This window comes from Pseudomonas sp. CP-1 (assembly GCF_021213715.1).
GTDB lineage: Bacteria > Pseudomonadota > Gammaproteobacteria > Pseudomonadales > Pseudomonadaceae > Pseudomonas > Pseudomonas aeruginosa.
This window is the reverse complement of sequence record NZ_JAJQKY010000002.1, coordinates 113,255-168,961: the sequence shown is the minus strand read 5'-3', so window position 1 is coordinate 168,961 and position 55,707 is coordinate 113,255. Positions and strand designations below refer to the sequence as shown.

General features: G+C 65.2%; 53 protein-coding genes and 4 pseudogenes (2 of these 57 only partly in view). 25 read left to right on the top strand and 32 right to left on the bottom strand.

What is annotated here, in order from left to right; all coding sequences use genetic code 11:
- Positions 1-442: the 3' portion of an RDD family protein gene (locus LT948_RS04640; protein ID WP_003092862.1), read on the top strand. It extends 56 nt beyond the left edge of the window; only the last 442 of its 498 coding nucleotides appear in the window; its start codon lies off the left edge, out of view; it ends in the stop codon at positions 440-442.
- A gap of 131 nt (positions 443-573) precedes the next feature.
- Here LT948_RS04640 and lptG read toward each other — a convergent pair whose 3' ends face one another.
- The 4 genes from lptG to LT948_RS04620 all read right to left on the bottom strand — a co-directional run bounded on the left by lptG (position 574) and on the right by LT948_RS04620 (position 4,763).
- Positions 574-1,641: an LPS export ABC transporter permease LptG gene (gene lptG, locus LT948_RS04635; protein WP_003092863.1), complete on the bottom strand. Its 1,068-nt coding sequence runs from the start codon at positions 1,639-1,641 to the stop codon at positions 574-576.
- A complete protein-coding gene (gene lptF, locus LT948_RS04630) occupies positions 1,634-2,752 on the bottom strand; it encodes an LPS export ABC transporter permease LptF (protein WP_033995010.1) in 1,119 nt (372 codons plus the stop codon). Before lptF ends, lptG begins: the two co-directional genes overlap by 8 nt.
- A gap of 191 nt (positions 2,753-2,943) precedes the next feature.
- Positions 2,944-3,867, bottom strand: a complete 924-nt coding sequence (locus LT948_RS04625; RefSeq protein WP_033995011.1) for an alpha/beta hydrolase — start codon at positions 3,865-3,867, stop codon at positions 2,944-2,946.
- A gap of 83 nt (positions 3,868-3,950) precedes the next feature.
- Complete coding sequence (locus LT948_RS04620; protein ID WP_016253042.1) at positions 3,951-4,763, bottom strand: AraC family transcriptional regulator; 813 nt, start codon at positions 4,761-4,763, stop codon at positions 3,951-3,953.
- A 336-nt stretch (positions 4,764-5,099) separates the two neighbouring features.
- Between LT948_RS04620 and LT948_RS04615 the strand changes: the two genes are divergently transcribed.
- The 4 genes from LT948_RS04615 (at position 5,100) to LT948_RS04600 (ending at position 10,365) form a co-directional block, all read left to right on the top strand.
- Positions 5,100-6,587: a leucyl aminopeptidase gene (locus LT948_RS04615; protein ID WP_009313447.1), complete on the top strand. Its 1,488-nt coding sequence runs from the start codon at positions 5,100-5,102 to the stop codon at positions 6,585-6,587.
- Complete coding sequence (gene holC / locus LT948_RS04610; protein ID WP_009313446.1) at positions 6,584-7,012, top strand: DNA polymerase III subunit chi; 429 nt, start codon at positions 6,584-6,586, stop codon at positions 7,010-7,012. Before LT948_RS04615 ends, holC begins: the two co-directional genes overlap by 4 nt.
- An 11-nt stretch (positions 7,013-7,023) precedes the next feature.
- The gene (locus tag LT948_RS04605; protein WP_009313445.1) at positions 7,024-7,392 is read left to right on the top strand and encodes a hypothetical protein; all 369 of its coding nucleotides are present in this window, start codon (positions 7,024-7,026) and stop codon (positions 7,390-7,392) included.
- Between the two features lie 120 nt (positions 7,393-7,512).
- On the top strand, positions 7,513-10,365 hold the full coding sequence (locus tag LT948_RS04600) for a valine--tRNA ligase (RefSeq protein WP_023092485.1): 2,853 nt from the start codon (positions 7,513-7,515) through the stop codon (positions 10,363-10,365).
- Here LT948_RS04600 and LT948_RS04595 read toward each other — a convergent pair.
- From LT948_RS04595 to LT948_RS04580, 4 genes are all read right to left on the bottom strand, one after another.
- Entirely contained in the window at positions 10,362-10,715 is a 354-nt protein-coding gene (locus LT948_RS04595) for a hypothetical protein (RefSeq protein WP_049259899.1), read from the bottom strand. The two genes, LT948_RS04600 and LT948_RS04595, sit on opposite strands and share 4 nt — an antisense overlap.
- Positions 10,716-10,859: 144 nt before the next feature.
- Positions 10,860-11,243: a hypothetical protein gene (locus tag LT948_RS04590; protein ID WP_123903205.1), complete on the bottom strand. Its 384-nt coding sequence runs from the start codon at positions 11,241-11,243 to the stop codon at positions 10,860-10,862.
- A 331-nt stretch (positions 11,244-11,574) separates the two neighbouring features.
- Entirely contained in the window at positions 11,575-11,874 is a 300-nt protein-coding gene (locus LT948_RS04585; protein ID WP_123903204.1) for a hypothetical protein, read from the bottom strand.
- Positions 11,875-12,303: 429 nt separating this feature from the next.
- A complete protein-coding gene (locus LT948_RS04580) occupies positions 12,304-12,726 on the bottom strand; it encodes a hypothetical protein (RefSeq protein ID WP_223720404.1) in 423 nt (140 codons plus the stop codon).
- A gap of 406 nt (positions 12,727-13,132) precedes the next feature.
- On the opposite strand from LT948_RS04580, the gene LT948_RS04575 reads away from it, so the two are divergent.
- The 6 genes from LT948_RS04575 to LT948_RS04550 all read left to right on the top strand — a co-directional run bounded on the left by LT948_RS04575 (position 13,133) and on the right by LT948_RS04550 (position 19,472).
- Entirely contained in the window at positions 13,133-14,110 is a 978-nt protein-coding gene (locus LT948_RS04575; protein ID WP_003100588.1) for an ABC transporter substrate-binding protein, read from the top strand.
- Between the two features lie 83 nt (positions 14,111-14,193).
- Positions 14,194-15,084: an ABC transporter permease gene (locus LT948_RS04570; protein ID WP_015502418.1), complete on the top strand. Its 891-nt coding sequence runs from the start codon at positions 14,194-14,196 to the stop codon at positions 15,082-15,084.
- A 2-nt stretch (positions 15,085-15,086) separates the two neighbouring features.
- Positions 15,087-15,881 (top strand): ABC transporter ATP-binding protein, encoded by a 795-nt coding sequence (locus LT948_RS04565; RefSeq protein ID WP_003159390.1) that lies wholly within the window; start codon positions 15,087-15,089, stop codon positions 15,879-15,881.
- Positions 15,882-15,999: 118 nt separating this feature from the next.
- Positions 16,000-17,832 (top strand): SLC13 family permease, encoded by a 1,833-nt coding sequence (locus LT948_RS04560; protein WP_003092885.1) that lies wholly within the window; start codon positions 16,000-16,002, stop codon positions 17,830-17,832.
- A 91-nt stretch (positions 17,833-17,923) separates the two neighbouring features.
- Complete coding sequence (gene rlmF / locus LT948_RS04555) at positions 17,924-18,934, top strand: 23S rRNA (adenine(1618)-N(6))-methyltransferase RlmF (protein ID WP_003092887.1); 1,011 nt, start codon at positions 17,924-17,926, stop codon at positions 18,932-18,934.
- Positions 18,935-19,121: 187 nt separating this feature from the next.
- Positions 19,122-19,472: a CesT family type III secretion system chaperone gene (locus LT948_RS04550; protein WP_023097264.1), complete on the top strand. Its 351-nt coding sequence runs from the start codon at positions 19,122-19,124 to the stop codon at positions 19,470-19,472.
- A 291-nt stretch (positions 19,473-19,763) separates the two neighbouring features.
- Here the strand turns inward: LT948_RS04550 and LT948_RS04545 are convergent, their stop codons facing one another.
- Positions 19,764-20,249 carry a DUF2165 family protein gene (locus tag LT948_RS04545; RefSeq protein ID WP_003111147.1) on the bottom strand — a complete coding sequence of 162 codons (486 nt, stop codon included), beginning with the start codon at positions 20,247-20,249 and terminating at the stop codon, positions 19,764-19,766.
- 201 nt (positions 20,250-20,450) lie between these two features.
- Between LT948_RS04545 and LT948_RS04540 the strand changes: the two genes are divergently transcribed.
- Positions 20,451-20,753 (top strand): ArsR/SmtB family transcription factor, encoded by a 303-nt coding sequence (locus tag LT948_RS04540; protein ID WP_003092893.1) that lies wholly within the window; start codon positions 20,451-20,453, stop codon positions 20,751-20,753.
- A 65-nt stretch (positions 20,754-20,818) separates the two neighbouring features.
- Complete coding sequence (locus tag LT948_RS04535) at positions 20,819-21,811, top strand: zinc-dependent alcohol dehydrogenase family protein (protein ID WP_023092481.1); 993 nt, start codon at positions 20,819-20,821, stop codon at positions 21,809-21,811.
- Between the two features lie 155 nt (positions 21,812-21,966).
- On the opposite strand, the gene LT948_RS04530 is transcribed toward LT948_RS04535, so the two are convergent.
- The gene (locus tag LT948_RS04530) at positions 21,967-22,578 is read right to left on the bottom strand and encodes a glutathione S-transferase (RefSeq protein WP_003118301.1); all 612 of its coding nucleotides are present in this window, start codon (positions 22,576-22,578) and stop codon (positions 21,967-21,969) included.
- A gap of 123 nt (positions 22,579-22,701) precedes the next feature.
- On the opposite strand from LT948_RS04530, the gene LT948_RS04525 reads away from it, so the two are divergent.
- Complete coding sequence (locus tag LT948_RS04525) at positions 22,702-23,598, top strand: LysR substrate-binding domain-containing protein (RefSeq protein ID WP_003100573.1); 897 nt, start codon at positions 22,702-22,704, stop codon at positions 23,596-23,598.
- Here the strand turns inward: LT948_RS04525 and LT948_RS04520 are convergent.
- Positions 23,588-24,130 carry a hydrolase gene (locus LT948_RS04520; protein WP_023092480.1) on the bottom strand — a complete coding sequence of 181 codons (543 nt, stop codon included), beginning with the start codon at positions 24,128-24,130 and terminating at the stop codon, positions 23,588-23,590. The two genes, LT948_RS04525 and LT948_RS04520, sit on opposite strands and share 11 nt — an antisense overlap.
- 103 nt (positions 24,131-24,233) lie before the next feature.
- Between LT948_RS04520 and LT948_RS04515 the strand changes: the two genes are divergently transcribed.
- From LT948_RS04515 to yejK, 3 genes are all read left to right on the top strand, one after another.
- Complete coding sequence (locus LT948_RS04515; protein WP_003092903.1) at positions 24,234-24,704, top strand: hypothetical protein; 471 nt, start codon at positions 24,234-24,236, stop codon at positions 24,702-24,704.
- Between the two features lie 73 nt (positions 24,705-24,777).
- Positions 24,778-26,133: a TAXI family TRAP transporter solute-binding subunit gene (locus tag LT948_RS04510; protein ID WP_003111143.1), complete on the top strand. Its 1,356-nt coding sequence runs from the start codon at positions 24,778-24,780 to the stop codon at positions 26,131-26,133.
- A gap of 92 nt (positions 26,134-26,225) precedes the next feature.
- Positions 26,226-27,230, top strand: a complete 1,005-nt coding sequence (gene yejK, locus LT948_RS04505; RefSeq protein WP_003092908.1) for a nucleoid-associated protein YejK — start codon at positions 26,226-26,228, stop codon at positions 27,228-27,230.
- Positions 27,231-27,272: 42 nt separating this feature from the next.
- Here the strand turns inward: yejK and LT948_RS04500 are convergent, their stop codons facing one another.
- The 9 genes from LT948_RS04500 to LT948_RS04460 all read right to left on the bottom strand — a co-directional run bounded on the left by LT948_RS04500 (position 27,273) and on the right by LT948_RS04460 (position 34,285).
- Positions 27,273-28,184 (bottom strand): hypothetical protein, encoded by a 912-nt coding sequence (locus LT948_RS04500; RefSeq protein ID WP_003092910.1) that lies wholly within the window; start codon positions 28,182-28,184, stop codon positions 27,273-27,275.
- Between the two features lie 88 nt (positions 28,185-28,272).
- Positions 28,273-29,025, bottom strand: coding sequence for a VIT1/CCC1 transporter family protein (locus LT948_RS04495; protein WP_023092479.1), 753 nt, complete (start codon positions 29,023-29,025; stop codon positions 28,273-28,275).
- A 3-nt stretch (positions 29,026-29,028) separates the two neighbouring features.
- Positions 29,029-29,964, bottom strand: a complete 936-nt coding sequence (locus LT948_RS04490) for a glutathione S-transferase family protein (protein ID WP_003092916.1) — start codon at positions 29,962-29,964, stop codon at positions 29,029-29,031.
- 120 nt (positions 29,965-30,084) lie between these two features.
- A complete protein-coding gene (locus tag LT948_RS04485) occupies positions 30,085-30,774 on the bottom strand; it encodes a CatB-related O-acetyltransferase (protein ID WP_003092917.1) in 690 nt (229 codons plus the stop codon).
- A 28-nt stretch (positions 30,775-30,802) separates the two neighbouring features.
- The gene (locus tag LT948_RS04480; protein ID WP_003119275.1) at positions 30,803-31,117 is read right to left on the bottom strand and encodes a GIY-YIG nuclease family protein; all 315 of its coding nucleotides are present in this window, start codon (positions 31,115-31,117) and stop codon (positions 30,803-30,805) included.
- The gene (locus tag LT948_RS04475; protein WP_003092922.1) at positions 31,110-31,811 is read right to left on the bottom strand and encodes a glutathione S-transferase C-terminal domain-containing protein; all 702 of its coding nucleotides are present in this window, start codon (positions 31,809-31,811) and stop codon (positions 31,110-31,112) included. The genes LT948_RS04480 and LT948_RS04475 overlap by 8 nt, the downstream gene beginning before the upstream one ends.
- Before the next feature lie 66 nt (positions 31,812-31,877).
- Positions 31,878-32,360 (bottom strand): nuclear transport factor 2 family protein, encoded by a 483-nt coding sequence (locus tag LT948_RS04470; RefSeq protein WP_003092923.1) that lies wholly within the window; start codon positions 32,358-32,360, stop codon positions 31,878-31,880.
- A gap of 70 nt (positions 32,361-32,430) precedes the next feature.
- Entirely contained in the window at positions 32,431-33,147 is a 717-nt protein-coding gene (gene pcsA, locus LT948_RS04465) for a phosphatidylcholine synthase (protein WP_003105024.1), read from the bottom strand.
- Positions 33,148-33,259: 112 nt separating this feature from the next.
- Positions 33,260-34,285 carry an amino acid ABC transporter substrate-binding protein gene (locus LT948_RS04460; RefSeq protein ID WP_023092478.1) on the bottom strand — a complete coding sequence of 342 codons (1,026 nt, stop codon included), beginning with the start codon at positions 34,283-34,285 and terminating at the stop codon, positions 33,260-33,262.
- A gap of 296 nt (positions 34,286-34,581) precedes the next feature.
- On the opposite strand from LT948_RS04460, the gene LT948_RS04455 reads away from it, so the two are divergent.
- Entirely contained in the window at positions 34,582-35,229 is a 648-nt protein-coding gene (locus LT948_RS04455) for an alpha/beta hydrolase (protein ID WP_004355695.1), read from the top strand.
- Between the two features lie 15 nt (positions 35,230-35,244).
- Here LT948_RS04455 and LT948_RS04450 read toward each other — a convergent pair whose 3' ends face one another.
- The gene (locus tag LT948_RS04450) at positions 35,245-37,143 is read right to left on the bottom strand and encodes an acyl-CoA synthetase (RefSeq protein ID WP_033995014.1); all 1,899 of its coding nucleotides are present in this window, start codon (positions 37,141-37,143) and stop codon (positions 35,245-35,247) included.
- A gap of 283 nt (positions 37,144-37,426) precedes the next feature.
- On the opposite strand from LT948_RS04450, the gene rhlB reads away from it, so the two are divergent.
- The 4 genes from rhlB to dauR all read left to right on the top strand — a co-directional run bounded on the left by rhlB (position 37,427) and on the right by dauR (position 41,903).
- Positions 37,427-38,950, top strand: coding sequence for an ATP-dependent RNA helicase RhlB (gene rhlB, locus LT948_RS04445; RefSeq protein ID WP_033995019.1), 1,524 nt, complete (start codon positions 37,427-37,429; stop codon positions 38,948-38,950).
- Positions 38,951-39,110: 160 nt separating this feature from the next.
- On the top strand, positions 39,111-40,058 hold the full coding sequence (gene dauB, locus LT948_RS04440) for an NAD(P)H-dependent anabolic L-arginine dehydrogenase DauB (protein ID WP_023102874.1): 948 nt from the start codon (positions 39,111-39,113) through the stop codon (positions 40,056-40,058).
- Positions 40,059-40,080: 22 nt separating this feature from the next.
- Positions 40,081-41,208: an FAD-dependent catabolic D-arginine dehydrogenase DauA gene (gene dauA / locus LT948_RS04435; protein ID WP_033995015.1), complete on the top strand. Its 1,128-nt coding sequence runs from the start codon at positions 40,081-40,083 to the stop codon at positions 41,206-41,208.
- Between the two features lie 62 nt (positions 41,209-41,270).
- Positions 41,271-41,903 carry a transcriptional regulator DauR gene (dauR, locus tag LT948_RS04430; protein ID WP_003092943.1) on the top strand — a complete coding sequence of 211 codons (633 nt, stop codon included), beginning with the start codon at positions 41,271-41,273 and terminating at the stop codon, positions 41,901-41,903.
- A 23-nt stretch (positions 41,904-41,926) separates the two neighbouring features.
- Here the strand turns inward: dauR and LT948_RS04425 are convergent, their stop codons facing one another.
- The 5 genes and pseudogenes from LT948_RS04425 to LT948_RS04410 all read right to left on the bottom strand — a co-directional run.
- Positions 41,927-42,718, bottom strand: coding sequence for an ABC transporter substrate-binding protein (locus tag LT948_RS04425; RefSeq protein ID WP_004355684.1), 792 nt, complete (start codon positions 42,716-42,718; stop codon positions 41,927-41,929).
- 979 nt (positions 42,719-43,697) lie between these two features.
- A complete protein-coding gene (locus LT948_RS04420) occupies positions 43,698-44,036 on the bottom strand; it encodes a hypothetical protein (protein WP_011666557.1) in 339 nt (112 codons plus the stop codon).
- Entirely contained in the window at positions 44,036-44,344 is a 309-nt protein-coding gene (locus tag LT948_RS33325) for a colicin E5-related ribonuclease (protein ID WP_171902132.1), read from the bottom strand. The genes LT948_RS04420 and LT948_RS33325 overlap by 1 nt, the downstream gene beginning before the upstream one ends.
- Positions 44,327-45,706, bottom strand: a pseudogene (locus LT948_RS33320) (S-type pyocin domain-containing protein); the annotation flags it as partial. The pseudogene LT948_RS33320 and the gene LT948_RS33325, both read right to left, overlap by 18 nt.
- Positions 45,697-46,330 (bottom strand): annotated as a pseudogene (locus LT948_RS04410) (hypothetical protein); the annotation flags it as partial. The pseudogenes LT948_RS33320 and LT948_RS04410, both read right to left, overlap by 10 nt.
- A gap of 328 nt (positions 46,331-46,658) precedes the next feature.
- Here LT948_RS04410 and LT948_RS04405 point away from each other — a divergent pair.
- From LT948_RS04405 to LT948_RS04395, 3 genes and pseudogenes are all read left to right on the top strand, one after another.
- Positions 46,659-47,218, top strand: a pseudogene (locus tag LT948_RS04405) (recombinase family protein); the annotation flags it as partial.
- A pseudogene (locus LT948_RS04400) lies at positions 47,195-48,786 on the top strand (IS481 family transposase); the annotation flags it as partial. The pseudogenes LT948_RS04405 and LT948_RS04400, both read left to right, overlap by 24 nt.
- 202 nt (positions 48,787-48,988) lie before the next feature.
- The gene (locus tag LT948_RS04395) at positions 48,989-49,372 is read left to right on the top strand and encodes an AAA family ATPase (RefSeq protein ID WP_003137790.1); all 384 of its coding nucleotides are present in this window, start codon (positions 48,989-48,991) and stop codon (positions 49,370-49,372) included.
- Positions 49,373-49,692: 320 nt separating this feature from the next.
- Here LT948_RS04395 and moaA read toward each other — a convergent pair whose 3' ends face one another.
- The 6 genes in view from moaA to LT948_RS04365 are tightly spaced (at most 56 nt apart) and all read right to left on the bottom strand, a layout consistent with a single transcriptional unit that may run on beyond the window.
- A complete protein-coding gene (gene moaA, locus LT948_RS04390) occupies positions 49,693-50,682 on the bottom strand; it encodes a GTP 3',8-cyclase MoaA (protein ID WP_003092949.1) in 990 nt (329 codons plus the stop codon).
- Positions 50,683-50,738: 56 nt separating this feature from the next.
- Positions 50,739-51,557, bottom strand: coding sequence for a peptidylprolyl isomerase (locus LT948_RS04385; protein ID WP_003159377.1), 819 nt, complete (start codon positions 51,555-51,557; stop codon positions 50,739-50,741).
- Positions 51,558-51,611: 54 nt separating this feature from the next.
- Positions 51,612-52,295 carry a respiratory nitrate reductase subunit gamma gene (gene narI, locus LT948_RS04380; protein ID WP_003092953.1) on the bottom strand — a complete coding sequence of 228 codons (684 nt, stop codon included), beginning with the start codon at positions 52,293-52,295 and terminating at the stop codon, positions 51,612-51,614.
- Between the two features lie 2 nt (positions 52,296-52,297).
- Complete coding sequence (gene narJ, locus LT948_RS04375) at positions 52,298-53,038, bottom strand: nitrate reductase molybdenum cofactor assembly chaperone (protein ID WP_003092956.1); 741 nt, start codon at positions 53,036-53,038, stop codon at positions 52,298-52,300.
- 5 nt (positions 53,039-53,043) lie between these two features.
- Positions 53,044-54,585, bottom strand: coding sequence for a nitrate reductase subunit beta (gene narH, locus LT948_RS04370; protein ID WP_003092958.1), 1,542 nt, complete (start codon positions 54,583-54,585; stop codon positions 53,044-53,046).
- A gap of 11 nt (positions 54,586-54,596) precedes the next feature.
- Positions 54,597-55,707, bottom strand: the 3' portion of a protein-coding gene (locus LT948_RS04365) for a nitrate reductase subunit alpha (protein WP_003092960.1). The gene runs 2,675 nt beyond the window's last position; only the last 1,111 of its 3,786 coding nucleotides appear in the window; the start codon falls outside the window, past its right edge — the gene reads right to left on this strand; it ends in the stop codon at positions 54,597-54,599.

Sequence of the window (55,707 nt, the reverse complement as noted above, 5' to 3'; positions counted from 1 at the left end):
CCGCCTGGCGGCGATGTTCTATGACTTCCTGCTCTGCGTGGCGCTGATGATGGTGGTCACCTTGGTCTACCAGCAAGGCATCCTTCGACTGATCTACGGCAGCGAGCATCTGCGCGAACTGGCCGACCGCGGCGCGCTGATCGGCGACCCGCTGCTCTCGACCCTGCTGGTGTTCGCCCTGTTCGGCTTCTTCGCCAAATTCTGGACCCACAACGGCCAGACCCTGGGCATGCAGGTCTGGGGACTGCGCGTGCAGAACCGCGACGGCAGCGCCATCAGCCTGCTCCAGGCGCTGCTGCGCTTCATGATCGCCATCGCCTCCTGGCTGTGCCTCGGCCTCGGCTTCCTCTGGATGCTCTGGGACAAGGACAAGCGTACCTGGCACGACCGCTATTCGGAGAGCCAGGTGGTCAGGCTGCCGAAGAACACTCACAAGAAGTGAGCGAAACAGGTCCGCAGAACGCGCTGTTTTGGCCTTTGTCGCGCCGGCGGCCAGGCTACAGCCCGACGCGACAAGGAAGCACAAAGGCCACCCGTGGGTGGCCTTTTTTCATACCCGGCCTGCCGGGCCTGTCAGCCCGCCCGGCGTAGCAGCCAGACACCCGCCAGTGCGCAGATCGAGGCGGGGATCACCACCGCCAGCAGCGGCGGGAAGTCGAACACCAGGCTGGAGGGTCCGAGTAGGTCCTGGGCGATGCGGAAGACGAAGCCCACCAGCACGCCGGTGAAGATCCGCTGGCCCAGGGTCACCGAGCGCAACGGACCGAAGATGAAGGAAATCGCCATCAGCACCAGCGCGGCGGTCACCAGCGGTTGCAGGACCTTGGTCCAGAACGCCAGCCAGTAGCGGTTGTTGTTCAGGCCCTGGTCGGCGAGATAGTGGATGTACTGCCATAGACCGCTGATAGACAGCGCCTCTGGCTCCATCACCACAGTGTTCAGCAGTTGCGGGCTGAGCTGGGCATCCCAGCGTTCGGTCGGCAGCTTGACCACCTCGGAGCGCTTTTCCCTCGGATGCAGCAAGGTGGTGGTGACCTCTTCCAGTTGCCAGTGATCGGTCTCGAAGCGCGCGCGCTTGGCGAAACTGGCCGATTCCAGGCCACGCTGCTCGTCGAAGCGGTAGCGGGTCACGCCGTACAGCACGCCATTGGGCTGCACCGCGTTGATGTGGATGTACTCGCGCCCCTGGCGATGCCACAGACCGCGCTTGGAGCTTTGCGAATCGCCGCCGCCCTGGGCCAGGGCGCGGCCGCTCTGGGCGATGTTCTCGGTCCAGGGCGCGACGTACTCGCCAACCAGGATGCCGGCCAGCATCAGCACCAGCATCGGTTTCATCACCGCCCAGACGATCCGCGACAGGGATACCCCGGCCGCGCGCATGATGGTCAGTTCGCTGTTGCTGGCCAGGGTGCCGAGGCCGACCAGGCAGCCGATCAGCGCCGCCATCGGCAGCATGTCGTAGGCGCGCCGTGGCGCGGTGAGGAAGATGAAGCGCAGGGCATCGCCGATGCCGTAGCTGGCGCTGATGTCGTTGAGTTCGTCGATGAAGGCGAACAGCAGCGCCAGGCCGAGGATCACCCCGAGCACCGCGAGGATCGCGACGAAGACGGTGACACCGATGTAACGATCGAGCTTAACCATGCGCCACCTCGCGACCGGCACGGGAGGACGCCAGCTTCAGGCGCAAGGGTTCCCAATAGAACAGAAGAAGACCGATCGCCAGGAATAGTCCGTGGACCCACCACAGGCCGATGGCCATGGGGATCTTGCCTTTGTCCAACTGGCCACGGACAGCGATCAGCAGAGCCAGGTAGCCCATATAAAGGAGGATCGCCGGCAGCAGCTTGAGGAAGCGCCCCTGCCGAGGGTTGACCCGCGACAGCGGCACCGCCAGCAGGGTCACCACGAATACCAGCATCGGTGTCGACAGGCGCCACTGCAATTCGGCCTGGTAGCGTGGGTTGTCGCTGCCGAACAGATCGGCGGTGGGCACCGCGTCGCGCTCGCTCACCTCGCTGCTGGCCTCGGGCTTGGGCAGCATCACGCCATAGGTGTCGTACTGGATCGCCCGGTAGTTGGCCTGCCCGGGATTGCCGTCGTAGCGGTAGCCGTTGTGCAGGATCAGGTAACGGCTGCCATCCGCCTGGATGTTCTGGGTGCCCTTCTCCGCCACCAGGATGGAGATGCCGCGTTCCTGGTTGCTGCTGTTGAGGTCCTTCTGCGAAATGAAGATGCCGGCCAGTTCGCCGCGATCCTTCGACAGTTCCTCGGTATAGGTCACCCGGGTACCGTCGCGCATTGCCTGGAAACGGCCCGGGACCAGGGTGTCGAACTCGGTCAGGGTATCCTGCTTGTTCAACAGCAGGGCGAACTGGTTGATGCCCTGGGGCGCCAGGAACAGGCTCAGCCAGGCCACCAGGATCGCCACCAGCAGCGCCGGGGCCATGGTATAGCCGAGCAGGCGCTTCTGACTCATGCCGGTCGCCGAGAGCACGGTCATCTCGCTTTCCAGATAGAGCCGCCCGTAGGCCAGCAGGATGCCGAGGAACAGGCCAAGCGGCAGGATCAGCTGCAGGAAGCCGGGAATCCGGAACGCCATGATCAGGAACAGCGAACCGGGGTCGAGCAACCCCTGCGCCGCTTGCGCCAGGTACTTGATGAAACGGCCACTCATGATGATCACCAGCAGCACGGCGCTGACGGCGCTCATGGTGACCAGCACTTCACGGGACAAATAACGGAAAACGATCAATCCGGACACTCCTGGGTTGCCAGGCTCTGACGGGGCCCGTCGGCCCCGTCATCACGCGTTTCCGGCCATGGCGGCATGGCGCGGAGAAAATAGCCGGCATTATCCTGCGATTCGGCGGGCCTGTCACTGCGCAGGCCGAACCAAGAGCCCGATAGACCGTCGAGGCGAACGCTCGTTCAGCGCTTGCCGATTTATTCGACGACTGTCGCTGGCTGCTCGCCGCCCTCTCCGAGATGACGGACGAACCAGTCTGCCGCGGCCTGGCTGGTGGCGTCGAAATGCTCGATGTACGGCGTGAAATGGCCGCCAGCGAGCATCAGCAGCCGCTTGGGCGGCAATGCCCGCTGGTAGGCCTCCAGGCAAAGGTCCGTGGGCGTAAGCAGGTCCCGGTCGGCGACGATCATCAGCAGCGGCGTGGGGCTGATCCGCCCAATGTGAATGCCCGGCTCGTTCTCTCGCGCCAGCTCGGCGCTACGCAGGGTCACCCGGTTGCACCAGCTCGGCGCCAGCGCCGCGCTGTCGGTGAAGAACCGGTGGGCGTCCGCGCCGGCCATCGCGCAAGGCTCGTCGGGGCCCGCGGCGACCGCCGGCAACAGCGCCGGTGGCAAGCCCTCGAAGCGCCGCTGGCGGTCCGCGTCGAAGCTTGCCAGCAATGCCGGCAACTGCTCGGCGCGGGTCCGGCGCAACGCCGAGGCATGGCCGCTGACGGTCGGCACCAGCGCCACCACGCATTTCACCCGCCGATCCAGTGCGGCCACTTCCAGCACATGTCCGCCGCTGTAGCTGGTTCCCCAGATGCCGATACGCCTCGCGTCGACCCGTGCCTGGGCACCCAACCAGGTGATCGCGTCGCGATAGCCGCGACGCTGCATCACCGGATCGATTTCCTGGCGCGGCTCGCCGTCGCTGTCGCCGAAGTTCGGATGATCGTAGAGGAGCACGACGAAGCCGGCGGCGGCGAATACCTCGGCGTAACGGTCCAGGTACTGCTCCTTCACCCCGGAAAAACCGTGCGTCATGACGATCGCCGGCCGCTCGGCACGCGCCTCCGGCAAATACAGCCAGCCGCGCAGGGCGACACCCTCGGAGCGGAACTCCACGTTCAGTCGTTGCATGCTTGCCTCCCGGGGCAGTCGTCTGGAAACGGGCCCAGCATAGGAATCCTGCCGCGTCGGCGCCGCCCGCCAACGGACGAAGGCTACGCCGAATCGGACAAGGCGAAGTAGCGGCTCGGCGTGCTCCCGGTCAGGCGTCGGAACATGGCACTGAATGCGCTGGGCGTCTGGTAGCCGAGATCCACGGCGATCCGCGCCACCGCTTCGCCAGCCGCCAGGCGTGGCAGGGCGGCGGCTAGGCGCACCTGGTGGCGCCAATGGACGAAGGTCACTCCCAGTTCGGAGAGAAACAGCCGTGCCAGGGTCCGCGAGGACGCCCCCACGCAGCGCGCCCACTCCTCCAGCCCGCGAGGGTCGGCGGGATCCTCCAGCAGCGCCTGGCAGATTCTTCCCAGGCGTCGGTCCGCGGGGTCGGGCAAGGCCAGGGGCTGTTCCCGCGACCACTCCAGTTCATCCAGCAGCACCGCCATCAACCGCCCCTCCCGGCCGCGCTCGTCGTACAACAACGGCAGGCCGGCGGCGCGCACGATCAACTCGCGCAACAATGGGCTGACCATCACTCCGCGCGGCACCCGGGGGAATTCTGGCGGGCAGGACTGCGGCCGGACATAGACGGTGTGCAAGCGGACCTCGCCGCGCGCCAGCATCGCGTGCGCCATCCCCGCCGGCATCCATACCGCGCGCTGCGGCGGGACCAGCCATAGCGTGCGACCGACATGCAGTTCGATCACGCCCGACAGGGCATGGATCAACTGCGCCCGCTCGTGCCGATGCTCGGCGACCACGAAACCCGCCGGGAAGGTCTTGGCCATGACCCCGAGCGGCCGGCCGACTCGCTGGTAATCGCGTGGGTCGGTACTCCGGGCGGGATCCGCGACAGGTTTGCTGGCGGGCACGGTGCGACTCCTGCGGAACGAAACGTTCATTATAGGGACGCGGCATGGCCGCGGGTTCCCATGCGTACACAGTCGTGCCAGACACGCCGCAGTTGTGCGACCATGTGCGGCAACGGCCGGGAGGCACCGCCAACCCGGCTCCGGCGCTGTAGAACCTCGGTTGCCATCCTCGGCATGGAACGACCCCCGCCGCAACGACTAAGCTGTCGCTGCCTGCGTCACCGCCCCGGCGGCGACCGTCAGTCCTCGGGACGAATCGTGCTCGGAACAATCGCTTACCGCTAACGGATGCCGCCCCTTGCGCCATCCCGACTGTCTGTATTGGGGACCTCTTCCATGGAATTCCTTGTTAAAAGCGTACGCCCGGAAACCCTGAAAACCGCCACCCTGGTGCTCGCCGTAGGCGAAGGCCGCAAGCTCGGCGCCAGCGCCAAGGCGGTCGACGACGCCACCGGCGGCGCCATCAGCGCAGTGCTCAAGCGTGGCGACCTGGCCGGCAAGGTCGGCCAGACCCTGCTCCTGCAGAGCCTGCCCAATCTCAAGGCCGAGCGCGTGCTGCTGGTCGGCGCCGGCAAGGAGCGCGAACTGGGCGACCGCCAGTACCGCAAGCTGGCCTCCGCCGTGCTGTCGACCCTCAAGGGCCTGGCCGGCGCCGATGCCGCGCTGGCCCTCGGCGATCTCGCGGTGAAAGGCCGCGATGCCCACGCGAAGGCGCGTCTGCTGGTGGAAACCCTGGCCGATGGCCTGTACGTGTTCGATCGCTACAAGAGCCAGAAAGCCGAGCCGCTGAAACTGAAGAAGCTGACCCTGCTCGCCGACAAGGCCGACAGCGCCGCCGTCGAGCAAGGCAGCAAGGAAGCCCAGGCCATCGCCAATGGCATGGCCCTGACCCGTGATCTCGGCAACCTGCCGCCGAACGTCTGCCATCCGACGTTCCTCGGCGAGCAGGCCAAGGGCCTGGCCAAGGAGTTCAAGGGCCTGAAGGTCGAGGTCCTCGACGAGAAGAAACTGCGCGAGCTGGGCATGGGCTCGTTCCTCGCCGTCGCCCAGGGCAGCGACCAGCCGCCGCGGCTGATCGTCCTGCAATACAACGGCGCGAAGAAGGACCAGGCCCCGCACGTGCTGGTCGGCAAGGGCATCACCTTCGACACCGGCGGCATCAGCCTCAAGCCGGGCCAGGGCATGGACGAGATGAAGTTCGACATGTGCGGCGCCGCCAGCGTCTTCGGCACCTTCCGCGCGGTGCTCGAACTGCAGTTGCCGATCAACCTGGTCGGCCTGCTCGCCTGCGCCGAGAACATGCCCAGCGGCGGAGCCACCCGTCCGGGCGACATCGTCACCACCATGAGCGGGCAGACCGTCGAGATCCTCAACACCGACGCCGAAGGGCGCCTGGTGCTGTGCGACGCACTGACCTACGCCGAGCGCTTCAAGCCTCAGTCGGTGATCGACATCGCCACCCTCACCGGCGCCTGCATCGTCGCCCTGGGCAGCAACACCTCGGGCCTTATGGGCAACAACGAAGCGCTGGTCAGGCAACTGCTCAAGGCCGGCGAGTTCGCCGACGACCGCGCCTGGCAATTGCCGCTGTTCGACGAATACCAGGAACAGCTGGACAGCCCGTTCGCCGACATCGCCAACATCGGCGGGCCGAAGGCCGGCACCATCACCGCCGGCTGCTTCCTCTCGCGCTTCGCCAAGAAATACCACTGGGCGCACCTGGACATCGCCGGCACCGCCTGGATCAGCGGCGGCAAGGACAAAGGCGCCACCGGCCGCCCGGTTCCGTTGTTGACCCAGTACCTGCTGGAACGGGCCAAGTGACCCGGGTCGATTTCTACGTGATCCCCAGCGCCGATCCGTCGGCGCGCCTGCAGGTCGCCTGCCGCCTGGCCGAGAAGGCCTGGCGGCAGGGCATGCATGTCTACCTGCATTGCGCCGACGAGGCGCAGCGCAGCGAGTTGGACGGCCGCCTGTGGAGCTTCCGCGGCGAGGCCTTCATTCCTCACAGCCTGGCCGAGGAAGACGCCGAGGCGCCCGTCGCCCTGGGCCTGAGCGAGCCCCCGGGGAACCATCGCGACCTGCTGATCAACCTGGCCCTCGAGGCCCCCGGCTTCGTCCCGAACTTTTCGCGGGTGGCCGAACTGGTGGTCGAGGAGCCGGCGATCCGCCAGGCGGCACGGGATAAATTCCGCTTCTACCGGGAGCAGGGCTATCCTCTACAGGACCATCGCCTGCCGCGTATCTGAAGTGCACGACCATGGACAGCCACAAACCGACACAACCCCCGGAGCAGTTGCTCGATGATCTGGAGTCGATCCACGACCTGCTCTACGAACGGAACGAGCCGCCCTTGCTGACCGAATCCTTCGAGCCGGACAACATTCCCCTGCTTTCCGACGTCGTCTCCCCCGGTACCGCACCGCGCGCGCCAGAGCCGCAGGCCGCGGCAGCCACCACGGCAGGGTTGGCGCCCACCGAACAGGAGCGCCTGGACGACGAGTTGCGAGCGTCCGCCGAACTGATCCTGCAGGAAGTCATCGACGACTTCGCCCCGCAGATCGAAGCCGAACTGCGCCGCCGCCTGCAAGCCCGCCTGGGTCGCCTGCTCGGCCAACGCAACGGCTGATCCGGACGCGGCGGGCGCCCGCCGCGGCCCGCGGCCTTACCCCCGGGCCGCCATCCCCGCTATACTCCCGAACTTTCTTCGCATTTTCCCCAGCCATATTCAGCTTTGGTCCCCTTTCGCATGGACAAGACTTACCAGCCGCACGCCATCGAGACTTCCTGGTACGAGACCTGGGAGTCCAACGACTACTTCGCTCCGAGCGGCGAAGGCCAGCCCTACACCATCATGATCCCGCCGCCGAACGTGACCGGCAGCCTGCACATGGGCCATGGCTTCAACAACGCGATAATGGACGCGCTGATCCGCTACCGCCGCATGCAGGGCCGCAACACCCTGTGGCAGCCGGGCACCGATCACGCCGGCATCGCCACCCAGATGGTGGTGGAGCGCCAGCTCGGCGCCCAGGGCGTGAGCCGCCACGACCTCGGCCGGGAGAAGTTCCTGGAGAAGGTCTGGGAATGGAAGGAACAGTCCGGCGGCAACATCACCCGGCAGATTCGTCGCCTGGGCTCCTCGGTGGACTGGTCGCGCGAGCGCTTCACCATGGACGACGGCCTCTCCGAAGCGGTCAAGGAAGCCTTCGTGCGCCTGCATGAAGACGGCCTGATCTACCGCGGCAAACGCCTGGTGAACTGGGACACCAAGCTGCACACCGCGATTTCCGACCTGGAAGTGGAAAACCACGACGAGAAGGGCCACCTCTGGCACCTGCGTTACCCGCTGGTGAACGGCGCGAAGACCAGCGAAGGCCTGGATTACCTGGTGGTCGCCACCACCCGTCCGGAAACCCTGCTGGGCGACGCCGCGGTCGCGGTGCACCCGGAAGACGAGCGCTACGCCAAGCTGATCGGCCAGTTCGCCGAACTGCCGATCGTCGGCCGGCGCATCCCGATCGTCGCCGACGAGTACGTCGACCGCGAATTCGGCACCGGCTGCGTGAAGATCACCCCGGCCCACGACTTCAACGACTACGAAGTGGGCAAGCGCCACGACCTGCCGCTGATCAACATCTTCGACAAGAACGCCGCGGTGCTGGCCCAGGCCCAGGTGTTCCACCTCGACGGCAGCGTCAACCCGAACCTCGACCCCAGCCTGCCGCAGAGCTACGCCGGCATGGACCGCTTCGCCGCGCGCAAGGCCATCGTCGCCGAGTTCGAGGCCATGGGCCTGCTCGAGAAGGTCGACGACCACGCACTGAAAGTACCGAAGGGCGACCGCTCCGGCACCGTCATCGAACCCTGGCTGACCGACCAGTGGTACGTCAGCACCAAGCCGCTGGCCGAAGACGCCATCGCCGCCGTGGAAGACGGCCGTATCCAGTTCGTGCCCAAGCAGTACGAGAACATGTACTTCTCCTGGATGCGCGACATCCAGGATTGGTGCATCAGCCGCCAGCTCTGGTGGGGCCACCGCATCCCGGCCTGGTACGACGAGGCCGGCAACGTCTACGTCGGCCGCGACGAGGTCGAGGTGCGCACCAAGCACAAGCTCGGCAACGAGGTCGAGTTGCGCCAGGACGAAGACGTTCTCGACACCTGGTTCAGCTCCGGCCTGTGGACCTTCTCCACCCTCGGCTGGCCGCAGCAGACCGAGTTCCTCAAGACCTTCCACCCCACCGACGTGCTGGTCACCGGCTTCGACATCATCTTCTTCTGGGTCGCGCGGATGATCATGCTCACCATGCACCTGGTGAAGAACCCCGACGGCACCCCGCAGATCCCGTTCAAGACCGTCTATGTCCACGGCCTGGTGCGCGACGGCCAGGGCCAGAAGATGTCCAAGTCCAAGGGCAACGTACTCGACCCGCTGGACATCGTCGACGGCATCGACCTCAATACCCTGCTGCAGAAACGCACCAGCGGCATGATGCAGCCGAAGCTGGCGGAGAAGATCGCCAAGCAGACCCGCGCCGAATTCCCCGAAGGCATCGCCAGCTACGGCACCGACGCCCTGCGCTTCACCTTCTGCTCGCTGGCCTCCACCGGCCGCGACATCAAGTTCGACATGGGCCGCGTCGAAGGCTTCCGCAACTTCTGCAACAAGATCTGGAACGCCGCCAACTTCGTCATCGAGAACACCGATGGCCAGGACACCGGGGTCAACGGCGAGCCGGTCGAGCTGTCCTCGGTCGACCGCTGGATCATCTCCCAGTTGCAGCGCACCGAGCAGGAAGTCACCCGCCAGCTCGACGCCTTCCGCTTCGACCTGGCCGCCCAGGCCCTCTATGAGTTCATCTGGGACGAGTACTGCGCCTGGTACCTGGAGCTGGTCAAGCCGGTGCTGTGGGACGAGAACGCCCCCATCGAGCGCCAGCGCGGCACTCGTCGCACCCTGATCCGCGTGCTGGAGACGGCCCTGCGCCTGGCGCACCCGTTCATGCCGTTCATCACCGAGGAAATCTGGCAGCGCATCAAGGGCCAGGCCGGCAAGGAAGGTCCGACCCTGATGCTGCAACCCTGGCCGGTGGCCGACGAAGGCAGGATCGACGCCGCCGCCGAAGGCGACATCGAATGGGTCAAGGCGCTGATGCTCGGCGTACGGCAGATCCGCGGCGAGATGAACATCTCCATGGCCAAGCGCATCGACATCATCCTCAGGAACGCCTCGCCCAGCGACCACCGCCGCCTGGCCGACAACGAGCCGCTGCTGATGAAACTGGCCAAGCTGGAAAGCATCCGCGTGCTGGAAGCCGGCGAGGAAGCGCCGATGTCCGCCACCGCCCTGGTCGGCGACATGGAAGTATTGGTGCCGATGGCCGGCCTGATCGACAAGAGCGCCGAACTGGGGCGCCTGGACAAGGAGATCCAGCGCCTGGAAGGCGAGGTCAAGCGCGTCGGCGGCAAGCTGTCCAACGAAGGCTTCGTCGCCAAGGCCCCGGCCGACGTGATCGAGAAGGAACGCGCCAAGCTAGCCGAGGCCGAACAGGCCCTGGCCAAGCTGGCCGAGCAACGGCAGAAGATCGCCGCGCTCTAAGCACTCTCGCCTAGGTACGGGGCTGCGGCCTCGTACCTTTCTCCCCAGGCGCCGCTGTCTATCTGCGCCGAAGTGATCTGGCATACCGCGTTCACCGTGGCGCTGGCCGAATAGGCGATTTCCGGCAGTTTGTTCTGTGTGGCCTGGCCGCTCAGCATCAGCGACAGCATGGCCTTGCCGGCATCGGTATTCATCGGCGGCAGGCGCATCAGGCCAAAGCCGCAATCCGCCGCTCCCGGCTTGCTGACGATGAAGCCCCAGCCTCCACCCGGAGAATTCGCGTCCACCATAAAGCCCACACGCATGATGGTGACGTTGTTGACTTTCTTGTCGATGGCGTGGGCTGATATTGATGTGAATAGCAGCCATAACAAAAAAACAATAACACCTTAAAAAACAAGAAACCATTAACAACACTCACTGCAAAACGTCAAAACCCCACTCTATAAACTGACTAAAGCAACCATGCCTTTAGAAAAATAAATATCCATTAGTTACCCACCTATCTTTCTCAATACTGAAAAAGCTTTATGCCTATTTTTTTGAGAGGCGCTCCGCCCCTCAACCACCCCCTCCAAGCGTGCTAGTAGTACATCACTGACTTCTACTCCTCCTTGCTCTATCCAAGAAAGTGCCAAACCAATCCAGTAGTCAGACTCACTATCCAGTCCCGCCAAAACAACATTTAAGTAACAAAATCCCCCCTCAAGCTTTTCCCTAACCTCTTCGTAAGGTTTCTCCAATAAAACCAGAACCCTCCAAAAACTCTCTTCCTCCTGGAGAAAAAAGACCTGATCCCCCATGGACAAATACCACAACCCTTCTGAATTACACCGTAGCGCCATACCAGCTTTAATATAATATTCAAAATCAGCCATCACATCCCTCTCTGGCGCTCAACCTCACACCATATTCATGAAAACTTCAACCCTTACCATGACAATTGATATATCTCAACAAGAATAAATACTTACCCACACATCCATAAACAGCAAAACAAAACCCACCCAAACCATCCTCATTCATTTAAAATTCACCGCAAATACCAACCATTTCACCCAGAAACCTATCTATAACGGCAACAGGAAAATTATTCTACCCAGCCCAGCCGTTCAAACAAACCCTCCCAGGCAAAACAAGCCCCTACAAACTTGCGCACCCTTATAAAGAAACACTCAAATAACCGCACCATTTTCAAGCTAGAGAAATTCAAAATATTTCTTTAACTACCCCCACCCCTACGACACGATCAAGCTCCCTGATTTCAAAGACATCACCAACCTTCACGTCATTACCGAAGAACTCCCAGCTAGCAAACTTTATCCTAGCCACAACAGCCTCTCCCGGATAGATGACTTTATCTCCAGGATAGGTATGGACCCCACTAGCAAGATATTCCACCTGACGAAATTTATGCTGCGGAGAGTATCCACTCGCAACACCTTTTACCTTAGGCCTAGGCACTTCCTCAGATAATTCCACCAAGGCTAAAATATCGTATCTCTTCATCAAGTCACCGAAAACTCATGATGAGTTACTTTCATTCAGTAAGTCCATGCCACCCTCCTTGGCGGCTACCACTCAAATGGATGGGCTCCTATCAACTCTCCCACCCATGCTTCTAACAGCCTTGATTAAACCGCCCGAGCACCGAGTCATAAAAGCGCCCATTCATCCCAACTCATTCTCCTTGACCTCAACTAAATCCCTCCTATAGACCTGCGCACTCTTATAAAGAAACAAAGAGACAGCGGCATAATCCCCTCTTACCCCCCGGCTGTCCCAAGCGCCAATCCACAAATGTTGGATACCCACTTTCACGAGGGGGATTAAAGGTCAAAAACGCTATACCAACATGAACATCAGGAAGCGATCCTTTATATGCCTGCACACTTACTTCCGACGATCCTTGAGCAGGCCGCCCCCATATCTCCTGACTCAACGCCCGGTACCGCTGGCTACCTGCAGTACGCCGTGCGCGGAAGGGTTGCCGCTGACGATCAGCAGCGAGTCGCTGGAATCGTTCGGCTGCAGGACCAGGTCGAGGATGCCATCGCGATTCAGGTCGCCGATGAAGCTCTGGTAGGGCGCCGCCGTCCAGGCCACGGCGTTCAGATCCGCCGCCGGTGGATCGTAGAGGGCGCTGTAGCTGGCACCATTGCGCAGCAGGACGACATTCTTCAACGGTGGCAGGAGCGGAATCGGCGTAGCCACTTCGCCCCCCACCACGACCACCGAAGTGACCGCCTTCAGGTAGAGGTCCGGCTGACCGTCGCCGTTGTAGTCGCCGCTATAGACACGGAAGTTTGCCGAACGCCAGCCAGCGGCGGTCGCGTCCCCGACCATGAGACAGATCGCCACGGCGACGATCCACGCACTCCAACGCCCCACCATGCATCCCCCAGAGCCCACCCCCATGGCAGGCACGCAGACCGGGCGCAAAGCACCGCTCCCAGGCAGGCGGTGCGGTACGCGTCCTTGCAACTCGGGAGACGTTTACCACAAGGCCATCAATTGGCCACATATCTTTGGTTGGGCTCGAAACCGATGACCTTCTGTTCGGAGGCCACGCGGGGCCTCATCGAATTTTCGCAAAGGGCAGGCACTCCCCCTTGCCCGCCCCCCCAGCGGTAATCCCGCCGCAAGAAAAAACATCAAACCTGCTGACGACTTGCGCGAAAAATGCGATGTTTCGGCCACGCTGTACCCGCACCGCCCAATCAGAACAATTCGCTACAGCGCGCCAATACAATCAGGAGATCGCCGCATGATGCAGGCCTATAAGAATAAATGGTTGCCCCTCAGTGCCCTGGCCCTTGGCATGGCCCTGTCCTTCGGCGCCAACGCCGACGAGCAGAAGTCGGTGGCCGTGACCGCCATCGTCGAGCACCCGGCGCTGGACGCCGCTCGCGACGGGGTCAAGGAGGCCCTCCAGGAGGCCGGCTACGAAGACGGCAAGAACCTCAAGTGGCAGTACCAGAGCGCCCAGGGCAACACTGGCACCGCCGCGCAGATCGCCCGCAAGTTCATCGGCGACAAGCCCGACGTGATCGTCGGCATCGCCACCCCGTCGGCCCAAGCGCTGGTGGCCGCGACCAAGAGCATCCCGATCGTCTTCAGCACCGTCACCGACCCGGTCGGCGCGCACCTGACGCCGAGCTGGGAAGCCTCCGGCACCAACGTCACCGGGGTTTCCGACATGCTCGCGCTGGACAAGCAGATCGAGCTGATCAAGAAAGTGGTGCCGGGCGCCAAGCGCATCGGCATGGTCTACAACCCGGGCGAAGCCAACTCCGTGGTGGTGGTCAAGGAGCTGAAGGAACTGCTGCCGAAGATGGGCCTGAGCCTGGTCGAAGCCTCGGCACCGCGTTCGGTGGACGTCAGCTCGGCGGCGCGCAGCCTGGTCGGCAAGGTCGACGCGATCTACACCAACACTGACAACAACGTGGTGTCCGCCTACGAGGCGCTGGTCAAGGTCGGCAACGACGCGAAGATCCCGCTGATCGCCTCCGACACCGACAGCGTCAAGCGCGGCGCCATCGCCGCCCTCGGCATCAACTACAAGGAGATGGGCAAGCAGACCGGCCGCATGGTGGTGCGCATCCTCAAGGGCGAGAAGCCGGGCGAGATCAAGCCGGAGACCAGCGACAACCTGCAGCTGTTCGTCAATCCCGGGGCCGCGCAGAAGCAAGGCGTGACCCTGTCCGACGAACTGCTCAAGTCAGCCGCGGAAGTCATCAAGTAAAAAAAGCGGCCGCCGGCCGCGGGCGTCCCGCCCGTGGCCGGACGGCACGATAATCCTGCCTTCACGCACTCGGTTACGAAGTCATGTCTCTGTTTTCCCTGTTCGGTGCCCTGGAGATCGGCCTGATCTTCAGCCTCGTGGCACTCGGCGTGTTCATCTCCTTCCGCCTGCTGCGCTTCCCCGACCTCACGGTGGACGGCAGCTTCCCGCTCGGCGGCGCGGTCTGCGCGACCCTCATCGCCCTCGGCTGGGACCCGTACAGCGCGACCCTGGCGGCCACCGCCGCCGGCGCACTGGCCGGGCTGGCCACCGGCCTGCTCAACGTCAAGCTGAAGATCATGGACCTGCTCGCCAGCATCCTGATGATGATCGCGCTCTACTCGATCAACCTGCGCATCATGGGCAAGCCCAACGTACCGCTGATCGCTGAGCCGACATTGTTCACCCTGCTGCAGCCGGAATGGCTCAGCGACTACGTGTTCCGCCCGCTGCTGCTGGTGTTCATCGTGATCGCCGCGAAGCTGCTGCTGGACTGGTTCTTCACCACCCAGAAAGGCCTGGCGATCCGCGCCACCGGCTCCAACCCGCGGATGGCCCGTGCCCAGGGGGTCAACACCGGCGGCATGATCCTGCTCGGCATGGCCATCTCCAACGCGCTGGTGGCGCTGGCCGGCGCGCTGTTCGCGCAGACCCAGGGCGGCGCCGATATCTCCATGGGTATCGGCACCATCGTCATCGGCCTGGCGGCGGTGATCGTCGGCGAGAGCATCCTGCCCTCGCGCCGGCTGATCCTGGCGACCCTCGCGGTGATCCTCGGCGCCATCGTCTACCGCTTCTTCATCGCCCTGGCGCTGAACAGCGATTTCATCGGCTTGCAGGCCCAGGACCTGAACCTGGTCACCGCGGTGCTGGTCACCATCGCCCTGGTGATTCCGATGATGAAGAAACGCCTGCTCGGCAAGAAGGGAGCCTGACCATGCTCAGCGCGAAGAACCTGAAGATCACCTTCAACCCCGGCACCCCCATCGAGACCCGCGCCCTGCGCGGCCTGTCGCTGGACATCCCGGCCGGCCAGTTCGTCACCGTGATCGGCTCCAACGGCGCCGGCAAGTCGACCTTCCTCAACGCGGTATCCGGCGACCTGCCGATCGACAGCGGGCAGATCCTGATCGACGACGAAGACGTCACCCGCAAGCCGGTCTGGGCCCGCGCCAACCGCGTCGCGCGGGTGTTCCAGGACCCCATGGCGGGTACCTGCGAGGACCTCACCATCGAGGAGAACATGGCCCTGGCGCAGCGTCGCGGTACCGGTCGCGGCCTCGGCAGGGCGGTGCAGGCATCGATGCGCGACGGTTTCCGGGAAAGCCTGGCGACCCTCGGCCTCGGCCTGGAGAACCGCCTCGGCGACCGCATCGGCCTGCTCTCCGGCGGCCAGCGCCAGGCCGTCAGCCTGCTGATGGCGGCGCTGCAGCCGTCGCGCATCCTGTTGCTCGACGAACACACCGCGGCGCTCGACCCGCGCACCGCCGACTTCGTCCTGCATCTCACCGCACGGATCGTCGCCGAGAAGAAACTCACCACCATGATGGTCACCCACAGCATGCGCCAGGCGCTGGACGTGGGCGAGCGCACGGTGATGCTGCACCAGGGCCAGGTAGTGCTGGACGTCTCCGGCGAGCAACGCAAGGGCCTCGACGTACCGGACCTGCTGGCGATGTTCGAGAAGGTGCGCGGCGAGAAGCTCGCCGACGACGCCCTCCTCCTCGGCTGACAGGGCCGCTGCGCCTCTCCGCGGCGAAGCGGGGAGGCGCAGTCGACCTGCAGCAGATCAAGGCGCGATCCGCGTCCGTCTGCCACACTCGCAGGCATCCTCCCGCTCAGATGCCCGCATGAACCTCGAACTGCTCTGGGTGGTCGGCCTGCTCGCCACCACCGTCGCCCTCTTCATCCACAACCGCCTGCGCCTGGACGTGATCGCCCTACTGGTGATCATGGCCTTCAGCGTCAGCGGAACCCTTACCCTCAACGAAGCCCTGGCCGGCTTCAGCGATCCCAGCGTGATACTGATCGCCGCGCTGTTCGTGATCGGCGAAGGCCTGGTGCGTACCGGGGTGGCCTACCAGGTCGGCGACTGGCTGATCGCCCGCGCCGGCAGCAGCGAAGCGCGCCTGCTGGTACTGCTGATGCTGGCGGTGGCCGGGCTGGGCTCGGTGATGAGTTCCACCGGGGTGGTGGCGATCTTCATCCCGGTGGTCCTGAGCATCGCCGCCAAGCTGAAGATCCCTCCGGGCCGGCTGATGATGCCGCTGGCCTTCGCCGGACTGATCAGCGGCATGATGACCCTGGTCGCCACACCGCCGAACATGGTGGTCAACAGCGAGCTGGCGCGCGAGGGTCATGCCGGCTTCGGCTTCTTCGCCTTCACCCCGATAGGCCTGATGGTGCTCGCCATCGGCGTAGCCTACATGCTGCTCACGCGCAACTGGCTGAACGCCGCCAGCCCGGCGGAAGTCGGCGCGCCGAAGGCACGGCGGACCCTGCGCGACCTGATCCGCGACTATCGCCTGGCCGGCCGCGAGCGGCGCCTGCAGGTCCAGCTCGGCTCGCCGTTGATCGGCAGCACCCTGGAAGAACTGCAACTGCGCACCCGCCTGGGCGCCAACGTGGTCGGCCTGGAGCGGGTGCGCAAGTTCCACAGCGAGGTGGTCAAGGTCGGCGGCAGCACCGAGCTGAAGGCGGGCGACGTGTTGCTGCTGGACGTCTTCGCCCCTCCGGAGGACATGGACCGGCGCTGCGCCGAGCTGAACCTGGTGCGCCTGCCGTTCCGCGCCAGCTACTTCATCGACCAGTCGCGGGAGGTCGGCATGGCCGAGGTGACTCTGCCGCCGGACTCCACCCTGCTCGGCAAGAGCGTCCTGGAGCTGGGCTTCCGTTCGCAGTACGGGCTCAACGTGGTCGGCCTGCGTCGCGACCACGAAGCGCTCACCGACGGCATGCTGGAAGAGAAGCTGCGCCTGGGCGATACCCTACTGGTGATCGGCGCCTGGAAGGCGATCCGCCAGTTGCAGGGACGCAACCGCGATTTCCTGGTGCTCAGCCTGCCGGCGGAGATCGACGAGGTGGCGCCGGCCCTGAGCAAGGCGCCGCACGCCCTGCTCAGCCTGGCCGTGATGGTGGCGCTGATGGTCAGCGGAGTGGTTCCCAACGTGGTCGCGGCGCTGGTCGGCTGCCTGTTGATGGGCCTGTTCCGTTGCATCGACATGGACGGCGCCTACCGCGCCATCCATTGGCAAAGCCTGGTCCTGATCGTCGGCATGCTGCCCTTCGCCCTGGCCCTGCAGAAGACCGGCGGTATCGACCTGGTGGTCTCGCTGCTGGTCGACGCCCTCGGCGACGCCGGCCCGCGCGTGCTGCTGGCCAGCCTGTTCCTGCTCACCGCGGCCATCGGCCTGTTCATCTCCAACACCGCTACCGCGGTGCTGATGGCGCCGATCGCCATCGCCACCGCCAACCAGATCGGCGCCTCGCCCTACCCCTTCGCCATGGTGGTGGCGGTGGCGGCCTCGGCAGCCTTCATGACGCCGATTTCCTCGCCGGTGAACACCCTGGTGCTGGGCCCTGGCCAATACCGCTTCGGCGACTTCGTCCGGATCGGCGTGCCATTTACCCTGCTGGTGATGTTCGTCTGCGTGCTGGTGATTCCGTGGCTGTTTCCATTGTGACCGGGCCAGGAGCGCGCCGCTCGGCAGAAACACTGGCCAGCCTCCGGCGGATGTGAATAATGCCCGCCTCGCCGTCACGGAAACCGAGACCATGCCCCGCCCGACCAGCCCGCATCCCGACGCCGAGCGCAAGAGCGCCAGCCCGCTGCACCCGCGCAATCGCCACCTGGGACGCTACGACTTTCCGCGCCTGATCGCCGGCAGCCCGGAACTGGAGCGCTTCGTCATCCTCAATCCGTACGGCAGGCAGAGCATCGACTTCGCCGATCCGGCGGCGGTGAAAGCCTTCAACCGCGCGCTGCTGCAACAGTTCTACGACGTACGCGAGTGGGATATCCCCGATGGTTACCTGTGCCCGCCCATTCCCGGTCGCGCCGACTACCTGCACTACCTGGCCGACCTGCTCGGCGCCAGCCACGATGGCCTGATTCCACGCGGTCCCGGCCTGCGTGCGCTGGACGTCGGAACCGGCGCCAACTGCATCTACCCGCTGCTCGGCCACCACGAATACGGCTGGCGCTTCGTCGGCGCCGACATCGACCCGCAATCGCTGGCCTCGGCCGCTGCGATCCTCGCCGCCAACCCACGCTTCGCCGCTGCCATCGAGTTGCGCCGGCAGCCTGATCGCAGGCAGATATTCCAGGGCCTGATCGGCGTCGATGAGCGCTTCGACATGACCCTCTGCAACCCGCCCTTCCACGCCTCGCTGGACGAAGCCACGCGCGGCAGCCGGCGCAAGTGGAAGAACCTCGGCAAGCTCGACCCGACCCGTACCCTGCCGCTACTGAACTTCGGCGGCCAGGGCGCCGAGCTGTACTGCGAGGGCGGCGAAGCAGCCTTCCTGGCCGGCATGGCCGAGGAAAGCCGGGCGTTTGCCACGCAGGTGTTCTGGTTCACCACCCTGGTATCCAAGGCGAGCAACCTGCCGAACCTCCAGGAGCGCCTGAAGACGCTGGGCGCCAGCGATATCCGCGTGGTGGACATGGCCCAGGGACAGAAGCAGAGCCGCTTCGTCGCCTGGACCTACCTCGACAAGAAGCAGCGCCGGGCCTGGCGCAAGGAGCGCTGGACAGCAGCCCTCCTGGAACCACTGGGCGAATAGCCGGCACGCCTCTCCACCCGGCTCCGCTGCCGAGCCCAAAAACGGACACCCCATCGCCTATCAGGATCGGCCGCCGTTTTTCCACTGGAATCGGCAGCGGCAAAACCTAAAAAAAGAGAACCACGATTAACAGTCTCTCCGTGCTGGCACTGCTCTAATGGCTGCCTCCAGTGACTCGGAGCACGCCATGAATCCACTCTACCGCGCCGCCATCCACCAGCTTTTTCTCGCTCTCGATCTCCCGACGCCCAATGACGAGGAGAGCGTACTCAGCCTGCAGGTGGGCCCGCATCTCTGCCATCTGGCAGAACATCCGACCGATCACCTGTTGATGTTCACCCGCCTGGAAGGACAAGGGGACGCTGCGGCCAGCGAGCAGAACCTGTTCAGCCAGGACCCTTGCAAGCCGATCTTGGGCCGCGACCCCGAAAGCGGCGAACGGCTGCTCTGGAACCGCCAGCCCTTGCAGTTGCTGGACAGGGCCCAGATCCACCATCAACTCGAACAACTGGTCGCCGCCGCCGAAGAGCTGCGCTGAGCCCAGTCGGGCGAAAGGAGCCGATGCCGCAGGTTCTGCTTTCCTCGAAGAACCCCGGGGCTGAACTCCAGTGACCATGCCGAGCCAGCCGGAGCACCTGTCCTCGAGGCAGCCGGCTGCCACTGCCCGGGGGCAGTTCCAGCTGCGTCAGCCCATGCAGCGCGTGCGAACAGAGGGGAGCCGAGGGACCGGGTGGCAGGAGCGAGATGCGACTTCGCGCCATCGACGGGCGTCCGGCTCGCTCCACCGTCGCCGTCCTCGCGCCCTGCTCCCTCGTACCGGCAGTCCCCGTCAGCTCCAGCGGACGTTGAGCACGAAGAAGTTCGCCAGCACCCAGACCACCAGCAGCAGGTGGGTCAGTTGCAATCCCTCCTGGCGGATCCAGTAGCCGAACCAGAGCCCGCCCAGCAGCATGCCGAAGAGGAAGCCGAGGGCCGCGCTCAGGGCCAGGTTGAGCCAGGGCCGGGCCGTCTCCAGGCCGGCGCCGAACAGCAGTTCGTAACAGCCGGTCCAGGCCGTGACGACGGCAGCGACCTGCAGCGCGACGATGATCGACAAGGCCAGGCGGTGCATGAGCGGCGAGCGCACCGCCCGCGCCAGCAAGGGCATGTCGATCGCGGGCGGCTGGGCCAGGGGAGCCATCGACATGGTCACGCCGATCGCCCCCACCGAGCTGGCGAAGGCCTGCAGGTTGTTGATCAGGGCGAGGCTCAGCCACAGGGCGAAGCCGAGGCAGCAGGTGAGCTGGAAGATCATCAATGAAGTCTGGGTGTCCATTCCGGGTCCTTTGCAGAGTACGGGCGGTCGTCGCTCGGCGCCCTTCCGGCGCCAACGAGCGCAAGGCCTGCGCTGATCGGGAGGAACGGCGGGAACGCCGGATGGCACTCTAGGACCTGAACCCAACTTGAGGTCAACAGCGACGGCAGGTCTCCGTCGTCCCGGATTGACAAATCGGAAATTCCCGATATCCTCGCCGCCATGGACCTGCTCGAAACATTCAAAGCCCTGTCGAATCGGACACGCCTGGAAATCCTGAAAGGCCTGAAGGACCCGGCGAAGAACTTTCCTCCGCAGGACGAGGGCGACGTCGACACCGTGGGCGTCTGCGTCAGCAGTATCCAGGAGGGCGTCGGCCTGTCGCAGTCGACCGTGTCCGATTACCTGGCGATCCTGCAACGGGCGGGCCTGGTCGAAGTCAGGCGGATCGGCCAATGGACCTACTACAAGCGCAACGAAGCGAATATCCGTGCCCTCGTCGAGCTGATCGGCGCGGAACTGTAGTTCTTTCTACACCACAATATATCGAAAATTCCCGATATCCCTTTTTACCGAAACGAGGATATGCAATGAAAGCGTTGATACTCAAGGCGTTTGGCGGTCCGGAATCCTTCGAGCTGCGCGAAGTGCCCAAACCGGTGCCGCAGGCGGGACAGGTATTGGTGCGGGTCCATGCGACCTCGATCAATCCGCTGGACTACCAGGTCCGTCGCGGCGACTACCCCGACCTGGTAGCGCTTCCGGCCATCACCGGGCATGACGTGTCCGGCGTCGTCGAAGCGGTAGGGCCGGGAGTGACCGCCGTCGCACCGGGAGACGAGGTCTGGTACACCCCGCAGATCTTCGAAGGCCAGGGCAGCTATGCCGAGTACCACCTGGCAGCGGAAGGCATCATCGGCAGGAAGCCCGCCGCGCTGAGCCACCTGGAGGCGGCGAGCCTCAGCCTGGTCGGCGGCACGGCCTGGGAAGCGCTGGTCACACGCGCGGCGCTGAGGGTCGGCGAAAGCATCCTGGTGCACGGCGGCGCCGGCGGCGTCGGGCATGTCGCGATCCAGTTGGCGAAGGCCATGGGAGCCCGGGTCTTCACCACAGTGCGCGAGGTCAACTTCGAGTTCGCCCGCCAGATGGGCGCCGATGTGCTCATCGACTACCAGAAGCAGGACTACGTCGAGGCCATCCTGCGGGAAACCGGAGGCCACGGCGTCGACGTGGTGTTCGACAGCATCGGCGGCGACACCCTGTCGCACAGCCCCGAGGTACTCGCGCAGCTCGGCCGCGTGGTCAGCATCGTCGACCTCGCCCAGCCGCAGAACCTCCTCCAGGCCTGGGGCCGGAACGCGAGCTATCACTTCGTCTTCACCCGGCAGAACCGCGGCAAGCTCGACGAGTTGAGCGCCCTGGTCGAGCGCGGCCGGTTGCGCCCGCATGTCGGCGCCGTCTATTCGCTTGCCGACATCCCCCTCGCCCACGCCCGCCTGGAGAGTCGCGACAATGGCATCCGGGGAAAAATCGCGATCGCGGTCGAGCCGTCGGACGATCCCGCACAGGCGTTCGCCCGCTGACGCCACGGCGCGGAACGGGCCCCGATCGCGGCCCGCCCCGGCATGTGCCCGGTACCGACCCGCAGCGCCCAGGTCGGGCGGCCAGCCGACGAACCGGGGCCTGGCGCAGGCGGAAACGAGCCGTTCGAGGGGCGCCAGCCTGGCCCCTCGCGGGCTCAGACCGGCGGCGTCTCGAGGAACACCGGCAACCCCTCCGCATAATCCGAATAGCTTGCCAGTTCCGGGTATTCGCTGGCGGCGACCCGCTCCGCGACCACCAGTTGGCTGAAGCGCCAGGCCACCGCGACGGTCACCCCGACCAGCTCGATGCCGCCGTCGCGTGCCAGCGGCTCCTGGCGCAGCGCTGCCTCCAGCCAGTCGTAGGCCGCCAGCAACTGCCCCTCCACCCGCTCCAGCCAGGGGCCATGGCGGCGTTCCTCGGGACGCAGGTTCAGTTCGTAGTAGATCTGCACGGATTTCTCGCAGGCCACCAGCGCCGCACCGATCAGACTCAGCGCCCGTGCACGGGCCTGCGGCCGTTGCGGCAGCAGACTGCGTTCGCGGCCGGCCAGGCACTCCAGGTAATCGAGGATCAGGCTGGAGTCCATCAGCACGGTGCCATCGTCCAGCACCAGCGTGGGCGCCTTGACCATCGGGTTGAACAGGCTGAACGCCTCGAAATTGCGAAACACCGACAGCGGCCGGTGCTCGTAGGGCAGGTCCAGCAGGCGCAGGGCGATGGCGACCCGGCGCACAAAAGGCGAATCCAGCATACCGATCAGTTGCATCGCGGCATCCTTTGTCGATGATTAAGCGCCGCTAAGAGGGTGGCGCCTGGGGAAATCACTCTAGTCGTTGCACAACGCGAAAAATATCGAGATAAATTCAGCGAACTCTTTAGAAAAACTTACATGAGCGACCTCCCTCCCCTCACCGCGCTGCGCAGCTTCGAAGCGGTCGCCCGGCTCGGCAGTATCAGCCAGGCCGCCAGCGAGCTGCACGTCACCCACTCGGCGATCAGCCAGCAGATCAAGCTGCTGGAAAACCTCCTCGGCCTGGCCCTGTTCGTCCGCGAGGGGCGCGGCCTGCGCCTGAGTGAGAACGGCCGGTTCTACGCCCTGCAGGTACGCGCCTCTCTGGGCGAGATCGCCGACGCCACGCGGGTGGTGCGGGCGCGTCCGCGGGAGGGCGAGCTGGTGGTCACGGTGATGCCGTCCTTCGGCCTGAACTGGCTGCTGCCTCGCCTGCCGCGCTTTCGCGAGCGCCATCCGCACTGTCGCGTGCGGCTGGTAGCCAGTCTCGACGTGCAGAACCTGCGCCAGGGCCTGGCCGACCTCGGCGTACGCATCGGCAAGGGCGACTGGGAAGGGGTCGGTCGGGAACGCCTGTTCGACGACGAGTTGCTGATGGTCGCCGCGCCCGACTTCAACGGCGGCCGCCTGCCGCGCACGCCGAGCGAGATCGTCGCCTGCCCTACCCTGCGCTCCACCGAATCCTGGGCGCTCTGGTGCCAGCGCGCCGGCGTGGCGGAACCGCAGCACGGACTGCTGATCAATGACTCGAACCTGCTGCTGGAAGCCGTGCGCCTGGGCCAGGGCATCGCCCTGGAGCGTCGCAGCCTGGTCGCCGGCGCCCTCGCCGAGGGCCGCCTGGTGCAACTGGGCGACATCCGCGTGCCCTACCCCTATCCCTACTGGCTGGTCTGGCCGCAGCGCGAGCCGCCGAGCGACCGCCACCAGGCCTTCGCCGACTGGCTGCGCGAGGAGGCCCGGCGCTACCAGGCCGAGCAACCGCCGCTCAGCGAATGAAGTTGCGGCTGATCTCGCGGAAGCGGTCGCTGCCGGCGCGTTCCATCCATTCGAAGGCGACCATCTCCCGCGACACGATCATCGCCCCGGCCTGGCGCATCCGCTCCACGGCCAGTGCCTTGTCGCTCGGCCGCCGCGAACCGATCGCCTCCTCCACGACGAACACCTCGCGACCACGGCCAAGCAGGTCGAGCACGGTCTGCAGCACGCAGACATGCGCCTCGCTGCCGCAAACCACGAACTGCCGGCGGTCGCCGCCGGGCGCGCGCAGCAGGGCACCGTCGGCGGCGGCCGAGAAATCCAGCTTCTCGAGGATCTGCGTGGGCTCCAGCTCATCGCGCAGGGCCGCCACCGTCGGCCCCAGGCCCTTGCTGTACTGCTCGCTGGCCAGCACCGGCACGTCCAGTGCGCGGGCCACGCGCAACAACCACTGGCTGTACTCGACCAGCGCCGGGCCGTCGTCGATGGCCGGCAGCAGGCTCTCCTGGATATCGACCACCAGCAGGGTCGAGGTTGCGGCGCGGATCAGCATGGCGTCCTCCTTCGGTTCGACGTCTCGGTTCGTCTGGCTTAGGCTTGCACGGCACGGGCGCCATGGACAGCGCGTCCTCCCACAACCCTAGCAGGAGCCTGCGATGAATATCAGCCTGCATTTCGAATCGCGCCTGCAGGCCAGCCCCGAACAGCTCTGGCGGTGGATCACCTCGGTGGACGGGATACTCCGCGAGATACGCCCGTTGCTGAGCATGAGCGTACCGCCCGGTATCCGCAGCCTCGAAGACCTGGAGGTGGTGCCCCGGCGCCCGCTGTTCCGCAGCCACATGCGCCTGTTCGGCTTGCTGCCGCTGGGCACTTCGCAACTGACCCTGCTGGAGCTGACGCCCGGCCGTGGCTTCATCGAACAGTCGCCGATGACCGGCATGCGCCTCTGGCGCCACGAGCGACGCATCCTGCCGGCACCGGGCGAGGCCGGGGAATGCCTGCTGGTCGACCAGTTGACCGTACGCCCGCTATTCGCCGCCGGGCTGGTACGCTGGTTCCTCACCCGCATCTTCCGGCATCGCCACCGGGTGCTCTGCCGGCAGTTCCGCACGGACCGCCGGTGACCCTCGGCTACGCTGAGGAGTGCGCCCGCCCGCATCCGCCATACCCTTCTGAAGAGCAGCACAAGGACCGCTCATGAATCGCATCAAGCACCTGCTCAAGGACCTCGCCATCCTGATCCGCGCCAACCTCTGGCTGATCCCGGTGATCGCCGCCCTGGTCGCCGCGGTGTTCTATTTCGTCGCCCCGCCGCCGCCGATGAGCGCGACCATGGCCACCGGCGCCGAGGGCGGCGGCTACGCCGTGTTCGCCGGCAAGCTCCGGGAAAAGCTCAAGGAGCAGGGATTCGAACTGAAGCTGGTGCCCAGCGCCGGCTCGCGCGACAACCTGGAGCGCCTGCTCGGCACCGGCGAGGTCGACATCGCCCTGGTCCAGAGCGGCCAGGAGCGCCAGCTCGAAGCCGGGCAGGCGCGCCAGTTGCAGACCCTCGGCGCGGTCTACCAGGAGCCGCTCTGGCTGTTCCACCGCAGCAACGTGCACATCGACCAGCTCAGCGACCTGCTGCACCTGCGCCTGGCCATCGGCAGCGACGGCAGCGGCACCCGCGCCGCCACCGAGGCGATCCTGCAGGCCAACGACATCGCCCCGGGACACTATCCGATCACCTGGGAAGCCCGCGGCGGCAACGCGGTGGTCGACGACCTGCTGGCCGGCAAGCTGGACGCGGCGTTCATCGTCGGGCCGGCGGAGAACCCGGCGATCCAGAAATTGGCCGACAACGACCAGCTTCGCCTGGTCAACTTCCGCCGCAGCGCCGCCTACGAGGCGCGCCTGCCGTTCCTCAAGCGGGTCGAGGTCGGCGAAGGCCTGCTCAACCTGCCGCGCAACGTGCCGGAACGAAACATCAGCACCCTGTCGCCGGTGGCCACCCTGGTGATCAACGAGCGCTTCCACCCGGCGCTGATCCCGCTGGTGCTGGAAGCCGCGCGCGAGGTGATGAAGGACGGCAGCCTGCTCGACAAGCCCGGCGCCTTCCCCAGCGCCGAGCCGCGCACCCTGCGCCTGCACGAGGACGCCGAGCGCTACTACAAGAGCGGCCTGCCGCTGCTGCAGCGCTACCTGCCGTTCCGCATCGCCTCCCTGGCGGACCGCTACATCATCCTGCTGATCCCGTTCATCGCCATCCTCATCCCGCTGATGAAGTCCATCGGCCCGCTGTATCGCTGGCGCATCCGCGCGCGCATCTACCGCTGGTACCGCTACATCCGCGACATCGACCGCAAGCTCGACAGCGGCACCGACGCCGAGCAACTGAGAAGCGAGATCGAGCGGCTGGAGAAACTGGAGAGCGAGCTGAACACCGTGGAGGTGCCGCTCTCCTACTACCACGAGCTGTACGAGCTGCACCTGCACCTGAACTTCGTGATCAAGCGCCTGCACGGTCTGCAGGAACGCCAGGCGACGCAGGCAGAAGCCGGCAACCTCGGGTAAACTGGCCGATCCGCGGGCGCGCCAGCGGCGTGTCCCGCAGCATCGCGGAAACCTGCGCGGCGCCGCCGATTACCTGAAAGGTCGAACCTGACATGCCGATCCATCACGCCATCGTCCACCTGATCGAGAAGAAGCCCGACGGCACCCCGGCCGTGCTCCACGCGCGCGACGCCGAGCTGGGCGACTCCCAGGCCATCGAGAACCTGCTGGCCGACCTCAACGAAAGCTACAACGCCAAGAACAAGGCCTGGGGCTTCTTCCAGGGCGAGTCCGGGGCCTACCCGTTCAGCGGCTGGCTCGGCGAGTACCTGGAGGGCGACCGCGACTTCGTCGGCTTCAGCCGCGAAGCGGTCGAGCACCTGCAAAAGCTGATGGAGGAGTCCAATCTCTCCACCGGCGGCCACGTCCTGTTCGCCCACTACCAGCAAGGCATGACCGACTACCTGGCGATCGCCCTGCTGCACCACAGCGAAGGCGTGGCGGTGAACGAGTCGCTGGAGGTCACCCCGTCGCGCCACCTGGACCTCGGCCAGTTGCACCTGGCCGCGCGGATCAACATTTCCGAATGGCGCAACAACAAGCAGTCGAAGCAGTACATCTCGTTCATCAAGGGCAAGGGCGGGAAGAAGGTCTCCGACTATTTCCGCGACTTCATCGGCTGCCAGGAAGGGGTGGATTCGCCGAGCGAGACGCGCACCCTGCTGAAAGCCTTCAGCGATTTCGTGGAAAGCGAGGACATGGCCGAGGAACAGGCCCGCGAGAAGACCGAGACGCTGGTCGACTACGCCACCTCGCAGGCGCGCATCGGCGAGCCGATGACCCTCGACGCGCTTTCGGAACTGATGGACGACCAGCAACCGCGGGCGTTCTACGACTACATCCGTAACAAGGACTACGGCCTGTCGCCGGAAATCCCGGCGGACAAGCGCACCCTCAACCAGTTCCGCCGCTTCACCGGCCGCGCCGAAGGCCTGTCGATCAGCTTCGAGGCGCACCTGCTGGGCTCCAAGGTGGAATACGACGAAGAGCGCGACATGCTGATCATCCGCCAGTTGCCGACCCAGTTGAAGGACCAGCTCAAGCGGCGCAAGGACTGACCCGCGCCGCCCCGGAGCGCCGCCGGCGCTCCCTTTCCCTCCTCAGCCGCAGGCCCAGTCGAAGCGCATGTCGCGGAAATCGAGCTGGGCGTTGCCGCCGCCGAAGTTGTAGCCGCCCAGGTATTCCTCGAACTCTACGTAGAAGGGACTCATCTCCGGCACGCCCTGCACCGGACGCATGGTGCCGCCGATATGGTTCGGCAGGTGCCCTTCCACCCAGGGATGCTCGCGGTAGTTGTCGCGCTCGATCTTGCCGTCCAGCCAGTAGTGCGGCAGTTGGTAGCCGCCGTCGCCGTATTCGCTGGGCACCACCCCGGCGTTGGGGTCTTGCGCCCGCGCCGTCCAGCGCAGCGGGTAGCGCTGCTGGTGGCCGGCCGCCGGGCGACCACCGAGGGCGCGCAGCAGGTAGTAGTCGTCCTCCGCCCAGTCCGGCACGAAGCTGGCCGCCGAACCAGCCTCCAGCCACTGCGGCGGCTCGGTCTGCGCCAGCAGCGGGTTGCCCGCCGGCAGCGCCGGCGGCTGGCAGGGCGCGCCGCTGAATTCAGCGGCGTCGAGCAGGATCAACGCATAGGCGCCGCCAAGGATGTCCTCCATCCGATGCAGACGCGGATGGCTATTGCGCCCGGCCTCCCAGAACGGCCGCAGTTCCGCGTCGGCCGGCGGTTGCGCGGGCGGATCGATGAGCATCTCGCGAATGCCATCGACGCTGGTCGGTCCACCGTCGTTCTGGTCCGGGGCGAGGGAGAAGAAGCTCAGCGCGACGATCTCCGGGCCATGCACCCGGTAGTCCTCCGGCAGCAGCAGGGTGAAGCCGTGCATCAGCGGATAGCCGGTGTCCGGATCCAGCGGCCACTGCTCCGGACGGATGCCCGGCGGCAGGCCGAAGCACCAGCCGTGGTTGGCTTCGCCGGCGTGCGCGGCGTCGTTGACGATTTCGATGTCGTAGGCGTTCATGGCCACTCCCTGGTCGGTTTTTCCTGTTCCCGGCCACGCCGGCCGGGTGTCGCAGTGTAAAACGGAGTCCCCCGCAGGCGAAGGACTTTCAGCCCAGGCCCACGCCGAGCGCGGTACCCAACCCATAGGTGAAGGCCGCGGCAAGGGTACCGACCAGCACCTGGCGCAACGCCGAGAACGCCAGCGGCCGCCCGGTGAAACGGGCGGTGACCGCGCCGCTGAACAGCAGCGCAAGCAGGCTGAACAGCAGGCTTGCGACCAGCGCCGCGGCACCGTCAAGGAACAGGAACGGCGCCACCGGCACCAGAGCGCCAAGGGAAAACAGCAGGAACGACGTACCCGCCGCGTTCCACGGGTTGCCGCCCAACTCCGTCGGATCGATGCCGAGGGCCTCGCGGGACAAGGTGTCCAGCGCGCCACGACCGTCGTTCATCAGTTGCAGGGCCACGCGCCGGGCGGATACCTCGCTCAGCCCCTTGGCGGTGAAGATATCGATCAGTTCCTGGGTCTCGGTGTCCGGGCAGAGCCTGAGCAAGCGTTCTTCCTCGGCGATGCGCTTGCTCGCCATCTCGCGGGCGTTGGTCACCGACAGCCACTCGCCGAGGGCCATCGAGCAGGCCCCGGACACCAGTCCGGCCATCCCGGTGAGGACGATGGACGAATGCGCCATGCTCGCACCCGCCACGCCCATCACCAGGCACAGGTTCGACACCAGGCCATCGTTGGCGCCGAGCACCGCGGCGCGCAGCTTGGTGCCAGCGTCGCGGTCCGGCCTCGCCTCGGGCAACGCGCACTGCGGCGGATCGGCGTCCGGGCGCGGCGACGGGGTCTCCGTCGGCATGCCTCAACGCGCCTCGATGCGAAAGCCCAGGCGCGGGAAATGCACATGCACGGTACCCGCCCGCGGGTCTTCGCGGCGCAGGATGAGTTCCTCGCTGCCGGCGAAGAGCAGTTCGCCCTGTACCGCGTCGACACCGTAGTCGGTGGCGGCGATGGCGACCGCCTGGCCGGGCAGGAAACCGTTGGGATCGCTGAAGGATTCGTCCGGCAATGCCGCGGGCTGGCTGCCGCGAGCCACCTCCAGGGCTTCCTCCGCACTCATCTCGGCTGGCGCGCCGTGGCCGAAGCCGAGCACCCGGCCCAACCAGGCCTGCACCTGCGGGTAGTCGTCGACCAGCGGCGCGGTGACCGGCGTGCCCTTGAGGAACCACAGGCAGTGCGCCACGGCGAAGTCGGCGACGGACGCTTCGCCGAACAGGAAGTCGCCGTCCTCGCGCGACAACTGGCGCTCCAGTCGCGCCATGAATGCCGGCCACTGGTGGCGCGCCTGTTCCAACGGCAGGCGGCCGGCGCTGCCGCCGCTGAATAGCTGGCTGCGATCGGCCATGAAGGCCTTGAGGAATTCCGGCGGCAGCTTGCCGAAGCGCACGGCGATGGACTCCGGGGCGAACGCCAGGCTTACCGCGTGCTGGAACAGCACCGCGTCGGCCCACTGGGCGAAGCTCGCGGCGACCATCTCCTGGCCTTCGGGGAACAGCGCCGGGACCGCCTTTTCCTGCTCCAGGCGACGGGCGATCAACGCGGTATCGCAATACACATCGGCGCCGACCTGCAACACCGGGGTCTTCCGATAGCCGCCGGTCAGCGCCACCAGGTCCGGCTTGGGCATCACCGGCGGAATCATCACCGAGCGCCAGGACAGTTGCTTGAAACCGAGCAGCAGGCGCGCCTTCTCGGCGAAGGGCGAAGTGGGATAGTGATGCAGGATCAGCTCTGACATGGGCGCCTCCGGGCGGATGTGAGGCACCAGCTTAACGCGGCTGGGAAAACGCGCCTATGACAATCCGGGACATGAAGGGCACCCCATCGCCTGGCCCGATGGGCCTGGCGATGGGCGCGCTCAATCCAGCCGGCACCCCTGGCGGGTGATGGTCATCCGCCGGTACGCCGCACGCGGCGCCTCGCGCGCCTCCAGGGCGGCGAGGAACTCCCGGGGACGGTCCAGCGGCAGGCCGGTGAGGAAGGCGCTATCCAGCTCCCACCAGCGTGAGGCGAGCAGGCCCTCGATGATCTCCGGCGGATGCCGGTAGCGGATCACCTGCGCCGGGGTGCCGGCGACGATGGCATAGGGCGGCACGTCGCGAGTGACCACAGCGCGCGTGGCGATGATCGCCCCAGTCCCGACCTTGACCCCTTCCATCACCATCGCGCTGTGCCCGATCCAGACGTCGTGGCCGATTTCCGCGTAGCTCAGCGCCGGCTCGTAGCGCAGCGCGGTGCCGGTGTGCTGGAAGGGGTGGCTGCTCACCCAGTCGCTGGGATGGGTATGTTTTTCCTGGCCGATGAAGCAGTCCGAGCCGATCGAGCAGAAACGCCCGATGGACGCCACCAGGGACAGGTCGGTGCCGCTGCGCACATAGCTGTAGGCGCCGATCTCCAGCCTCGGCGGGACGATGCGCAGGTGGCCGAGTTCGACCTGCTCCTCGAGCACCAGCGTGGTGCGCTTGCCGACACTGGCCGGGCCGCCGGCCAGCTTGCAGCCGCGGCGGCGGATCCAGCGTTTCCACCAATGATTCTTCAGATAACCCACGAATACCCCATGACCGCAGATGAACGTCCTAGATTGCCGGCTCACCGACCTCGCGCAACACCGGTACGCCGACCAACAGGCGCTCCTTGGCGCGCTTGCTCAGGGCCTTGATCGCCCGCTCGCGGCGCAGGGCGTCGCCCTTGCTGGCGCAGGCCTCGACGTAGACCAGCGCGCGGGCGGGGCTGGAATGGAAGAACCGCGCGCCCTTGCCGCTGCAATGAGTGTCGAAGCGGCGCAGCGGATCGTCGCTGATGCCGCAGTACAACGCGCCGTTTTCCGCCCTCACCAGGTAGACCGACCAACACTTCCCGATCGCCGCCGTGGCGGCCGTCGCCTCACTCACTCCAGACCCGCTCCCGCATCCGCTCGCAATACGCCACCAGGCGCGGATAGCCTCGCGCCACATGGCTGAGCGGGGTATCCAGGGTCGCCTCGATGAGGTTGGCGAGGATACCGTAAGCGGCGGCATCGGCGCTGCACGGATGTTCGCCGCCGTAGTACGGGACCTGGCCGAGCAGGCCGTCGAGGGCATCGAGGTCGTCGCGGGCGAAGGCCAGCAGTTCGTCCCTGCCGTGGACCCCGAGTCCCTGCGCCCTGAGGGTAGCGCGGACCTTGCGGCGCATGGCCCAGGCCACCGCGTCGCGCACGCCGAATGGCAGCGAGCCGAAGAACACCGGCTTGAGCACGCGCCAGCTGTCCTCGTCGAACCAGCGGAAATACAGCATCAGGTAGTACAGGTGTTCGTCGCACAGGCGCGTGATCGCCCGTGCCCAGCCCTTGCCCCGTGCATCCAGGCCGGCGTCGAGAGTGACACCGTAGCGCTCGCCGAGGGTACGGATGACGATCTCGCTGTCGCCGATCGCCTCGCCCTCGATACGCACGTAGGGCAGCTTGCCCTTGGGCGCCTTGCGCGGGTCGCTGACGACCTTCACCTGGTACTCCAGGCCGGCCAGGCGCAACCAGGTTTCCAGTTTCAGGCAGTAGGGACTGGCATTGGGTACGTTGAATGCGGCGGGGAACTGGAAGAGCGTGATCATCGCGGCGTCCTGCGGGTTGTCCGCGGCGAGCTTAGGAGATTATCCGCGCTTCGGCCACCGACAGCCTCAGCCGGCCGCCGGATGGGCAGCCTGGTAGGCGGCCAGGCCCTTGCGCGCCTGCCCGCGGATCGCCCGCTGCACCGGCGGCGCCCAGCCCAGCAGCAGGCCCTTGGCGCCAAGCGCCTGGCGGCTCCAGCGCCACAGGTCGAACTGGTCGCGATGCTCGACGATCAAACCGTCGGCGAAGCGGAAACGGGCCTCGATGCGATTCTCCACCCTGCGCCCGGTCTGGGTGAACAGGTAGTGGGCCACCCATTGCGCACGCCCCTCGTTCTGGTCGGCGCGGACGTTCGCGTAGTCCAGGCGGAAGTCCCGCGCCCGGCTGGTCAGCAGGCGCCACATGTCGCCCACCTCGCGCCCGCGCAGTTCGCCGAAGGCCGGGTCGTGGAAGGTCGCCTGGGGGGCGTAGCAGGCCGCCATGGCCTCGCCGTCGAGGCGCTGGAAGGCCTGGTAGAAGCGCTCGATCAGTTCGGCGTTGGGGTGGGCCATGCGGGGTTCCTTGCGATGATAGGGACTTGCCAGGCGTCCCCAGGCGGGAACGCCGTCGCGCCGGGTCGTTTCAGCCGAACCACTCGCGGGCGCTGCGCCAGAGGCAGATACCGACGAAATAGGCCGAGGCGGCGAACCACAGGCCGAGCAGGATCGGCAGGTCGGCCGGCTGCTGGACGATCAGCAGACCGCTGCTGATCAGCCAGACGAAGGTCACCGCGATGTTCAGCGGCATGAACTGGCGCACGCGGAACGGGTGGAGGAACTTCATCCGGGTCAGGGTCAGGGCAGCCAGCACCAGCACCGTGGCGAGGTTGACCCAGGGGTGCAGGTCGAGCACGTAGAAGTACACCGCCACCACGTTCCAGGCGGCCGGGAAGCCAACGAAGTAGTTGTCGGTGCTCTTCATGTTGACGTTGCAGAAGCAGAACAGCGACGAAACCAGAATCACGCCCACCGCCAGCAGTTCGAAATGCTCCGGCAGGGGGATGTAGCGGTAGATGAAGATGGCCGGGATGAACACGTAGGTCAGGTAGTCGATCACCAGGTCGAGCACCGAGCCGTCGAAATGCGGCAGCATTTCCTTGACTTCGTACTTGCGCGCCAGGGTGCCGTCGAGGCCGTCCACCAGCAGGGCCAGGCCGAGCCAGAGCAGGCAGGCCTGGGGTTTGTTGTCGACCAGCGCGAGCAGGGCCAGCAAGGCCAGGATCACGCCGCTGGCGGTGACGGCGTGGACGCCCCAGGCCTTGGCTTTGTTGATGGGAGTCATCGATAGGTTCACGGGCAATTCTCTTGTTCGGTGTTCGGCATGACGCGTCGCTCTATAGTGCACCGGCACCGGTGCGTCTGTCTGTTATCGGATTGTCGGTGCTGGCGAGAGTTCAGCCAGCCCCCGCCGGTCAGCGGATCGGCGGCGCATAGTGCAGGCCGCCGAGATTCCATTGCGCGTTGAGGCCGCGCGGCATCTTCAGCGGGCTGCCGTCGCCGACGTTGCGGGCGAAGATCTCGCCATAGTTGCCGACCTGGCGCACCATCTGCACCACCCAGTCGCGCGGCAGTTGCAAGTCCTTGCCAGCGTCGCCCTCGCTGCCGAGCAGGCGGGCGACGTCCGGGTTGCGGCTGTCCCTGACCTGGCGCTCGACGTTGCTCGAGGTGACCCCCAGCTCCTCCGCGTTGAGCAGGCCGTACAGGGTCCAGCGGACGATGTTGAACCAGGCTTCGTCGCCCTGCCGCACGGCCGGGCCGAGCGGCTCCTTGGAGATCACTTCCGGCAGCACCACGTACTGCTCCGGCTTGGCCAGCTTCAGGCGCTGGGCGTAGAGCTGCGACTGGTCGGAGCTGAGCACGTCGCACTGCCCCGCCTCCAGGGCACGGGCGCTCTTCTCGTAGCTGTCGTCGAGCACCGCCTTGTAGCGGATGCCGTGGGCCCGGAAGTAGTCCGCCACGTTCAGCTCGTTGGTGGTGCCGGACTGGATGCACACCGTCGTGTCCTTCAGTTCGCGGGCGCTGGACACGCCGAGCTTGCGATTGACTAGGAAGCCCTGGCCGTCGAAATAGGTGACGCCGGTGAAGTGGATGCCCAGCGCGGTATCCCGCGAGCTGGTCCATGAGGTGTTGCGCGACAGCAGGTCGACCGTGCCGGACTGCAACGCCGAAAACCGCTCGGTGGCGGACAGCGGGGTGAAGCGCACCTTCTCGGCGTCGCCGAACAGCGCGGCGGCCAGCGCCCGGCAGATGTCGACGTCGAGCCCCTTGAAACGGCCCTTGGCGTCGGCGTAGGAGAACCCCGGCAGGCCGTCGCTGACGCCGCACTGCACGTAGCCCTTGCGCTTCACCGCATCCAGCGTCGCGCCGGCCTCGGCCGTGGCGCTGGCGCCGAGGCAGACGGCGGCCAGCAGCAGCCAGGTACCTTTCATTATTGTCATCTGTTCGCCACTCCCTTCGCCGCCCCTGGGTGAACCGCCGGCCCCGCGCCGGTCGCTTCCCGGGCCGGTCGCCGCACTGTAACCGCAAGCGCCGCGGCACCGGCAGGGGCAGCCGGCGGTGCGACGGCGGCGGGCGACGAACGGCGTGCCCGGCGCACTTCCCTTAGCAAAGCGCATCCGCGGGAAATTGGCGAATGCATGATCTGCGACAATCTGGCCGACTTGCGAGCGGGAAAGCGCCTGTTGTCGAATGGTCCTCCCATTCCGAACGCATATGCCCCCTGCCTGGAGCCGTTATGAGCGAACCCCTGATCCTCGATGCCCCGAATGCCGACGCCTGCATCATCTGGCTGCACGGCCTGGGCGCCGACCGTACCGACTTCAAGCCGGTGGCCGAAGCCCTGCAGGTGGTCCTGCCGAGCACCCGCTTCATCCTTCCCCAGGCGCCGAGCCAGGCGGTGACGGTCAATGGCGGCTGGGTCATGCCGAGCTGGTACGACATCCTTGCCTTCAGTCCGGCGCGGGCGATCGACGAAGACCAGTTGAACGCCTCCGCCGACCAGGTCATCGCCCTCATCGATGAACAGCGCGCCAAGGGCATCGCCGCCGAGCGGATCATCCTCGCCGGTTTCTCCCAGGGCGGCGCGGTGGTCCTGCATACCGCCTTCCGCCGCTACGCCCAGCCGCTCGGCGGGGTGCTGGCGCTATCCACCTACGCGCCGACCTTCGACGACCTGGCGCTGGACGAGCGCCACAAGCGGATTCCGGTCCTGCACCTGCATGGCAGCCAGGACGACGTGGTCGACCCGGCGCTCGGCCGCGCGGCCCATGACGCCTTGCAGGCGCAGGGCGTGGAGGTGGACTGGCACGACTACCCGATGGGCCACGAGGTGTCCCTGGAGGAAATCCACGACATCGGCGCCTGGCTGCGCAAGCGCCTCTGACGCCCGCAGCTTCTCTCAGACGGCGTGCAGCCGGTAGTTCAGCGCGTAGCCGCCGAGCAGCTTTTCCAGCGCCGCCCGGCGTCTTTCGTCGAGCGCGGGAACGTGCAGGTGGGCGAGCTGGCCGTGGTGCTCGTCGGCGACCACCTCCACGCGGATATCCTCGGCGATCCTCCGGCTTTCCTCCTCCAGCACCCGGCGGATCGCGTCCAGGCGCAGCGCCGGCTTGAAGGTCTTGCCCACCGCGGTGACCGGCATGCTCTCGATCAGCCAGACATCCTTGGGCACCGCCGCGCGCTCCGGTACGTGGCGGCTGGCGTGTTCCAGCAGCTCTTCCTCGCTGGCGCTGGCGCCGGGCTTGAGCTGGATATACACCACCGGCAGCTCGCCGGCCTTGGCGTCCGGCTTGCCCACCGCCGCCGCCAGGGCCACGGCCGGATGCCGGTGCAGCGCTTCTTCGATCATCTGTGGGTCGATGTTGTGGCCACCGCGAATGATCAGGTCCTTGCTGCGCCCGGTGAGCCAGATGTAGCCGTCCTCGTCGATACGACCGAGGTCGCCGGTATTGAACCAGCCATCGCCGACCCAGATATCGCGGTTCCGGTCCTGTTGCAGGTAGCCCTTGAACACCGTCGGGCCCTTCAGGCAGAGGTTGCCCACCTCGTTCGGCACGGCATCGCGCAGGTAATTGCCCTCGCCGTCGAGCACCGCGACCTTCACCTGGCAGTACGGCAGGCGCAGGCCGATCGAACCCGGCCGGCGCTCGCCGCCACGCGGGTTGCAACTGGTGCCGCAGGTACCTTCGGTGAGGCCGTAGCCTTCGATCACCTTGAGCCCGGTACGCGCCTCGAACTGGCGGATCAGCTCCACCGGCATCGGCGCCGCGCCGCACAGGGCGAAACGCAGGCTGGACAGGTCGCGGCCATCGCTGGGGACCTGCAGCAACGCCGCGTAGATGGTCGGCACACCACTGAAGCTGGTGACCCGGTAGCGCTCCACCAGCTTCCAGAAGTCCTGGATCAGGGTCGGATTGCGGTAGCCCTGGGGCCCGGCCAGGAGCACCTGGGCGCCGCGATGGAAGGGCGCCAGGCCGGTAACCATCACGCCGTTGACGTGGAACAGCGGCAGGCCGCAGAGCAGCACGTCGTCCACCCCGTAGTCGGCGTTCAGGCCCATGATCTCGGCCATCGCCACCTCGTTGAAGTGGCTGTGCGGCGCCAGCTTCGGCGTGCCGGTGGTGCCGCCGGTGTGGAAATAGGAAGCGACGTCGTCCGGATGGATCGCCCGTCCGCTCTCCAGGCGGTCTGCCGGGCAGTCGGCGATCAGCGTATCGAAGTCCAGCACGCCCTCCGGCAGCGGCCCGCGCTGGGCCTTGAGCGTCTCGCGCTGCGGCGCCGGCAACAGGTTGGCCGGATCGACCACGACGATCGCGTACAGCTCCGGCAGCTGCGCGCGCAGGCCGGCGACCTTCTGCCACAGGTCGGTGCCGGGGAACGGCGCCAGGGTCACCAGCACCCGGGTGTTGGAGGCGCGGATCAGCTCGGCGATGTGCTCCGGCTCGAGCAGCGGGTTGATCGCATTGACGATCCCGGCAGCTTCGCCGCCCCAGATCACGTAGTGGGTCTGCGGCAGGTTGGGCAGCAGGAAGGACACCGCCTGGTGGCTTTCCAGGCCCAGCCGGTGCAAGGCGTTGGCGGTCTGGGTGACGCGGGCGAACAGCTCGGCATAGCTGATCCGCAACGGTTCTTCGGCAGCGCTGCCATGCAGCAGGCAGCTCAGGGCGATACGCTGGCCGTGGCGCTGGGCCGAGCGTTGCAACAGTTCGTAGGTGCTGGATGGCAGGTCGCGCTGTTCCAGCGGCACGCGTTCCAGGGCTTCGATATCGCTCAGCCCGGCGATCGATGGGGACGGATTCATGGTTTTCTTGTTCTTCCGTTGGTGAGTGGGCGGACACTCGCCGGATCGCTCCGGCACCGTCCCGAAGATGCCACCCCCGTCGTCGCCCTACCGTTGTCTTTTTGTAGCGCGCCGCCGGTCGCGCGCACGAACCCTCCCGGAGGCTGCCCCGGGAGCTTCGCGCAGCCGCCTCCAGGCCCCGTCCGGCCAGGCCTGGAAGGCGCCGGCCAAGCATGGATTTCTCCCCGCTGGCAACATGCTTTACACTGGCGCCCGTTCATTCCTTAACCACTACGAGATCGCCGTGCTCAAAGCACTCAAGAAAATCTTCGGCAAGGCCGACGGAACCCAGCCGCAGAGCGGTTCCTCCCCGGTCCCGCAAGGCCCTGCCGGCGCTACCGCGAAAGGTACCGCCCCCACCGGCGAAAAGCCGACCGAGAAACGCCCACGCAAACCGCGCCCCCCGCGCGCCGACAACGAGTCCGGCGCCCCGCGCGCCGCTGAAAAGGCCGAGAAAAGCGAAAAGCCCGCCAAACCCGCCGCCAAAGAAGGCCGGGACGCCAAGCCGCGCAGCGACAAGCCGCGCCGCGAACGCAAGCCGAAGCCGGTGGACAACTGGAAGCTGGAAGACTTCGTGGTCGAACCGCAGGAAGGCAAGACTCGCTTCCACGACTTCAACCTCGCCCCGAGCCTGATGCACGCCATCCATGACCTCGGCTTCCCCTACTGCACGCCGATCCAGGCGCAGGTACTGGGCTTCACCCTGCGCGGCCAGGACGCCATCGGCCGCGCCCAGACCGGTACCGGCAAGACCGCCGCATTCCTCATCTCGATCATCACCCAGTTGCTGCAGACCCCGCCGCCGAAAGAGCGCTACATGGGCGAGCCGCGCGCGCTGATCATCGCCCCGACCCGCGAACTGGTGGTACAGATCGCCAAGGACGCCGCGGCGCTGACCAAGTACACCGGGCTGAACGTGATGACCTTCGTCGGCGGCATGGACTTCGACAAGCAACTCAAGCAGCTGGAAGCGCGCTTCTGCGACATCCTGGTAGCCACCCCAGGCCGTCTGCTGGACTTCAACCAGCGTGGCGAGGTGCACCTGGACATGGTCGAGGTGATGGTCCTCGACGAAGCCGACCGCATGCTCGACATGGGCTTCATCCCGCAGGTCCGGCAGATCATCCGGCAGACCCCGCACAAGGGCGAACGCCAGACCCTGCTGTTCTCGGCGACCTTCACCGACGACGTGATGAACCTCGCCAAGCAGTGGACCGTCGATCCGGCGATCGTCGAGATCGAGCCGGAGAACGTCGCCAGCGACACCGTCGAGCAGCATGTCTACGCCGTGGCCGGCAGCGACAAGTACAAGCTGCTGTACAACCTGGTGGCACAGAACAACTGGGAACGGGTGATGGTCTTCGCCAACCGCAAGGACGAAGTCCGCCGCATCGAGGAACGCCTGACCAAGGACGGCATCAGCGCCGCCCAGATGTCCGGCGACGTACCGCAGCACAAGCGCATCCGCACCCTGGAAGGCTTCCGCGAAGGCAAGATCCGCGTCCTGGTGGCAACCGACGTGGCCGGCCGCGGCATCCACATCGACGGCATCAGCCATGTGATCAACTTCACCCTGCCGGAGGACCCGGACGACTACGTGCACCGTATCGGTCGTACCGGCCGCGCCGGCGCCTCGGGCACCTCGATCAGCTTCGCCGGCGAGGACGATGCCTTCGCCCTGCCGCCGATCGAAGAACTGCTGGGCCGCAAGATCACCTGCGAGATGCCGCCGGCCGAACTGCTCAAGCCGGTACCGCGCAAGCACTGAACGCAGGCGTGGAGAAAAAAGGCGAAGCCATCCGGCTTCGCCTTTTTCGTTTCTGCGACACGCAGGTGCCGCCGTCGGTCATCGAGGCGGGTCGGCGCTTGCCCGGCAATACCTTAAAGTCCAGAATGGACAAATTGTTTACATCCATTCCGGAGATCGCATGAGCGCCGCCACTCCCCTGATCGTCCAGCAGGCCGAAGCCGAGCAACTGCTCGCCCGTATCGACGTCCTCCAGGCCATGCGCCAGCTGTTCCTCGACCTGGCCGCCGGCCAGGCGCTCCAGCCGGCCCAGCAACTGGTGGAGTTCCCCGCCGGTCGCGGCGACTTCATCAACTACCTCGGCGTGCTCGCCCAGGAACAGGTCTACGGGGTCAAGACTTCGCCCTACATCGTCCGCGAACAGGGCCCGTTGGTCACCGCCTGGACCCTGCTGATGTCGATGCAGACCGGCCAGCCCTTGCTGCTCTGCGATGCCGCCCGGCTGACCACCGCGCGCACCGCCGCCACCACCGCGGTGGCGGTGGATGCCCTGGCTCCGGCCGAAGCCGGCCGCCTGGCTCTGATCGGCAGCGGACCGGTGGCCCATGCCCACCTGCAATACGTGAAGGGCCTGCGTGACTGGCAGGGCGTGCGAGTCCATTCGCCGAGCCTGGACGAGCGCCGCCTGCAAAGCCTGCGCGCCATCGACGCGCGCGCCGAAGCCGCCGGCAGCCTGGAGGAAGCGCTGGACGAAGCCGATGTGATCCTGCTCTGCACTTCCTCGGCCCGAGCGGTGATCGACCCGCGCCAACTCGAGCGCCCGGCGCTGGTCACCTCGATCAGCACCAACGCGCCCCGCGCCCATGAGGTACCGGCGGAAAGCCTGGCGGCCATGGACGTCTATTGCGACTACCGGCACACCACCCCAGGCTCCGCCGGCGAGATGCTGATCGCCGCCGAACAGCATGGCTGGAGCCCCGAGGCGATCCGCGGCGACCTCGCCGAGCTGCTCAGCGGCCAGGCGCCACGTCCGGAATACCGGCGCCCGGCGTTCTTCCGCTCGATCGGCCTGGGCCTGGAAGACGTAGCCCTGGCCAACGCCCTCTACCGCCTGCGCCAGGCAGGCTGATCGCGCGATGCAGGAGAGCAGCATGATCGAAGCGGATTACCTCGTCATCGGTGCCGGCATCGCCGGCGCATCCACCGGCTACTGGCTGTCGGCCCACGGCCGGATCGTGGTGCTGGAGCGCGAGGCGCAGCCCGGCTACCACTCCACCGGCCGCTCCGCCGCGCACTACACGGTGGCCTACGGCACGCCCCAGGTGCGCGCGCTCACCGCCGCCAGCCGGGCCTTCTTCGACAACCCGCCGGCCGGCTTCTGCGAGCATCCGCTGCTCAGCCCGCGTCCGGAAATGGTGGTCGACTTCAGCGACGATCCGGAAGAACTCCGCCGCCAATACGAAAGCGGCAAGGCGCTGGTGCCGCAGATGCGCCTGCTGGACGCGGAACAGGCCTGCTCGATCGTGCCGGTGCTGCGTCGCGACAAGGTCTTCGGCGCCACCTACGACCCCACCGGCGCCGACATCGATACCGACGCCCTGCACCAGGGCTACCTGCGCGGCATCCGCCGCAACCAGGGGCAGGTCCTGTGCAACCACGAAGCGCTGGAGATCCGCCGGGTCGACGGCGCCTGGGAAGTCCGCTGCGCCGCCGGCAGCTACCGCGCCGCGGTTCTGGTCAACGCCGCGGGCGCCTGGTGCGACGCCATCGCCGGGCTGGCCGGCGTCCGCCCGCTGGGCCTGCAGCCCAAGCGCCGCTCGGCCTTCATCTTCGCCCCGCCGCCGGGCATCGACTGCCACGACTGGCCGATGCTGGTCAGCCTCGACGAATCCTTCTACCTGAAGCCGGACGCCGGCATGTTGCTCGGCTCGCCGGCCAACGCCGATCCGGTCGAGGCCCACGACGTGCAGCCCGAGCAACTGGACATCGCCACCGGCATGTACCTGATCGAAGAAGCCACCACCCTCACCATTCGCCGCCCGGAACACACCTGGGCAGGGCTGCGCTCGTTCGTCGCCGACGGCGACCTGGTGGCCGGCTACGCCGCCGATGCGGAAGGCTTCTTCTGGGTCGCTGCCCAGGGCGGCTACGGTATCCAGACCTCGGCGGCGATGGGCGAGGCCAGCGCCGCGCTGATCCGCCACCAGCCGCTGCCGGCGCACCTGCGCGAGCACGGCCTGGACGAGGCGATGCTGTCGCCGCGCCGCCTGTCCCCCTGATGACCCGGCGGCGGGTTTGCGGCACACTCGCCTCGCCCGCCGTCCCACGAGAGTTCCTGCGCATGAGCCCGAGCCAAGACCCCAGCCTGGAGAACTACCGGGCGATCGCCGACGGCATCGCCACCCTGTTCTTCCCCCACGCCGAAGTGGTCCTGCACGACCTGCGCAGCCAGCGGGTCGACTACATCGCCAACAACCTGTCCAAGCGCGAGGTCGGCGACGACTCGGCGCTGGAAGACATGCTCGAAGGCGATAGCGACGAGCGCAACATCGGTCCCTACGAGAAGCTCAACTGGGACGGGCAGAAGATCCGCTCGGTCAGCACCGTGCTGCGCGACGCCGCCGGCCAGCCGCTGGCGGTGCTGTGCATCAACCTGAATATCAGCCTGTTCGAGAGCGCCAAGGCGGCGCTCGACCTGTTCCTCTCGCCGAGCAAGCTGATCCCGCAACCGGACGCGCTGTTCCGCGACGACTGGCAGGAGCGCATCAACACCTTCCTGCACGGCTGGCTGCGGCAGCGCCAGCTCGGCTTGAACCTGCTGACCCGCGAGCACAAGCGCGAACTGGTCCTGGCCCTGCACGCCGAGGGCGCGTTCAAGGGCAAGAGCGCCGCCAACTATGTGGCCAACGTGCTGAACATGGGCCGGGCGACGGTCTACAAGCACCTCAAGGAGCTGAAGGAAGGCGGCGACTGACGGCAGCCGCCGCCGGCGAGCGGTCAGTCGCCGTAGATGTCGCTCTTGAAGTACTTGCCCTCGATGCGCTTGTAGGTCCCGTCGGCACGAATCGCGTCGATCGCCGCGTTGAGCTTGCCGACCAGCTCGGCGTCCCCCTTGCGCACCGCGATCCCGGCGCCCTCGCCGAAGTATTTCGGGTCCTTGAACTCCGGCCCGACGAAGGCGTAGCCCTTGCCGCGCGGGGTATCGAGGAAGCCGGTCTGCAACGGGATGGAGTCGGCGAAGGTGGCGTCGAGGCGGCCGGCCACCAGGTCCAGGTAGATCTCGTCCTGGCTGGTGTAGCGCACCACTTCGGCACCGGCCTTGGCCAGCACCGCACTGGCGAAGCGGTCGGCGGTAGCGCCGCGCTGCACGCCGATGCGCTTGCCGGCCAACTGGCTGAAGCTGTCGTCGAGCTGGGCGCCTTCCTTCATCACCAGGCGGCCCGGCGTGAAGTAGTACTTGTGGGTGAAGTCCACCGAGCGCCGGCGCTCCTCGGTGATGGTGATGGAGGACAGCGCGGCGTCTATCTTGCGAACTTTCAGCGAGGGAATCAGGCCGTCGTACTCCTGCTCGATCCACTGGCACTTCACCTGCATCTGCGCGCACAGCGCGTTGCCGATGTCGTAGTCGAAGCCGGCCAGTTCGCCTTCGGCGGTCTTGAAGGAAAACGGCGGGTAGGCGGCCTCGATGCCGATTCGCAGGCTGCCATCGGCGGCGACGGCGGATCCGCTGGCGAGCACGCCGAGCAGCAGGCCTCCCAGCAGGTTCTTGGTGTTCAGCGACTTGATCATGGACGACTCCAGGGGTGACGAAGGTGCGCCCGCGGCCCGGGCGGGAAACAGACGGTGATCCGCCTTTATACTTTTCGTCCAATCTGGACCAAAAAGTATACATCGTCAATCGCCGTCCCTCCTCCGCTACCCCTCCTTACCTCCTTCGAGGAATAGGCCCGCCGGTCCGCGGGACTTAGTCTTGAGCCATACACAGCCACCCGCGAGGTGTTCCGCTACGCAGACATCACCCCCTTGCTCCATTTCAGCTATCACGGTTAAGGCTCTATTTACGCCTGGATCCCCGCGTCACGCTCATGCCGCGGGGATTTTTTCGTTTCGTCAACGCCCTTGAAAGGCTTCGCTACCCGTCGCAAACCGCGCTCCGCCAGCTAGCGCGCCCAGGTCGGCGCCGAGCGCGAGTACCGAAGGGTGCCTGAGCGACGTACGGGACCCGGTCGGGCTGGACATGCCCGGCCACCCGGACGCGCGGCGCAGCTATGTGTAGCGGCTTGCAATCGAAAACCGTCGGGCTCGCAATCAGCGCGATTTTGGGCTCAGATTATCTGTGACTGACGGTGGGGGCGGGCTCACATTAATTGCGAGCGAGCTTGCAATCCATGCGGTGGGCTTGCAGTCCATTACCGCGGGCTCACGCTCTTTGCGACTGACGCTCATACCGGTAATACGCCGATCCCGTTGCCCGAGTTTCCCGATGAAGCAGATGACCTTTGCCGACGCCGAGTACGCCGGCAAGCGCAAGCAGAGGCGCGTCTGTAATGGGGGAATGGCTGCTGCGAGGTGCTCGCGGCGGCTAAAAACACAGAAATGAGTGGGTGATCGGATCGTTTTTAATCGATTCTCCGCTTTCAAATTCGCCGGGGGCTGAAGTCGGCCAGAAAGACATGGCTACTTCAGACCATCCCTAAGGGGGCTGAGCCTATATTGTTTGTAGTCCATGCAAGGGATTGCAAGCCAACTCAGCCCCAAGGTTCCACCTTTATTTTCTGGAGGCAATTGTTACAATAAAAGCATCATGCCCAAGAGAAGCATCTTCCTCTGTACTCTCTTTCGCTCTAGTGTTATTATTATTGACATCATCAGGCACTTTTACTGGATTGACAAGCCCTTCAAATATGGCATCAAGTCTTGCCTCGAACCTCCCTACATCCTTATGCCAGATGAATCCCTCAATTTTTGAAATTGCCAACCCTTTTTTAGTTGCCAAAGATACGACTTCCAGAGTTGCCTTCGTAGTTAGCCACATCTTCCCATTGCCTTCTTTTGAAAAAAAATCTAGGCCATTGTCAACTATTTCGACAGAGTTAGGATTGATCATTACTTATTTCTCCAGATGATTCGCCCGTCAACCGCCCATGCGGAATCGTTCCGATCTGCAATTTGAATAACTTCACCTGTCCTATCGTTCACAACTATATATCCATTAGGAGGACTTCCATATACTGTTGCAGAGTCATTCCGCCCCAGCCCATCTATCGTCTTATTAGGCCGACGCTTATCTGAAGAACTACCTGTTGCACCTTTTCCGATAACATCTCTAATTTCAACCTCAGTCCACCCTCTAATTGGAATTTGCTCTCTGATCTTATCATCAATAACAACATCATGAGGGTTATGATTGAACATTATATAGATTGGCTTAACCCCCGAGCCCACCGGGAAGATCACAATCAGATCGTCCAGATCTAACGGCACTCCCGGATAGGACTCCGGCTCGGCCTGTACTGGGGTGATCGTTGCTCCCTCATACACCGGAACCGGCTGCGGTACGACCGGAGTGGTGCTTGAGGGGTTCTGGCTTCCTGGAGGGGTGGCAGGGGTCCAGGTCAAGATCAGCGGTGGTGTATTCGGCACGGTGGACTTTGCGGGAACCGTCACCTCATACCGGCCCGTCGCAGCATTGAGGGTCGCGGCGCGAACAGGCACGCCCTTGGGGACAGTTGCACCGTTGGTCAACATCGCGGCAATCTGCGATTTACCACTCGGGCTCTCTTGTGCAGCACTCGTGAGTCGTACCGGCATATCAACCGTGCCACCTGCCTTGGCGACGCTTTGCAAATCAGCCGTGCCAGGAAGCCCCAGAGCGGACGCCTCCAGTGCCAATGCATTGCGAACGCCGGCAGGAACCTTGTCACTGTCTTTACCAGCCTGGTCGGAATACAGCGACAGCACCGCGAAGGTGGCAACGTATGCGCCGGGTCCACTACCAGCAATCTGAACCAGGCGATTGACAGCATTCGTTAGGGAAGCCGCCAGGCGAGCCGTCTCCACTGCCGCACTACCAAACCCGGCCACCGAAACCAGCGGCGCAGAGGTGGCCGGCATCGCCAAGGTGTTCGCAGCCTGGATGATCTGATCTGGTACTACATCGGCTGTTTTTTGCAAATCGTTGGTCGCCGCACGCTGTGCTTCGGCTACCGCTGCTGAGACCTCTTTTGCCTTAGCCTGCAGCGCTGCTTCGGTCTGCTGGGCAAAGGTGTTCACCTTGGCATAGGTGCTTTCAGTGAATTGTCGAAGGGTTGCTTGTGCAGCTTGCGAAGCCGCCTTGGTGGGGCTGGCCTTGACCTGGGCGGTTAGCCTGTTGACCTCGGTTTCGACCTCGGCGGCCGCATTGGCAGCAAACTGAGCCAGCGCTTGTTTTCGTGCTGTCGAAAACGCCGTGGCTTCGTTGACGATCTGCTTGACTTTGGTGTTGAAAGCCGTGACCTGGGCTTCTCCACTGGCCTGTGCTGCCAAGGCAATCTGATTCCGAAATGCCGCGCTGATCAGGTTCTGGCTGGACGAAATCTGGCTGTTGGCTTGTTGCTGGGCTTGCGCTGTCTTGACCTGCACCGCCTGGGTTGCCGAGGCGACTGCACCACTGACCTGGGTGGAAACCTGAGACAGACTAGCATCCACTGCTTTCACACGTTGCTGGACCTTGGTGGCGGTCGGAGTGGTGATCGCGTTGAAGTCGGCACCGAGCTGTTGAGTGACCTGCTGGGCTTGCGCCTCCATTGACCGGGCTTTACTCTCCAGTTCTTGAGACGTTTGTTTCAAGATAGCGATTTGCGCCTTATAGATATCAGCGCTGTACGCTTTGGCCAGCTCACTCATATGTCGATCAAGGAACTCTCCATAGAACTTTCGACTGGCTAGCAACTGATTCTGGTACATCGCCTCTGACTTCTGAGGAAAGTCTGAAGCCGTATAAAGATTGGCCGGGCGATCCTCAATGGCCTTTAGCGATTTTGCTTTGGCATCCATGAGTGCATCAACGATACTCTTTTCATCGCGGATGTCATTGGCACTGACCGCTTTAACTGGCAACCCCGCTTCACTCTTGAGTTCATCTACCTCCTTCAAGGTTTTATTCTTCAGGTTTTTCTTTAGTTCTGAATGGGACTTATCAAGAGTATCTCTTAGCCTCCTGTACTCTTGCATTCCAGGGCCAACATACGGGCTTGGTCCTGGCGGGACAAATGGTGGAGTACCGTAGCTTGACCGACCTGGAATGTACTGGATTATGTCTAGCCCACTAGCCTGTACATGCGTAATAACCATCGACCCAGGCTCGTAACCATTATCATTTCCTCTGGTCACGACAAGTGGTGGCGCACTATTATTTGTCATGAATGGCTTTCCTATCGAAAGAGTTGAACCAATATATTTACAGAACCTTCTTGAGCGATGCAGTAGTAGGTAGAAAATGCACGGCAATAGGCCGGCCAGATGCGGCAATCAACTGCAATATCTCAGTTTGAAGCTCTACGATGGTTGCACTCCATTCTTCCCTTTGCGGTATCGCTCCGTTCGTGGAAGCGTCCATCAGACGACCGTTTTCTGGACGCCAGCCTCGTTCCCCTTGGCCGCCCCCAGAAGCCGCGTACTTTTAGTCCAGTAACGATTTCTCGCTTTCAAAATTCACCTATGCTGCCTTTCGCGCATTTCTGGACGAATCATACTGATTGGGTACGTGCGCATTTCCACCGACGATCAACTACTGGACCTGCAACGCGATGCGATGGCCAAGGCGGGTTGCGAGCGAGTGTTCGAAGACACTGCAGCGGCGCCAAGGCCGATCGAATCGGCCTGGCCGCGCTTCTCGCCAATCTAAAGCGGGGCGACACGGTGGTGGTCTGGCGGCTGGACCGGCTTGGCCGCTCGATCAAGGACCTGATCTACCTGGTCGAGCAATTGGAGGATGCCGGCGAGGGTCTGAAGAGACTCCAGGAGAACATCGACACCACATCCACCGGAGGGCGTTTGGTTTTCCACCTCTTTGCCGCGCTAGCCGAGTTCGAGCGCAACCTGATCAGTGAATGCACCCATGCGAGACTATCTGCAGCACGTGCTCGCGGTCGGCTGGGCGGCCGCAAGAAACGCCTGGATCCCGCCAAGCGCAAAGTCGCCCTGAAGCTCTATCACGAGCGCCAATACACCGTGGTGGAGATCTGTCGGATGATGGGAATCGGCCGCTCGACGCTCTACAACTACATCACCGAGGCAGAACGGAATGCCACCAGCAGGCGTAAGGCCATTCCCGTCGATTCGCTGCTGCAACTGCGGCAGCGCCTGGATCACTTGCCGAAGAAGAGCCCGGAGCGGGCCCGTCAGGTGGCCCTTGTAGCTGAACTGTACGGCGTTTCCTCCAGTACGGTCTATCGCGCCCTGGTCCTTCTGCACAGGCCTAGGCAGCCCACCGCTCCGACCAGGGCAAGCCCCGCGTCCTGCCCCAGGCGGAACTGGAGCGCTACTGCGAACTGATTGCGGCGTTGAAGCTGCGCACCACCAACAAGCAGGGGCGGCATCTATCTACACACCGCGCCATTGAGCTGCTGGAAGAGTACGGTGTAGAAACTGACCGGGGCCTCATTGTTGCCCCAAGAGGCGTACTCCACAGACCCACCGTCAACCGATATCTATCACATTGGCGATTAAGGCCTGCTCAACTGTCCCGGGAGCCAGGCGCAACTCGGTTCCAGGCTGAGCACAGCAACGATTGTTGGCAGTTCGACATGTCGCCGTCGGACCTCAAGCATATTGAGCATCCGCGGTGGATCGATCCCGCCAAGGGCGAACCCACCCTGATGCTGTTCAGCGTGGTGGATGACCGCAGCGGTGTGGCCTACCAGGAATACCACTGCGTTTATGGTGAGGATGCGGAGACGGCACTTCGTTTTCTGTTCAACTCGATGGCGCCGAAAGCGGACCCGAGTTTTCCCTTTCAGGGCCGGCCCAAGCTGATCTATCTGGACAACGGTCCGGTGGCCAAGCGTCGCGTTTTCCAGAGCGTCATGCGGGCGCTGGGCATCGAGTGGCAGACACACATCCCTGCCAGCAAGGATGGAACGCGCACCACGGCCCGCTCGAAAGGCAAGGTCGAACGTCCTTTCCGCACAGTGAAGGAAGCCCACGAGACCCTGTACCACTTCCACAAGCCGGAAACCGAAGCCCAGGCCAACGAGTGGCTGTTGCGCTACCTAGTGCGCACCTACAACCAGCAGACACATCGTGCCGAACCCCTTTCACGGATCGAGGACTGGATCACCCATGTGCCAACAGAGGGGATCCGTGAAATGTGCTCATGGGATCAGTTCTGCCGCTTTGCTCGGGAGCCCGAGCGGCGCAAAGTCGGGCCTGATGCCCGAATCACCACCGACGGTACCGCGTACGAGCTTGAGCCAGAGATGGCCGGCGACTACGTCGTGCTGCTCTGGGGGCTGTTCGACGATGAGCTGCATGCCGAGTTCGATGGCGAGCGGTTCGGTCCTCACTACCCGGTGTCCGGCCCCATTCCGCAGCACCGCTACCGGGCTTTCAAGCGCAGCAAGGCAGACGAGCGCTCGGCTCGTATCCGATCTCTCGCGGACCAGTTGGGGCTGCCGATCGCGGCGCTTTCCGGGGAAGATGTACGACTAGAGCCCGGTTCTACTGACTCGACGCTCCCCATCCAGCCCTTCGTTTTCGAGCCCCAGGAATCCCGCATTGCGGCCAAGCCGGCTATCGCCGAGGAACTGGCAATGCCGCTGGCCAAGCTTTCAATGGATGACCGCGCCTTCATCGACCAGGTGCTGAGCGAGACCCTGGCTACGGACTGAGCCCCCCTCGAATCAGGCGGGCTATTTTGAAACCACCCATCATCAGCAGTTGATGAGAGACATCCGCGGCGCCATCTTCGAAGGCCGGCTGATCGCCCTGTGGGGTGTGATCGGCAGCGGCAAGACGGTGATGCTGCGTCGTTTGTAGCACCTGCTGGAAGAGGAAAAGAAAGTCACGGAGTCCAGATCGATGGCCATCGAGAAGCACAACATCAAGCTGGCCACCTTCATCGCCGCGCTCTTCTATGACCTTTCCACCCAGAAACAGGTACGCATTCCCACCCAGATCGAAAAACGGGATCGCGAACTGTACGAACTGGTAAAGAAGAGCAAGCGCCCCGTGGCCCTGTTCGTTGATGAAGCCCATGATCTCAATGGCCATACCTTGACCGGTCTGAAGCGACTGCTCGAACTGGCCGAAGACGACAGCGGCCGGCGACGCTTGTCCATTGTCCTGGCTGGCCATCCCAAGCTGTGTAACGATCTGCGCCGCCCCACGATGGAAGAAATTGGTTACCGCACCGACATTTTCGAGTTGCAGGAAAAGATGCAAAGTGCCGGATTACAGGTATGAGCGTCAGTCGCAAAGAGCCTGAGCCCGCGGTAACGGATTGCAAGCCCGGCGCACGGATTGCAAGCTCGCTCGCAATTAATGTGAGCCCGCCTCCACCGTCAGTCGCAGATAATCTGAGCCCAAAATCGCGCTGATTGCGAGCCCGCCGGTTTTCGACTGCAAGCCGCTACAGCTATGTGATCGCGCGCAGCTCCAGCGACGGTTATGCCGTGATGTTTTCCTGGGGTGAGCTGTACAGCAGCGAGACCCTGCTGGCCTACCAGAAGAGCGGCCTCGCCCTGGCCCCTGGCGAAGGCCCGCTGGCTACGCCCTGAGTCGCCTCAGCCGCCGCTCATGTTCATGAAGCGCAGCACCTGCACCTCGCCGGCGGCGCTGAATTCATGGCGCGCCGGCTTGCGCTGGAGCGCCTCGCCGATCGCTTCCAGCAACGGCCCGTCGTGCAGCGGGTGGCGGCGCAGCAGCGCGCGCAGGTCGAGCGAATGCTCGTGGCCGAGGCACAGCAGCAGGCGGCCCTCGACGGTCAGGCGCAGGCGGTTGCAGGTGGCGCAGAAGTTGTGCGAGTGCGGCGAGATGAAGCCGATGCGTGTCTGCGGATGCTCGACCAGGCGCACGTAGCGCGCCGGCCCGCCGCTCTGCTCGGCGCTGTCGAGCAAGGCATGGCGCTGGGCGATCAGCGCGCGTACTTCGTCGCTGGAGCAGAAGCTCTCGCCACGTTCGCGGCCGACCTGGCCAAGCGGCATCTCCTCGATGAAGCTGATATCCAGGCCGCGGGCGATGGCGAAGTCCACCAGCGCCGGCACCTCATCGGCGTTGCGCCCCTTCATCACCACCGCGTTCAGCTTGATCCGGCGGAAACCGGCGGCCTGGGCGGCGTCGATGCCGGCCAGCACCTTGTCCAGCTCGCCGTTGCGGGTGATCGCCCGGAAGCGCAGCGGATCGAGGGTGTCGAGGCTGATGTTGAGACGCGACAGGCCGGCGTCGTACAACGGCCGGGCGTAGCGCACCAGTTGCGAGCCGTTGCTGGTCATGCACAGTTCGCGCAACCCCGGCAGTGCCGCCAGGCGCTCGCACAGGCCGACGATGCCGGGCCGCACCAGCGGCTCGCCGCCGGTCAGGCGCAGCTTGCGCACGCCGCCGGCGACGAACAGCCGGGCGACCCGCTCGATCTCCTCCAGGGTCAGCACCTGCTGGCGCGGCAGGAAGCGCATGTCCTCGGCCATGCAGTAGACACAGCGGAAGTCGCAACGGTCGGTGACCGACAGGCGCAGGTAGTCGATCTGTCGGCCTTGGCCATCGATCCAGTCGGTCATGTCCTGGGTACTCCGATTGATGTGCGGGAGGAAGAGGGAAACAACGGCGCCGAAACCTATTGCACCAGCGCCCCATCCGCGCCCTCGAAGGCGAAGCCCTCGATGCAGGCGTCTCCCGCCAGCACGCCGATGTACTGCCCCACGGCCCGCTGCAACACTTGCGCTTGCAGGTGCGCGGCGATTTGCGCGCGGGCCGCGTCGAAGTCGAGCGGCTCGCCGCCCTCGCGCCCCAGCAGTTCCACCACATGCAGGCCATAGCGGCTTTCCAGCGGATGCTCCAGCAGCCCGGGCGCGCGGCGCAGCAGGCGCTTCTCGAATTCGGGAACGGTCTGCCCCGGCTCGATCCAGCCGAGGTCGCCGCCCGCCTCCTTCGACGGACAGGCGGAGAAACGCCGGGCCAGGTCGACGAAGCGCTCGGGATGCCCGCGCAACTCGTCGAGCAGCTCCGCGGCCTGCTTGCGCGCCGTCTCGCGGCCTTCCAGGTCGTCCGGCGCGCAGGCCAGCAGCACATGGCGCAATTGCAGGCGCCAGGGGCCGAGCAGGCGTCCCGGATTGGCCGCGTACCAGGTCCGGCAGGCGTCTTCGTCGGCTTCCGGGACCTGCACCTCTTCCTCCAGCAATTGGCGGATGCGCGCTTCCTCCGGCGTCTCGCCGTCTTCGCAGCGGGCCTCGATGCCCAGCGCGTCGGCCCGTTGCAGGAGCAACTGGCGGACGATCAGCGCACGGCAGGCGGCCTCCAGCGCCAGCGCGTAGCTGTCCGCCGGGTGGTATTGCAGTTCGCGGGCCAGCAGGTCTTCGCCGATGGCCACGCCGTTGACCTTCAGTTGCGGCAGTTCGACCTTCTCGACGCGTTCTTCGTAGTGGGAGCAACTCATGATCGATCACCTCGGTTCGGCGGGCCGGCGCCGGATGCGCCGGCCGCCCAGGGTTCAGGCAGGACGTTTCTGGCGCACGATCTGGTAGCGCCGGCCCAGGTACCACACCGGCGCGCTGACGATGTGCACCAGGCGGGTGAAGGGGAACAGCACGAACAGGGTCAGGCCCAGGCCGACGTGCAGCTTGTAGACCAGGCCCACCGGCGCGATGGCTTCGGCCGCCGCCAGCGGACGCAGGGTGACGATGGCCTGGGCCCAGTCGGCGAGCATCACCATCACCGAGCCATCCATGTGATGGGTCGAGGCGACGATGGTGGAGAGGCCGAGGATCAGCTGGGCGTAGAGCACCAGCAGGATCATCAGGTCAGAGGCGTTGCCGGTGGCGCGCACCCGCGCGTCGGTCAGGCGGCGCAGGATCAGTCCGCTCAGGCCGATGAAGCAGAGCACGCCGAAGAAGCCGCCGGAGACCATCGCCAGCAGTTGCTTGTTCTCGGTGCTGATCAGGTGGTGGTAGACCGAGGCCGGGGTCAGCAGGCCGACGAAGTGGCCGGCGAGGATGAACAGCACGCCGACGTGGAACAGGTTGCTGTATACCCGCATGCCCTTCTTGCTGAGCATCTGGCTGGAACCGGCCTTCCAGGTGTACTGCGAGAGGTCGAAGCGCGCCCAGCTGCCGACCAGGCAGATCAGCAGCGCGACATAGGGATAGATCCCGAAGAACAGAAGATTGGTCGACATGCTCAGACTCCTTCGCGGGCCGCGCGGTACTGCATCTGCGGTACCGGCTGGGCGACCCATTGCAATGGTTGTTCGGTGGACGCCGTCGGACGGCGGCCGCTGCTCGACGGGCAACCGCCGGCAGGGTCGGTGAAGCTCACCGGGGTTTCCTCCCAGGCCCGGTCGATGGCCTCCAGGCTGTCGTCGCGCTGTTCCTGGGCCTGGTCGCGACGCAACGCGCCGAGGTCCGGACGCTCGCCGCCGAGTTCCAGCAACGCCTCGAAAATCGCCGCGTAGGCGCTGCCACGTTCCTCCAGGCGCAGCGCCAGCAGGCCGAGGATGTGCGCCACTTCGGCGAGCCCTTCGCTGGCCGCCGCGAACGGCAGCAGCGACAGGTATTCGAGGTACAGCGGCAGGTAGTCCGGCAGCTCCGGTACGTCGATCTGCAGGCCAGCCCCGGTATAGCGGTCGAGCAGGTCGACCATCGCCTGGCCACGATCGCGGCTCTCGCCGTGGACGTGCTCGAAGAGCAGCAGCGAGACCGAGCGGCCGCGCTCGAAGAGACCGTCGTAGCGCGCCTGGACGTCCAGCAGGTCGCCCTGGCAGAGCTCGTTGAGCAGCGCCGCGAGGCCGTCGCGCAGCGCTTCCGGCAGTTCGCAGGTGCGGATCAGCGCATGCAGGCCGAGGCTCTCCTCGCGCAGCTCGGCGCGTGGATAGTCGAGCAGCAGGGCGAGCAGGCGGAACAGTTGGCTGTGATCGTTCATGGCGCTCACTCCTGGATCTGCACGACCTGGATCACGTCGCGGCGGTTGGTCGGCTTGCCGCCGAACAGGTTGACGGCGGAGTTGCTGCCGCCGGAACAGCCGTTGCCGAAGCTGAAGCCGCAGCCGGAACGCTCGGCGAAGGCATCGGAAAGCGCTTCCTCGCGGTGCGCGCTGGGGATCACGAAGCGATCCTCGTAGTTGGCGATGGCCAGGTAGCGGTACATCTCCTCCACCTGCTCCACGCTCAACCCGACCTTGGCCAGCACCTCCAGGTCCTGGCGGCCTTCGACGTGCTCGGCGCGCTTGTAGGCGCGCATCGCCAGCAGGCGCTTGAGCGCCAGCAGCACCGGCGCGGTGTCGCCGGCGGTGAGCAGGTTGGCCAGGTACTGCACGGGGATGCGCAGCGACTCGACGTCCGGGATCACCCCGTCGCTGCCGATGTGCCCCTCGGCGGCGGCGTTCTGGATCGGCGACAGCGGCGGCACGTACCAGACCATCGGCAGCGTGCGGTATTCCGGGTGCAGCGGCAGGGCCAGCTTCCAGTCCATCGCCAGCTTGTACACCGGCGACTTCTGCGCCGCCTCGATGACGCTGTCGGCCACCCCGTCCTTGCGCGCCTGGGCGATCACCGCCGGGTCGAACGGATCGAGGAAGATCTCCAGTTGCTTCTCGTACAGCTCGCGCTCGTTCTCGCAACTGGCCACTTCGTGGATGCGGTCGGCGTCGTAGAGCAGCACGCCGAGGTAGCGGATGCGCCCGACGCAGGTCTCCGAGCAGACGGTGGGCTGGCCGGCCTCGATGCGCGGGTAGCAGAAGATGCACTTCTCGGACTTGCCGCTCTTCCAGTTGAAGTAGATCTTCTTGTACGGGCAGCCGGAGATGCACATCCGCCAGCCGCGGCACTTGTCCTGGTCGATCAGGACGATGCCGTCCTCCTCGCGCTTGTAGATCGCCCCGCTCGGGCAGGACGCCACGCACGCCGGGTTCAAGCAGTGCTCGCAGAGGCGCGGCAGGTACATCATGAAGGTGTTCTCGTACTCACCGTAGATGTCCGCCTGGACCTGGTCGAAGTTCTTGTCCTTGCGCCGCTTGGCGAACTCGGTGCCGAGGATCTCCTCCCAGTTCGGGCCCCACTCGATCTTCTCCATGCGCTGCCCGGAGACCAGCGAGCGCGGGCGCGCCACCGGCTGGTGCTCGGCCTTGGGTGCGGTATGCAGGTGCTGGTAGTCGAAGTCGAACGGTTCGTAGTAGTCGTCGATCTCGGGCAGGTCCGGGTTGGCGAAGATGTTCGCCAGCACGCGGAACTTGCCGCCGATGCGCGGGCGGATCGAACCGTCTGCCGCGCGCACCCAGCCGCCCTTCCACTTCTCCTGGTTTTCCCATTCCTTCGGGTAGCCGATCCCGGGCTTGGTCTCGACGTTGTTGAACCAGGCGTACTCCATGCCTTCGCGGCTGGTCCAGACGTTCTTGCAGGTGATCGAGCAGGTGTGGCAACCGATGCATTTGTCGAGGTTCAGCACCATGCCGACTTGCGAACGAATTTTCATGGCGTCTCTCCTCAAATGTCCTGGGGCAGCGGTTGCGGCAGGGCGTCGCCGCCGAGTCCGCCGTGGCGGGGTTCGTCCAGCCAGTCGACCTTGCTCATCTTGCGCACCACGACGAACTCGTCGCGGTTGCAGCCGACCGTGCCGTAGTAGTTGAAGCCCCAGGCCTGCTGGGCGTAGCCGCCGATCATGTGGGTCGGCTTGAGCACCACGCGGGTCACCGAGTTGTGGTGGCCGCCACGGGTGCCGGTGGTCTCGCTGCCGGGTACGTTCACGATGCGTTCCTGGGCGTGGTACATCATCACCATGCCGTCCTTGACCCGTTGGCTGACCACCGCGCGGCAGGTCGCCGCGCCGTTGGCGTTGAACACCTCGACCCAGTCGTTATCGACGATCCCGGCCTTGGCCGCGTCGTGCTCGCTGAGCCAGATGATCGGACCGCCGCGCGACAGGGTGAGCATCAGCAGGTTGTCGCTGTAGGTGGAGTGGATGCCCCATTTCTGGTGTGGGGTGATCCAGTTCAGGGTGATCTCCGGGTTGCCGTTGGGCTTCCTGTTCAACAGCTTCTCGGTGGTCCGGGTGTTGACCGGCGGCCGGTAGCTGACGAAGCCTTCGCCGAACGCCTGCATCCACGGGTGGTCCTGGTAGAACTGCTGGCGACCGGTGATGGTGCGCCACGGGATCAGCTCGTGGACGTTGGTGTAGCCGGCGTTGTAGCTGACGTGCTCGTCCTCGAGGCCGGACCAGGTCGGGCTGGAGATGATCTTGCGCGGCTGCACCTGGATGTCGCGGAAGCGGATCTTCTCGTCTTCCTTGGGCAGCGCCAGGTGGGCGTGCTCGCGGCCGGTGATCTTCGACAGCGCTTCCCAGGCCTTGACCGCGACCTGGCCGTTGGTTTCCGGAGCCAGGGCGAGGACCACCTCGGCGGCGTCGATGGCGCTGTCGATGCGCGGCCGGCCCTGGCTGACGCCGCTCTCGACGACGCGATGGTTGAGGTCGCCGACCAGCTTCACTTCCTTCTCGGTGTTCCAGCCGATGCCCTTGCCACCGTTGCCCAGCTTGTCCAGCAGCGGACCGAGCGAGGTGAACTTGCGGTAGACGTTCGGGTAGTCGCGCTCGACCAGG

What these genes read in the sequence shown, in the direction of transcription:
- LT948_RS04590 (WP_123903205.1), bottom strand. Translation starts at nt 11,243, where the DNA reads ATGGCTGATTTTGAATATTATATTAAAGCTGGTATGGCGCTACGGTGT.
- LT948_RS04535 (WP_023092481.1), top strand. Translation starts at nt 20,819, where the DNA reads ATGAAAGCGTTGATACTCAAGGCGTTTGGCGGTCCGGAATCCTTCGAG.
- LT948_RS04615 (WP_009313447.1), top strand. Translation starts at nt 5,100, where the DNA reads ATGGAATTCCTTGTTAAAAGCGTACGCCCGGAAACCCTGAAAACCGCC.
- LT948_RS04460 (WP_023092478.1), bottom strand. Translation starts at nt 34,285, where the DNA reads ATGACAATAATGAAAGGTACCTGGCTGCTGCTGGCCGCCGTCTGCCTC.
- LT948_RS04570 (WP_015502418.1), top strand. Translation starts at nt 14,194, where the DNA reads ATGTCTCTGTTTTCCCTGTTCGGTGCCCTGGAGATCGGCCTGATCTTC.
- LT948_RS33325 (WP_171902132.1), bottom strand. Translation starts at nt 44,344, where the DNA reads ATGTTCAATCATAACCCTCATGATGTTGTTATTGATGATAAGATCAGA.
- LT948_RS04550 (WP_023097264.1), top strand. Translation starts at nt 19,122, where the DNA reads ATGAATCCACTCTACCGCGCCGCCATCCACCAGCTTTTTCTCGCTCTC.
- LT948_RS04520 (WP_023092480.1), bottom strand. Translation starts at nt 24,130, where the DNA reads ATGCTGATCCGCGCCGCAACCTCGACCCTGCTGGTGGTCGATATCCAG.
- moaA (WP_003092949.1), bottom strand. Translation starts at nt 50,682, where the DNA reads ATGACCGACTGGATCGATGGCCAAGGCCGACAGATCGACTACCTGCGC.
- LT948_RS04585 (WP_123903204.1), bottom strand. Translation starts at nt 11,874, where the DNA reads ATGAAGAGATACGATATTTTAGCCTTGGTGGAATTATCTGAGGAAGTG.
- lptG (WP_003092863.1), bottom strand. Translation starts at nt 1,641, where the DNA reads ATGGTTAAGCTCGATCGTTACATCGGTGTCACCGTCTTCGTCGCGATC.
- LT948_RS04455 (WP_004355695.1), top strand. Translation starts at nt 34,582, where the DNA reads ATGAGCGAACCCCTGATCCTCGATGCCCCGAATGCCGACGCCTGCATC.
- LT948_RS04625 (WP_033995011.1), bottom strand. Translation starts at nt 3,867, where the DNA reads ATGCAACGACTGAACGTGGAGTTCCGCTCCGAGGGTGTCGCCCTGCGC.
- dauR (WP_003092943.1), top strand. Translation starts at nt 41,271, where the DNA reads ATGAGCCCGAGCCAAGACCCCAGCCTGGAGAACTACCGGGCGATCGCC.
- LT948_RS04560 (WP_003092885.1), top strand. Translation starts at nt 16,000, where the DNA reads ATGAACCTCGAACTGCTCTGGGTGGTCGGCCTGCTCGCCACCACCGTC.
- LT948_RS04540 (WP_003092893.1), top strand. Translation starts at nt 20,451, where the DNA reads ATGGACCTGCTCGAAACATTCAAAGCCCTGTCGAATCGGACACGCCTG.
- dauA (WP_033995015.1), top strand. Translation starts at nt 40,081, where the DNA reads ATGATCGAAGCGGATTACCTCGTCATCGGTGCCGGCATCGCCGGCGCA.
- LT948_RS04575 (WP_003100588.1), top strand. Translation starts at nt 13,133, where the DNA reads ATGATGCAGGCCTATAAGAATAAATGGTTGCCCCTCAGTGCCCTGGCC.
- LT948_RS04420 (WP_011666557.1), bottom strand. Translation starts at nt 44,036, where the DNA reads ATGATCAATCCTAACTCTGTCGAAATAGTTGACAATGGCCTAGATTTT.
- LT948_RS04515 (WP_003092903.1), top strand. Translation starts at nt 24,234, where the DNA reads ATGAATATCAGCCTGCATTTCGAATCGCGCCTGCAGGCCAGCCCCGAA.
- LT948_RS04425 (WP_004355684.1), bottom strand. Translation starts at nt 42,718, where the DNA reads ATGATCAAGTCGCTGAACACCAAGAACCTGCTGGGAGGCCTGCTGCTC.
- LT948_RS04450 (WP_033995014.1), bottom strand. Translation starts at nt 37,143, where the DNA reads ATGAATCCGTCCCCATCGATCGCCGGGCTGAGCGATATCGAAGCCCTG.
- LT948_RS04545 (WP_003111147.1), bottom strand. Translation starts at nt 20,249, where the DNA reads ATGGACACCCAGACTTCATTGATGATCTTCCAGCTCACCTGCTGCCTC.
- LT948_RS04605 (WP_009313445.1), top strand. Translation starts at nt 7,024, where the DNA reads ATGGACAGCCACAAACCGACACAACCCCCGGAGCAGTTGCTCGATGAT.
- LT948_RS04495 (WP_023092479.1), bottom strand. Translation starts at nt 29,025, where the DNA reads ATGCCGACGGAGACCCCGTCGCCGCGCCCGGACGCCGATCCGCCGCAG.
- LT948_RS04475 (WP_003092922.1), bottom strand. Translation starts at nt 31,811, where the DNA reads ATGATCACGCTCTTCCAGTTCCCCGCCGCATTCAACGTACCCAATGCC.
- LT948_RS04500 (WP_003092910.1), bottom strand. Translation starts at nt 28,184, where the DNA reads ATGAACGCCTACGACATCGAAATCGTCAACGACGCCGCGCACGCCGGC.
- LT948_RS04600 (WP_023092485.1), top strand. Translation starts at nt 7,513, where the DNA reads ATGGACAAGACTTACCAGCCGCACGCCATCGAGACTTCCTGGTACGAG.
- LT948_RS04510 (WP_003111143.1), top strand. Translation starts at nt 24,778, where the DNA reads ATGAATCGCATCAAGCACCTGCTCAAGGACCTCGCCATCCTGATCCGC.
- yejK (WP_003092908.1), top strand. Translation starts at nt 26,226, where the DNA reads ATGCCGATCCATCACGCCATCGTCCACCTGATCGAGAAGAAGCCCGAC.
- rlmF (WP_003092887.1), top strand. Translation starts at nt 17,924, where the DNA reads ATGCCCCGCCCGACCAGCCCGCATCCCGACGCCGAGCGCAAGAGCGCC.
- LT948_RS04385 (WP_003159377.1), bottom strand. Translation starts at nt 51,557, where the DNA reads ATGAGTTGCTCCCACTACGAAGAACGCGTCGAGAAGGTCGAACTGCCG.
- narH (WP_003092958.1), bottom strand. Translation starts at nt 54,585, where the DNA reads ATGAAAATTCGTTCGCAAGTCGGCATGGTGCTGAACCTCGACAAATGC.
- LT948_RS04395 (WP_003137790.1), top strand. Translation starts at nt 48,989, where the DNA reads ATGGCCATCGAGAAGCACAACATCAAGCTGGCCACCTTCATCGCCGCG.
- narI (WP_003092953.1), bottom strand. Translation starts at nt 52,295, where the DNA reads ATGTCGACCAATCTTCTGTTCTTCGGGATCTATCCCTATGTCGCGCTG.
- LT948_RS04530 (WP_003118301.1), bottom strand. Translation starts at nt 22,578, where the DNA reads ATGCAACTGATCGGTATGCTGGATTCGCCTTTTGTGCGCCGGGTCGCC.
- narJ (WP_003092956.1), bottom strand. Translation starts at nt 53,038, where the DNA reads ATGAACGATCACAGCCAACTGTTCCGCCTGCTCGCCCTGCTGCTCGAC.
- dauB (WP_023102874.1), top strand. Translation starts at nt 39,111, where the DNA reads ATGAGCGCCGCCACTCCCCTGATCGTCCAGCAGGCCGAAGCCGAGCAA.
- LT948_RS04565 (WP_003159390.1), top strand. Translation starts at nt 15,087, where the DNA reads ATGCTCAGCGCGAAGAACCTGAAGATCACCTTCAACCCCGGCACCCCC.
- LT948_RS04470 (WP_003092923.1), bottom strand. Translation starts at nt 32,360, where the DNA reads ATGGCCCACCCCAACGCCGAACTGATCGAGCGCTTCTACCAGGCCTTC.
- LT948_RS04490 (WP_003092916.1), bottom strand. Translation starts at nt 29,964, where the DNA reads ATGTCAGAGCTGATCCTGCATCACTATCCCACTTCGCCCTTCGCCGAG.
- LT948_RS04525 (WP_003100573.1), top strand. Translation starts at nt 22,702, where the DNA reads ATGAGCGACCTCCCTCCCCTCACCGCGCTGCGCAGCTTCGAAGCGGTC.